We start from the raw sequence: 50775 nt of genomic DNA on the forward strand, positions 1-50775 counted from the left end.
GGATGTCTCAGGTGTGGTCCATGGGGAGGAGATGGGCCGTGGCGAAACGGTGCATCAGGGTGCGCTGTTCCTCGTGTTCCTCTATCTGGCGGAGGGTGTGGATGACGGGGGCGGGGGCCTTGAATTCGAGGAGGGCCGTGTGGGTGCCGGAGTCGATGAGGAGGAGGGACTTCACCTCTCCCTGCGGGGTTGTTCGCAGGGCGAGGAGGTGGCGGGTGTGCGGGGCGGCGGCGCGGAGCTGGTCGGAGTCGCACCACTGGGAGAGCTTCGCCGCGTCGAACTCGTAGAGGGTGCCGGGGCGGGTGGGGGCGGGGGAGCGGGTGCCTTGCCATCTGGTGGCCAGCGCGGACGCCGTCGCCCTTATCCGGGCGTTGCATGCGAGGGCGAGCACGGCCGTGAGCGGGACGCCGACGAGCAGCGTCTTCGCGAGGCGTGACCGGGTGCTGTGGTGGGGCATCGTCTTCCCTGTGTGTGGTGCGGGCGGCACGGCGTCAGATCCACCCCTGCCGTTCCGCGATGAGGATCGCGTCGACCAGGCCGCGCGCGTTGAGTTTGCCGACCGCCGCGGAGAGCCGGTTGCGGATGGTGCCGACGCCGAGATAGAGGTCCCCCGCGATCTCCTGCGCGGTCGCTCCGCCCGCCGCGAGCCTGAGGGCCTCCGCCTCGCGCAGGGTCAGCGGCGTGCACTCCCAGGGGGTGTCGGCGAGCCGCCGTGGCTCGACCGCGCGCACCCCGGTCGCGACCTTGCGGACGGCGCGGGCGAGTTGCTGCCCCGACACGCTCTTCAGGACGTATCCGGAGGCCCCCGCGTCGAGGGCCTGCCGCAGCCGGCCGGGACGGTCCAGTGCCGTCAGCGCGATCGTCCGGCAGGCCGGCGCCCGTGACGCGAACTCCTTGGCCAGCGCGAGCCCGTCCAGTCCGGGGCCGTCGATGTCGAGCAGCGCGACGTCCGGTACGGCCGACTCGATGACGCCGAGCGCCTCGGCCTCGCCGCCCGCCTGGGCCATGACCTCGATGCCGAGTTCGCCGTCGAGGAGCGCGACCAGGCCGGCCCGTACCACCTCCATGTCCTCGACCACCAGGACACCGATCACGAACCCGGTCCCCCCACCGTTCCCCCGTCCGAACCCACCGAACGCACCTCCCTGCGACGCGCCCTGACCTGGGGCAACGCAGAAGCAGCGGGCCCCCGTTGCCCTACGGGGTCATCGTCCCCCGGGCCCCACGTGATCGCCTATGGGGTCCAACACCCATTCAGGCCATGGCGGGTTTCGGGTGGACGGGCGTGGACAGGCGAAGGGGTTGGGTGAGGGGAGACGGCGCGGCCGGGACAGGGGCGGGGGCGCGAGCCGGCGTCCACCACGGCAATCGCGTCCGCTGTGCCGACCACCTCCCCTACGCCGACTGCCCCCTACGCCATCTGCCGTCGCACCAGCTCGTGCAGCCGCCCCCCGACATCCGCCAGCAGCTCCGCCGGTGCCCCCTGCTGGGCGATCTTGCCGTTCTCCATGACCACGACCCGGTCCGCGTCCATGACGGTCGAGAGGCGGTGGGCGATGACGACGCGGGTCGCGTTGAGTTTGCGGGTGGACTCGATGACGATGCGCTGCGTCTCGTTGTCGAGGGCGCTGGTGGCCTCGTCGAAGAAGAGGATGCGGGGCCGGCGGATCAGGGCCTGGGCGATCATGAGGCGTTGACGCTGGCCCCCGGAGATCGCGCCGGCGCCGGAGACGATGGTGTGCAGCCCCATCGGCATCCGCTTGATGTCCTCCGCGAGCCCGGCGAGTTCGGCGGCGGCCATCGCCTCCTCCGGCGTGTAGGACTCGGTGCCGCAGATGACGTCGAGGAGGGACCCGTTGAACGGCTGGGCGTGCTGGAGGACCACCCCGCACTGCCGCCGGACGGCCGACTGGTCCAGCGCCGAGAGGTCCTGCCCGTCGTAGAGGACACTCCCCGACACGGGCCGGTCGAAGCCGATCAGCAGCCGCAGCAGAGTGGACTTCCCGCAGCCGCTCGGCCCCACGACCGCGACGAACTCACCGGGCCGCACCTCGAAGGACACGTCGTCGAGGACGAGCGGCCCGTCGTCGGCGTACCGGAACGACAGCCGGCGCGCCTCGATCGCCCCGCTGAGCGGACCGGGCCGCGTCGCCGCCCCCCGCACCTCGGGCGTCGCCTCCAGCACCGGCCGGATCTCCTCGAACAGCGGCAGCGCGGCCACCGCCGACACGAACGCCCCGGTCAGCGACGTCACCGAGGTCAGCAGCATCGTCACCGACGTGTTGAACGTGAGGAACGCGGACGCCGACATGGTGCCGCGCGCCGGACCGGCCAGCAGCATGAACATCAGCAGCGAGCACAGCGGCAGATACACCGAACTCAGCACGGCGTTGAGGTTCTTGATCCGCCCGAGCCGGTGCTGGAGCTCCCGGCTGCGCGCGAACTCGGACGCCCAGGCGGCGTACGCGTAGTTCTCGGCGGCGGCCACCCGCAGCTTCGGCAGCCCCCGCAGCGTCTGGAACGCCTGGTTGTTCAGCTTGTTGGAGAGGACGACGAGCCGCCGCTGCCACCGCACCTGCCACAGCCCGAGCCCGAGGAACACCGCGCCGATGACGACGAGCATCCCGATCGCGGCCATCGCCATCGGCACGCTGTACCAAAGGAGCAGCCCCAGGTTCATCGCGCCGACCGTCAGGGACTGCGCGACCGAGGGGCCGATGCCCGCCATCAGCCGCCGGATCGCGCTGATCCCCATCGCCGCGCTGGCCAGCTCACCGGTGGAGCGGGCCGCGAAGAACGTCGTCGGCAGCCGCAGCAGCCGGTCCCACACGGCGGGTTGGAGCGTCGACTCGATCCGCCCCTCCAGCCGCAGGATCGTCAGGTTCTGGAGCAGGATGAACGCGGCGGCGACGACACTGCTGAGCATGACCGCCAGACACACCTGAACGATCAGCCCCTCCTGTGCGCGCGGCACGAACTCCCCGAGCACCTTCCCGGTCGCGATCGGCACCAGCGCCCCGATCGCCACGGTCACCAGCCCGCTCAGCACCAGCGTCCCGAGGTCGCCCCGCGTGCCGCGCATGCTGAACCGCAGGAGACCGAGCGGGCCCATCGGCCGGTCCGGGAGCGGCCGGTAGAACATCACCGCGCGCGGCTCGAACTCGCTCGCGTTCGCCTTCTCGACCGGCGTCTCCCGCCCGGTCCCGGGATGGACGGCGACGTACCCGCCCCGCCGCCACAGCAGCGCGACCGGCGCCCCCGACAGGGCCCGGTGGCCGACGAGCGGGCCGACGTCGTCCCGCCACCAGCGCCCGTCGAGCCGTACGGCCCGCACCCGGACGCGGGAGGCGAGCGCGACCTGTTCGACCGGGTCGAGCCGGCCGCCCACGGCACCCATCCGGGCGGGCTCGGTCAGCGTGATCCCGGCGGCCTGGGCGACGAGCTTGCACGCGGCGAACGTGGCGTCCGCGTCGGCGGACGTAGTCCGGCGGGCCGAGGGTTTCCCGATGGCGGCCAGCAGGGTCCGGTCGGCCTGGACGCGGACCGCCTCACCGGCCTTGATCCCGGCGGCGGCCCGGGTCTCGTGGGTGCGTTCGAGCTGCTCGATCCAGCGGTCGAGGCTGGTGAGCAGGCGGTACTGCTGGTCGACCATGCTCTGCCAGACGGCCGGGTCCATCAGCAGGTCGGCGGCGGCCTCCTGGCCGTACAGGGCGCCGTACTGGATGGTGCCGGGCGGGACCCGCATCCAGAAGACGTCCTCGTCCAGGACCTCCGCCGCGCCCATGGGGGCCTGGAAGAGGATGGAGAGGCTGCGGCCGACGCCCAGGGAGAGGGCGTACTCCAAAGGACTCGTGGACAGGACAGGGTTGCCGTATTCGTCATATGACCACATCTCCGGCGGCGACTGAACCGGCTGGTACAGCTCCCGCAGCCCGATCCGGTGCACCACGCAGTCCCGCACCGGCCGCGCCACCAGCGTGTGCTGCGCCCCCGCCACCGGACCCAGCAGCAGCGATCCGGTCTCCAGACGGCCGAGGTGGTGCCAGTGGCCCTCCTGGCCGGCGTCCACCGCGAACAGGTCGAGCGCCCCCGACGCGACGAGCCACAGCACCTGCGGCCCCTCCAGGTCCAGCCGCGCCGACCCCGCGCAGTCCAGCCGGGTGCCCAGCTGCCCGAGCGCCCCCAGGACCAGATCGCCCTCCTCCACCGCCGTCACCGCTCCCTCACCAGCGCCGCGTACGCGCCACCGCGCGCCACCAGCTCCTCGTGCCGTCCGCGCTCCACGATCGTGCCGTGCTGGAGGACGACGATCTCGTCGCTGTCGCGGACCGTGCTGAGCCGGTGCGCGATCACCACACAGGCGCAGCCGCGCCGCCGCAGGTTGTCCATCACGGTCAGCTCGGTCTCCGCGTCGAGCGCGCTGGTCACCTCGTCGAGGATCAGGACGCTCGGCCGGCGCACCAACGCCCGCGCGATCTCCAGGCGTTGGCGCTGGCCGCCGGAGAAGTTCCGGCCGTCCTGCTCGACCTTGCTCTGGATGCCGCCCGGCCGCCGCATCACCACGTCGTACAGGGCCGCGTCCCGCAGCGCCTCCGTCACGGCGTCGTCCGTGATCGACGGGTCCCACAGCGCCACGTTGTCGCGGATCGACCCCTCGAAGAGGAACACCTCCTGGTCGACGAAGGACACCGACGCGGCGAGCGCGCCGCGCGGGATGTCGTCCAGGCGCTGTCCGTCGATGCGGATCACGCCCTCCCAGGGGGCGTAGAGGCCCGACAGGAGGCGGGAGACCGTGGACTTGCCGCTGCCGGAGCCGCCGACCAGGGCGACCTGCTGACCGGGGCCGACGGTGAGGTCGAAACCGGACAGCAGGGGTTTGTCGAGGGGGCTGTAGCCGAAGGTGATGTCCTGGAGCTCGACATGGCCGCGCAGCCGGCGGGTCGAGTCGGCGCCGCCGGGACGGTCGTACAGCGGGTCGGTGCGGAAGTTCTCCACGTCCTTCAGCCGGGCGACGTCGGCCGCGAAGTCCTGGATGCGGCCCGCGACGCCGTTCAGGCGGGTCAGCGGGGCCGTGAAGCGGGCGACCAGGGCCTGGAAGGCGACCAGCAGGCCCACCGAGATGTGTCCCTCGATCGCGCGCATGCCGCCGATCCACAGGATGAGCGCGCTGTTGAGGGTCGCGAGCGTCGGCGCGACCACGCCCAGCCAGGCGCTCGGCACCCCGAGCCGCTGCTGCTCCTCCAGCGTCGTCGCGTGCTGGCCGGCCCACTTGCGGAAGTAGCCGTCCTCACCGCCGGTCGCCTTCATCGTCTCGATCAACTGGAGCCCGGTGTATGCGGTGTTGGTCAACCGGGCGTTGTCCGCGCGGAGTTTGGCCGTCCGGGTCGCCCGCAGCCGGATCACGACCCGCATGGCGACGATGTTGAGGAGCGCCACGCCCACGCCCACGAAGGTGAGTTGGGGGTCGTACGTGTAGAGGAGGACGGCGTACAGGACGACGACCACCGCGTCCACGCCCGCCGAGGCCAGGTCGCGGGCCAGGGTCTCGGCGACCGCGTCGTTCGACTGGAGCCGCTGCACCAGGTCGGCGGGGCTGCGCTGGGAGAAGAACGTCACCGGCAGCCGCAGGAGGTGGCGCAGGAAGCGGGCGCTGGAGAGGGTCGAGGAGATGATCCTGCCGTGGTGGAGGTTGGCCTGCTGGAGCCAGGTCAGCGCGACCGTCAGCAGCACGCAGGCCGCCATCGACGTGAACAGGACGCCCAGCAGGGAGGTCTGGCCGCCGATGAGGAACATGTCGATGTACTGGCGGCTCAGCGCCGGGACCGCCGCGCCGACCAGGACCAGGAGGAGGCTCGCGAGGACGGCCGCCGGGAGCGTCCCCGCCGTACCGCGCAGCCGGGCCGGCATCGCGCCGAGCACGCCCGCCCTGCGCCCGCCCTTCGCGAAGTCCTCGCCCGGCTCCAGGACCAGGACGACACCGGTGAAGCTGCCGTCGAAGTCCTCCATCGGCACGAACCGCCGCCCCTTGGCGGGGTCGTTGACGAAGACGCCGCGTCGGCCGAAGCGCCGGCCCATGCCGTCGTAGACGACGTAGTGGTTGAACTCCCAGAACAGGATCGCCGGGGTCTGCACCCCTTCGAGGGCCGCCAGGTCCATCTGCATGCCCTTGGCGGTGAACCCGTAACTGCGGGCCGCCTTCAGGAGGTTGCTCGCCCGTGAGCCGTCCCGCGAGACACCGCACGCGATGCGCAGCTCCTCCAGCGGGACGTGCCGGCCGTGGTGCGCGAGGACCATCGACAAGGAGGCGGCTCCGCACTCGACGGCCTCCATCTGGAGCACGGTCGGCGTACGGACCGTCTTCACGGCGCTCACGGCAGCAGCCAGTCGACGGGCCGCTGATCGGCCAGCTTGATCGAACCACTGGCCAGCGTCATCGAGTCGAGCCCGTACGGCGGCCCCTCGGCGGACGACCAGCGGTAACCGCTCTTCGTCGTCGACGACGTGTCGAGCCGCACCAGCACCGCCACCGGCCGCCCCTCGCTCGTGAACTGCTCGCCGAGCTGCGTGTCGCCGAGGAACGCGGCGATCTGCTGCGCCGACTGGGCCGCGCGGTCCACGGACTTCACATGGCCGCGCAGCACGCCGTACCGCTGGGTGGGGACCGTCTGGACGGTGAGGTCGACGGCGGCGTTCGCGGGGATCGTGGCCGCGTTCTCGGCGGGGACGTAGACGGTCGCGTAGAGCGGTTCGTCCGCGTCGGTGACCTTCTCGACGGCCGCGACGTTCGCGCCGGTCGCGATGATCTGGCCGATCGTCGCGGCGAGCGCGGTGACCCGGCCGGCGGCGACCGTACGGACCACGGCCTCGCCCTGGGCGGTGCGCACCTTCAGCAACGGGGCGTCCGCGGGGAGCCGTTGACCCTCCCGCGCGAGGACGGCGGTGACCTGTCCGGCCGCCGGGCTCTGGAGGATGTAGCTGCCCTCGCCGTGGGTGAGGACGGCCGGCGCGCTGACCGTGGAGGCGACGGAACCGGTGACCGCCCACACGGACCCGGCGGCGATCGCGACGACCGTCACCGCCAGCACCAGCCAGCCCTGCGGACGCGCGAAACGCACCGGAAGGTCGAGATCCTCCGGCGACTGGAGCTTGCTCAGGGCCTGCCTGCGGAACTGCATACGACCTTCAGTGGCTGTCGGAGGACGTGGCTGTCGGAGGACGGCGAAAAGCCCCGGAGCCGGGTCACGGCTCCGGAGCTCAGCTGCGCTGGGGCGACGATCAGAGACCGGCGACCAGGTTCGTGACCGGGGCCACGCTCAGACCGGTGACACCCTCGACCGTGCCGAGCGCGGTGTTGAGGACGCCGGAGACCGGGACGACGCCGTCGACCAGGTCGGTGACGGTGCCCAGGGCGTTGAGGGTCAGGCCGCCGGAGACGTTGTCGAGGTCGGCGTCGGAGATCTGGGCGGTCTGGATGGAGTCCATGGTGGAACTTCCCTTCCTGATGGAGGTGCTTGAGGGGGTGACCCCCGTGGGCCGGGGGAGCAGGTCCCCTCGGGGGGACGACTGGATCAAAGCAGTCCGGCACTCCGGCTTCCAATCAATCACCTGTCACCCGAGGGCAGTTGACGGCCGATGCGTGGGGAACCGTGCAGGGGCTTCCACAGCGCGCCGCCGAGTTCTTCACACGAAGCCACTTGATCGCTCGGATGAGCGAGGTGCGCTGTCGAGGCGAATCCGGCACTCCTCCGCCAAACGTTGCGGCGCCCTTGCCGAGTTGTGCAGGAGGCGCGACCGAGGTGACCCGGATGGGCAATCGATGTGCAGATTCCTGGGAGCGGGGATTCGGGCATCGATTGTCGACGGAAAGCCACCGGACGATCACTCACGGGTCGCGTGAACGGGATTCCCGCCAGGGTGGGCGATTTTGAGCCAACCGCCGTGCGTGGCGCGGACGTACAGGAGGGCGTCCTTCCTCTTCCGGTGGGCGAGTTGCCCGGACAGGTCCTGTCGGTTTCCGTGCCGGTCAGCGGCATATGGGGGGTTGGCCGATTACCCGCTGCTCCCCGGCCGCCCGTAAAGAAACCGGAAACAGGTTTGAACACCCCCTCGGGGACCCGCGTACTCATGGCCAACCAGGCGCCGCTGTACGGAGCTGCCGACGAGGCAGCACAGACCCCGTCCCCTCAGGAGGTCGAAGAACTTGAGTCACAAGCGAATCCCTAAGCGCAAGGCAGCGATAGCCGTGGGTGGTGTGGCCGCGCTCGGAGCGGCGGCGCTCCTGCTGCCCAACGCGAACGCTTCGCAGGACGGTGACACGAACGCCTCCTCCATCACCCCGAAGACGCTGAAGTCCTCCGGTGACGTCTCGGACCTCGCCGCTCAGCTGTCGAACCTGCTCGGCGACGCGTTCGCCGGCTCGTACTACGACTCCGACGCCCGCCAGCTGGTCGTCAACGTCGTGAACGTCTCCGGCGACAAGAACAACGTCGTCATCCAGGCGCAGAAGGCCGGCGCGAAGGTCCGCGAGGTCGCCAACAGCGCGGCCAAGCTGGAGTCCGCCGCGCAGACCCTCAAGGCGCAGGCCACCATCACCGGCACGTCGTGGGCCGTCGACCCCAGAACGAACAAGGTTCTCGTCACCGCCGACTCCACGGTCACCGGCGCCAAGTGGGACAAGCTCGAATCGACCGTGAACGCGCTCGGCTCGAACGTCGCGACCGTGAAGAAGTCGGCCGGCACCTTCAAGACCTTCCTCTCCGGCGGTGACGCCATCTTCGGTGGCGGCGCCCGCTGTTCGGCCGGCTTCAACGTCACCGCGAGCGACGGCTCGCCCGCCTTCCTCACGGCCGGGCACTGCGGTGTCGCCGAGGAGCAGTGGTCCGACTCCGCGAACGGCCAGCCGATCGCCACCGTCGACCAGGCCGTCTTCCCCGGCGCGGGCGACTTCGCGCTCGTCAAGTACGACGACGCCACCACGCAGGCGCCGAGCGACGTCAACATCGGCGGCGGCCAGAACGTCCAGATCCTCCAGGCCGCCGACGCGACCGTGGGCACCCAGGTGTTCCGGATGGGCTCGACGACCGGCCTCAACGACGGACAGGTCGTCGGCCTCGACGCCACCGTCAACTACCCCGAGGGCACCGTCACCGGCCTCATCCAGACCAGTGTCTGCGCCGAGCCCGGCGACAGCGGCGGCTCCCTCTTCACGCAGGACGGCAGCGCGATCGGCCTCACCTCCGGCGGCAGCGGCGACTGCACCGTCGGCGGCGAGACCTTCTTCCAGCCCGTGACGACCGCCCTCCAGGCGACCGGCGCCACCCTCGGCAACGGCCAGGCGGGCGCGGGCAACGGCGCGGGCCAGGGCGCGGGCAACGGCGCGGACGACCAGGCCGGGAACGGCGCCGGTCAGGAGGCCGGCAACGGCCAGGACGCGGGCAACGGTCAGGACGCGGGCAACGGCGTCGGTGACAACGGCGCCGCGGACAACCAGAACGGCGTGGGCGACCAGGCCGGCAACGGCAACGGCCAGGAAGCCGGGAACGGCGCCGCCGACAACAGCGGCCTCGAAGGCGGCGACGGCGTGAGCGACAACCAGAACAACAACCAGAACAACCAGAACCAGGGCAGCGGCCAGAAGCAGAACCAGAACAGCGGCCAGAACAACAACTGACCCACCGGCCGCTCCACCACCGCTCGACCGCATGACCCGAAGTCCGGCCCTCTCCCCCCTGGAGGGCCGGACTTCCCCCGTCCCCGCCCCCTCCCGTCCCCGCCCCTACACCTCGTCCACCCGCAGCAACAGCAACGCCACGTCGTCCAACCGGTCCTCCGCCGCCGCATACCTCCCCACCAGCGTGTCCGCCACCTCCTCCAGCCCCCGCCCGCCATGCTCCGCGAGCCGCCCCGCGACCGCCGCCACCCCCTCCTCGATGTCCACCCCGGGCGTCTCCACCAGCCCGTCCGTGTACAGCGCCAGCACCGAACCCGGCGCGAGCACCACCTCCGTCGTCGGATACGACGCCCCCGCGTCGATCCCCAGCAGCGGCCCCCCGGCGAGATCCAGCACCCGCACCCGCCCGTCCGGCCGGCGCAGCAACGGCGGCGGATGCCCCGCCCGCGCCATCACGGCCCGCCCCCGCGCCGGATCGAGCCGCAGATACAGACAGCTCGCGAACAGCTCCGACCCCAGCTCCAGCAGCAGCCGGTTCGTCCCCCGCATCACCTCGCCCGGTTCCTGCCCGACCGCCGTGTACGCCCGCACCGCCGTCCTGAGCTGCCCCATCAGCCCCGCCGCCGTCACGTTGTGCCCCTGCACATCGCCGATCACCGCCGCCGCGCGCGGCTTCGACGGCACCAGGTCGTAGAAGTCGCCGCCGATCTCCATGCCCCGCGTCGCCGGCAGATAGCGGGCGGTCGCCCGCAGACCGGGCAGCTCCGGCAGCGAGTGCGGCAGGAGGGCGGCCTGGAGGCCGTGCGCGAGCCGGTTCTTCGCGTCGTACAGCAGCGCCCGGTCCAGGGCCTGCGCGATCAGGCCCGCGAGGCTCGTGAGGACGGCGCGCTCGTGGGTGGAGAACTCGTGCGGCTCCGCGTACGCGAGGACACAGGCGCCGACCGGGCGGCCCGAGGCGATCAGCGGGAGATACGCCCAGGCCGCGAAGCCGTCCGGGGTGGAGTCGCGCTCCGGATAGAGGTGTTCGAGCCGGCGCCGGGAATCGAAGAACGCGGGCAGCCCGGTCGCCAGGGCGTGCGTGCCCGGCGTCCGGTCGGTCAGCGGGACGCCGTCCCAGCGGTCCACCGTCACCGGGTCCGGATACCCGTACTGCCCCAGCACGTGCAGCCGCCCCGCCTGCGACCCCAGCAGCGCCAGCGCCTGGCTCCCCACGGCCGGCGCGATCTCCCGCGCGACCAGCCGGACGACGTCCTCGACGCTCACCGTCTCGGTCAGCGCCCCCGACAGGCTCAGCGCCTGCGACAGCGTGACCAGCTGCGGCCGGTCCGAGGTGTCCCGGTCCGGCGGCGACTCGGCCACCGCCCGCGCCCGCCCGATCCGCACGCTCAGCCCGTCCGTCCCCGGGTACAGCCGGAACGACAGCCACTCCGAGGGCGGCTTGAGCGCCACGAACGACGTCGGGATCTGGCCGATCAGCGCGGCCCGGTACCGCTCCTCGTACCCGGGGTCGTCCAGCCACGGCACCGACGCCCACAGCCGGGTCCCCGTCAGCCGGGCCACCGGCACCCCGAGCAGCCGCGCGGCGGCGGTGTTCGCGAAGTCGACCCGGCCGTGCAGATCCAGCGAGCACAGCCCGTACGGCAGCCGCGCCACCAGCCGCGCCGCCTCCGGGGCGGTGCCCGTCCGCACCCCGAGGACGTCCCGCTCGGTGCCCGTCGCGTTCACCGTGTCCGCCCGCTCCAGCCGCGTCGCGAGCCGCCGGCAGCCCCCGGTGAGCTGCCGCCGCTCCTCCTCGGACAGCTCGGCGGGGTGCCCGCCCGGCCAGGTCACGAAGACCGCGCCGTACACCGTCGACGGCGTCGCGACCGGCAGCGCGGCCAGGGCGAACGGGTACGGCAGGACGACCGCGATCCGCGGGAAGCGGCGGGCCATCTCCTCCTCGCCCCCGACCCACACCAGCCGCCGGTCCCGCACCGCCTCCGCGACCGGCAGCGGCGCGCTCAGCCCGACCCGCTCCCAGGGCGCCGCGAAGGCGCGCGGCAGCCCGGCCATGACCGCCATCTCCAGGACGGGCTCCTCCTCCGAGAGCAGATACACGGCTCCCGAGTGGGCGCCCACGGCGTCCATCATCGAGGTCAGCCCCTGTGACAGCGGCGGCCCCGCGGCCGGCGTCCCGTACACCGCGACCACCTCCTCGCCCGGCCCTGCGGTCGGGAACAAATCTCCCCCGAACCGGCGCCGCGCGCACGGCGAGCGGACGCCCGTACCCGATCGAAGGGTTCATAGACGGCCGAATCGGAGCACGGCGCGGGGTCCGGGCGCCGCACGTGCGCCCCCGCGCATCGCCGTGGCCGGTTCTTCGCGTTCGGAAAACGACCACGGCGCCAAGAATGGGGCAGGCATCTCATAGGACGAGCCGACGGGCGGGCGAGCCGAAAGGACGTAAGTGATCCGGGTACTTCTGGTGCACGACGAGGGACTGGTGCGGACGGTGCTGGCGAGATGGCTCGCGCGGGAGAACGACCTGCGCGTCCACGACACGCCGTGGCACGGCGCGTACACGCGGATGCGGAGCGTACGGCCCGTCGTCTGCGTGGCGGATCTCGACTGCACGGACAGCTACGGCATCCCCCCGCTGGGCGAGCTGTGCGCCCCGGGCGGCGACCGGGCCGCCCCCCGCCTGCTGGTGCTGGCCCGCGCGAACCGGCCGGGCCTGCTGAAACGGGCCCTCGAAGCGGGGGCGATCGGCTACGTCGACAAGGCGGGACCGCCCGAGCAGTTACTCGACGGAATCCGGACCGTCGCCCAGGGGGAACGTTTCATCAACGACTCCCTCGGGTTCGGATTCCTCAAGGCCGCCCAGATGCCGCTGACCCGGCGCGAACTGAGCGTGCTCACGCTCGCGGCCGAGGGCGTCTCCATGGCGGAGATAGCGGGGCGACTGCACCTGTCCCATGGAACCGTCCGCAACTACATGGCGGCGATCACCCGCAAGACCGGGGCGCGCAACAGGATCGACGCGATACGGATATCGCAGGGGCAGGGGTGGCTGTAGACCCGGGAGCGGCGCCGAGGCCGGACTACGGCGCCGACCAGCGGCCCACCAGGTCCCGGTAGAGAGTCGAACTCTCCAGCAACTGCGCGTGCGTGCCGTACGAGGTGTGCGCGCCGTCCATGACCAGGACGCGGTCGGCGCGGCGGGCCGAGGCGATGCGGTGGGCGACGACGACCAGCGTGCCGCCCGGCCGCGCCGCGAACGCCCGCTCCGCCCGTTCCTCGGCCGCCGGGTCCAGATGCGAGGTCGCCTCGTCCAGGAGCGCCAGGGGGGCGGGGGAGAGGTAGGCGCGGGTGAGCGCGATCAGCTGGCGCTCACCCGCGGAGAGCTTCGCGGGCTCCACGCGCGCGTGCATGCCGCCCAGCCGCGCCACCAGCCCCGCCGCGCCGACCGCCTCGGCGCCGGCCCACAGCTCCGCCTCCGGCACGGGCTCCTCGCGCAGATGCCCGAGGTTCTCGGCGAGCGTCCCCGTGAACACGTACGCCTCCTGCGGGATCAGCACCCGCTCGCTCCGCGCCTCGGGCGCCGCCCGCCCCCCGATCCGCACCTCGCCCCCGACGGGCGTGAGCAGGTCCGCGACCAGGGCGGCGAGGGTCGACTTCCCGATGCCGCTGGGGCCTACGACGGTGAGGTGGGCGCCCGGGGGGAGGGTGAGGGTGAGGCGGTCGAGGACGGGGGTGGAGGCGGGGCCGTAGGCGAAGGTGAGGTCGGTGAGGGTGAGGGCGGGGCGGGCCGGGGCGGGTGCTTCGGGGGAGGGCGTGCGCGCTGCCTCGGCCTCCGGGTCCGTGCCCGTCATCAGGCGGCGCAGGACGACCGTCAGGCGGGAGCCGCTCGTGCCGAGGCCGTGGACGAGGGCGTTGAGGGCGGGGAGGAGGGACTGCGTGACGTAGGCGAAGGCGCCGACGAGGGCGCCGGGGGTGACGTCGTGGGCCAGGAGCCAGGGGGCGGTGGCCAGGAGGAGGACGACGGGGAGCTGGCCGCCGATCGCCAGGGCCAGGACCCGGGTGACGCTCCAGCGGGCCAGCGCGCGGGCCGCCCGGAACTCCGCGTCGATCAGCCGGCCGGTCTCCGCGCCGGTCTCCTCCTCCGCGCCGGCCGCCGTGACGTCCCGGAGGCCCGGACAGACGGTCCCGAGGTGGGCGGCGAGCGCCTCGTCCGCCGTGAGGTACGCCTCCTGACGGCGGGCCAGAGGGCGGAGGGTGAGGGCGAAGAGGGTGACGCCCGCCGCGAGGGGCGGTACGACGACGGCCAGGAGGACCGGGGCGAGCGAGAAGAGGCCGACGAGGGCGCCGGCCGAGGTGAACACGAAGGAGCGGGAGACGAGGACGAGGCCGGCGGACGTGTCCCTGGCGATCTCGACCTGCTGCGTCAGCCCGGACAGGGCGCCCTGCTCGGCGTCCCGCACCCCCCGCGTGACGACCCCCCTGACCAGCCGGTCCCGCAACGGCTCCACCAGATCGGCGACCCCGCCGTACACCCGCCCCGTCCCGAACGCCCCGACCACCACCCCGGCCCCGGCCAGCCCCAGCCACCCCATCCCCACCCCGACCCGCCCCGCGAGAAACCCCTCGTCCAACGCCCGCGCGAGCGCGTACCCCAGCAGAAAGGTCTGGCCCGCTTCGAGGAGGGACCAGAGGGTGAGTCGGAGGAGGACGGCTCGGTGGGAGAGGAGGTAACGGAGGCCGCGGGGGAGGAGGTTGGGGGTGGGCGGGGGAGAGGGGAGGGGGTGCCGGGGAGCGACGGGCGGGAGGCCGGGTTCCGCCGGTGGGTGGGCGGACCGCGAGACACCTGGGCCGTTGCTCGGGCCGGAGGGAGTGGGGGGCGGGGAGCAGGGTTCCGCCTGTGGGTGGGTGGCTGGGGGACCTTCGCCGGCGCTCGTGCCGGGCCCGTGTGCCGGGCGGCCGAGTGCGCCGCCCGTATCGACCTCACGCTCCGCGTCCGTCCCCTCGCCGCTCACCCGCGCCCCTTCCTGTCCCCGCCCGACTCGACGGATGCCGTCCGCTCCTGACCGCCCGCATCGCCGCGCCCCGGCCGGACCCCCTCGACCCCCGGCCCCCGGGCCACCGTTCCCGCCGGCCCGGCCCTGCCGTCCACCACACCCGGTCCGCCACGACCTCGCGCGTTCCTCCCGGTGCGTACCGCTTCGGCGCGGACCCCGTCGCCGGCCTCCGCATGCGTGCGCGCATCGCCCGAGAAGCCACCCCCCGCACCCGCCCCCCGGTCGCCCCGAGTTCTCGCATCGCCCCCCACCCCGTCGGCAGCCCCTCCGCCCGAACCGGCGTGCCTCCTCGCCCCCTCACCACTGGGCGCGCTCCCCTCGGCCACGCCACCCCAGCCCTCCGCACTCCCCCCGGCGGCCTTCGCCCCGCCCCCCGGCGCCCCCACCTCACTGCCCCTCCCTCCCGCGTTCCCATCGGCCTCGCCTTCTCCACCGCCCCCGCCCCCTTCGTCCCCCTCCCCGAACAACCCCCGATACCCCGCCCACCTCCACAGCTCCCCATGCGTCCCCACCGCCCGAATCCGTCCGTTCTCCACCCACGCCACGGCGTCCGCGCGGGCGGCGGTGGTGGTGCGGTGGGTGATGAGGAGGCGGGTGGTGGGGGTGGCCGGGGAGAGGAGGGAGTCGGTGATGTGGTGTTCCGTGACGGTGTCGAGGCTGGAGAGGGCGTCGTCGAGGACGAGGAGGCGGGCGGGGCGGGCGAACGCGCGGGCGAGGCCGAGGCGTTGGGCCTCGCCGCCGGAGTGGGGGGCGTCGGCGCAGCGGGTGTCGTAGCCCTGGGGGAGCCGGGTGACGAAGGGGTGGGCGTGGGCCTTGCGGGCGGCCTCCTCCGCCCGCCCCCGGGACCGGTGCGGGAGGCCCAGTGTGATCGTGTCCTGGATCGTCGCCCCGAGGACCGCGGGCCGGTCGAACGCGCAGGAGACCGCCGCCCGCAGCTCCGCGCGGGTCAACGCCCGCAGCGGGACGCCGTCCAGCAGGACCTCCCCCTCCGCCGGGTCCGTTAGGCGTGCCGCGAGGGCCGCGAGGAGCGACTTGCCCGAACCGCTCCCGCCGACGACCGCGAGGGTCGTCCCGCCCGGTACGACGAGGTCGACGCCGTCCAGGACGATCCGCCCGCCCCGCGCGGCCCGTACCCCGCGCAGTTCCAGCCGTCCGGGCCCGGCGGGCAGCTGGCGGGTGCCGTGCGCGGGGGCCTCCTCGACGTGGACCTCGGCCAGCCGGCGCGCGGCGGCACGGGCCCGCACGAGCCCCGCGAGCTGCCCGGTGAGCACCCCCACCCCGGTTGCGAGGACCGCGTACCGGGACGCGGCGAGGACGTCACCGGGCGACAGCCGCCGCTCCGCGAGCAGCAGCCCGGCGACCGCGACCACCCCGAGCTGGAGCAGCGGCGCGACGGCGACGGCCTGCGCGGCGGCCCGCCCCTGCACCCGCCACATCCGGCGCCCCGCCTCGGACAGTTCGGGCAGCGGACGCAGGACACGCGTCGCGTCGCGCTCCGCCGTCCCGGCCGCCCGGATCGTCCGGGCCCCGGCCACGGCCTCGGCGAGCGCGGCGGCGATCCGCCCCTGGACCTCCTGGTACCGCACGACACACGCCGAGGTGTCCCGCGCGAGCACCCGCAGCACCAGCGCGAGCACGGGCGCCCCGGCGAGGAACACGACCGCCAGCCACGGATCGAGCACCCCCAGCGCTACGATCCCCCCGACTGGCCCGGCACACGCCGCGACGAGCGCGGCCCGCGCCGACGGAGACGTCCCCGCCTGCGCCCCGCTCCCCACGATCCGCGCCACGAGATCCCCCGCCCCGAACGGCGCCCGGGGCCCGAGCGCGAGCACGTGCCGGACGACGCCCCGCCGCAGGAACGCGGCCGTACGCCCGTCCACGGTCCCCGTCAGGACGCTCGCGCACCCGTCCAGGACCACCGTCACGGCCGTCAGCGCGACACACCACCCCACCCACCGTCCCGCGGGCTCCCCGGTCAGCAGCAGATCCAGCGCCCGCCCCAGCAGGGCCGGCAGCGCGAGCCCGGCCCCGGTCGCGGCCACGCTCACCAGGGCCAGTGCCGTACACCGCCCCCCGCTGTGCCGCAGCGCCCCCCTCAGCAGTCCCCGCGTCCGCGCGGTGACCTCCTCGTCGGCTCCCCCTCCCATCCGGACCTCCTTCCCGTACCGCACGACCCTGGGGGCCGGTCCCGAACGGGAGCGGCCCCCAGGGCTTAGCGCTGGTGACGACTGAGCGGTGTCGTCTCCCTGATCAGAGACAGAGCAGGACGCTCGCGGCGCTGATGCAGGACAGGAGGCTGACGGTGCTCACGCCGCCGGTGTACTCCTCGGACTCCATCGTCTGCAGGTCGAGCAGGGCCATGGTGTGCTCCTTTCGGGTTGTTTCCCGTCGATTCCCGTGGGGACGGGGGTGGGTTCACGGCTCCGTCGGATGAGGAGTCGTGCTCTGGGGCCGCCGGGAGGGCGGCGGGAGGAACGGCAGGTGGGCGGCGTCCGGCTCGTCGGCGAGGGCCGAGGCGAGCGCCAGCAGACAGCCGGCCGTTCCGGTGGCGAGGTCCATGGACAGGCGCATCATCTGGTGGCCCGGGAAGGCGAGCCGGCCCCGGTAGGGCATGGCGAGCCAGTCGAGCGCGTCGATCTGCGCGGTGAGGTGGCGCCGGTGGACGCCCGGGGCCGTCGTGCGCGCCAGGTGGAGGATCATTCCGGCGCGGCCCTGGAGGAGTCCGGGCTGGGCGTAGAAGCGGCAGGTGGCGGCGGTGACGATGCCCGCGCGGGCCCGTTCGAACGCGTCGTCGGGGGTATGCCCGAGATAGTCGTCCAGGACGAGTCCGAGACCGGCGCTGCCGTCGCCGAGATAGGGCATCGTCCGCCAGCCCTCGTCGACTTCGAGCGCCCCGCCCTCGCGGATCACGCACCCGTCGAGGTCCCGGCGCAGCGCGGTCGCCGCTGCCTCCAGCAGGGTCTTGTCACCGGTGCGTTCGAACTGCCGCAGCAGGAAGAGGGCGGGTCCGGTCGCGCCCCGCATGAGTCCGGCGCGCGGCCGGGGCGTGTCGGGGCGCGGTTCGGCGAGCCTGCTGACGAGGAGGCCGGCGGCCTCGGCGGCGTGCGCGTGCAGCCTGGACTCGCCGGTCAGGTCGGCGAGTCCGCCGAGCGCGAGACCGAGGCCCGCGAGGCCGCCGTGCAGGTCGGAGGAGAGCTTCTGCCAGCGTTCGCGCAGGATGCCGTCGACCAGGTCGAGGGCGCGCTCGTGGTGTCCGAGGAGCGCGAGGACGTGGGCGACGCCCGCGAGTCCGTCGTACAGGCCGAGCGGGGTGCCCGGGGGCGGTGGGGCCGTGCGGTCCAGGAGCCAGCGCTCGCCCTCCTCGTAGCGGTCGGCGCCCGCGGCCCGCAGGGCGTACAGGACGCCCGCCGCGCCGTGCGCGAGACCGAGGCCGCCGCCCTCCGAGAACTGGGCGATGTCCCCCGGGAAGAGCCGCTCGGCGCGGTCCGGGGTGGCCGAGGCGAGGATGCCCTCGACCATGGAGTCCCGGCTGTGCGGCCAGTCCGCCGGCGCGGGCCGGGCGGTGTCCGCCGGTCCGCGGCGCGCGCCGGTCCCGTCCCCTGTCGGGGCCGGCGCGCCGTACGAGGGGTCGCGGGTGATCTCCGCGACCGCCTCGGCCAGGAACTCGCGCGGCACACCGGGGAACTGCTCCCCGATCACCTGGGCGAGATGCGCCGCCTTGCCCCGGTCGACCACGAACAGCGTCGTCACCGGCAGGAACAGGGCGAGCCGCAGACAGGCGAGGGCGTACAGGTCGACGTCGATCCCCCGGCGGTCCGGCGGCGCGAAGAACCCGGGGTGCGCGACGACCTGCCGGCCGCCCGCCGAGACCGGCGCCGCCGCCTCGAAGTCCAGCAGGCTCACCTTCTCGTCCGGCCCGACCATGATGTTGAAGACGTGCAGGTCGTTGAAGACGATGCCGCGCGCGTGGACCGCGGCCACCGCCGCCGCCACCTTGCCGTGGACGCGCACCGCCCACTCCGTGTACGCGGCGACCTCCCCGGGGTCCGGGTCGGGCACCAGCAGCGGATGCCGTTCCGCGAAGAACGAGTTGAGGGGGCGGCCCTCCAGGAAGTCGATGACGAGGAACCGGTGCCCGCCCAGCTCGAACCAGTCCCGCACCTCCGGTACGACCCCGGTCCCGGCGACCGCCTGGAGCGCCCGCATCTCCCGCTCCAGCCGGGCGACCGCGTCGGCCCCGTCGGCGGCGAGCCCGGCGTGCGGCCGGCCCTCCTTGAGGACGACCTTCTCCCCGGTCCGCGTGTCGACGCCCTGGTAGACCCCGCCGCCGTTGGAGAAGTGCAGCGCCTTCTCGATCCGGTACGGCAGTTCGCCGACCGTCGTCGTGTTGCGGGCCGCGAGGTGCGGCTCCAGGAACTTCGGCAGCGTCACCCACTCCGGGACCTGGAACGACGGCGCCCTGCGGTCCGGGACGAGCGTGCCGGAGCCGTCGGTCACCGCCGGGACGAGCGAGCCGCGCTCGTCGACCACGAACCGCCGGGCGAACGCGCCGTAGCGGACGTACAGCGGGCCGTCGTACCAGCGCAGGTCGGTCAGGACGTACGGGCCCTCCAGGCCCTCCAGGAGGGCGCCGAGCTCGCGCAGCACCTCGTGCAGCTGCTCCTCGTCCGCCGGGTAGACGGTGACGAACTTGCCGCTGCCGTCGCGGCCCGCGTACTTCGTGTTGCGCAGGTGCAGCAGGTGCGGGCCGGGCACGAACTTGAACGGGACGCGGCGCGGCACGCAGTAGTCCCAGACGATGCCGGCGATCCGCTCGGCGTTCTCGCGGGTCGCCGAGCAGTGGATCTTCCATCCCTGCTCCGGGCCCTCGGCGGGCTGCGGGGTCAGGGCCAGCCAGTCGCCGACGCGCGCCGACTCCCAGCCCGCCGGCACCGGCCTGCGCGCCGTCGCGTACCACCCCGCGGACTCGTCCCGGCCGGCGCCCAGCCGGTCCGGCGTCTCGTAGAAGTGCGCGTCGGCCAGCGCGTAGACCTCGTACCGGTTGTCCATGCGTCCCGTCCCCCTCCGGGCCCTTGGTGGGCCGGCAACGAGATTTCCAGGGCGCGGGGGGTCGCCGACAGTCACGGCTGTCATGAGATGGACATGCGGAACGCACGGGTAAAGACATGTTCGGGGGGTTTCGATCCGTCCCGTCCGCCGGAGTGCGCCCCTCCGAACGGAACGGCCCGCTCCGGCCCCTGGGGAAGCCGTCGAGGCCCCCGAAGCGGTCTCAGGGGCTGCGCGAAGGCGGCGTAAGCGCTGTAATACGGACGTGGTGACTGAGGGAGGTGCGCGGCAGGGAGGGCGGGCGCCGCGTGCCGAAGTGGCCCTCAAGACCGTCGGGGCGCAGCCGCACTCGCCCGAACGGGTGAGGCGGACGCTGGAGCAGGCGCTCGTCTTCGCGGGCGCCTCCTGCGCCGCCGGCTACGCGCCCGGCGCCGACGGCCTGCTCTGCCTCGTCGACTCCGCGGGCGTGCCCCGCACCCTCTTCGGACTGCGCGAGACCTACCCGCCCGACGGGAACTCCCCGGTCGCCGTCGCCGTCCGCACCGGGCGGCCCGTCCGGCTCGGCCCCGGCGAGCTGGCCGACTGCGCGGAGGCGCGCCGGATGGCCGCCGGGGAGGTCCACCTGACGGCCGTGCCGGCGGCCGGCGGCTGTCTCGTGGCCGTCGGGGAGCGCCCCTTCGACGCCGACGACCGTGCCTGCCTGGACCTCGTCGCCGAGGCCCTGACCTGGCCCGCCCCGCCCACCGCCCCGCCCGACGAGGTGGGCGGCGACGGGTTCGCGCTCGCCATGGACACCGGCCGCGTCGAGGTCGGGGACCGGCTCCTGGAGCTGTTCGGGCTGGCCCGGGACCGGTTCGACGGACGCGTCGAGACCCTGCTCGGGCTCGCGGTCCCGGAGGACCTGCCCGCGCTGATGTCGGCCGTCGAGGCCGACCACATGTCCCTGGGCGACCGCGAGCTGGAGTTCCGGGTGATCGGGCCCGGCGGCACCCCCCGCTGGCTGCGGCTGCGCGGTCGGCTCACGCACTCCGAGGCGGGACGCCCGGCGCGGCTCGTCGGGACGATCGCCGACGCCGCCGCCGTCCGGCCCGAGGTCACCGACGTGGCCCGCGTGCAGCGCCTCGCCGCCGCCCTGTCCACCGCCGGGACCGTCCGCGACGTCAGCCACGCCGTCGTCTCCGCGCTGCGCGGCCCGCTGCGCGCCGACCGGATCGCCCTCGCGGAGCTGGAGGGGGAGCGGCTCGTCGTCACCGTCCTCGACCCGCCCTACCCCGAGTCCTGGCCCGAGCTGTGGCGCCTGGAGTGGCGCGGGGAGTGGCCGGACGCGCCGATGCGGTCCCTGCCGACGCTGGCCGCCGTACTGCGCGAGGGCCGGGTACGGATCTGGACCGCCGGGACCGCCCTGGAACCGGCGCTCGGCGAGCTGGGGCCGGGCGGGCTCGCGGTGCTGCCGCTGGCCGCCGCCGGGCGCACGGTCGGCGCCTGCCTCGTCGGCTGGAACGCCCCGCACGAGTTCGGCCCCGACGAGCGGGCCCTGCTCACCGCGTCCGCCGGGCTCGCCGGACAGGCCCTCACCCGCGCCCACGCCTTCGACGCCGAGCACGAACTCGTCGGCATGCTCCAGCGCCAGCTCCTGCCCCGCAGCCTGCCCCGCCTGCCAGGAGGCGTCGCCGTCGCCCGGTACCTGCCCGCGACGGCCGGCCTGGAGGTCGGCGGCGACTGGTACGACGTGATCCCGCTGCCCGACCACCACGTCGCGCTCGTCATCGGGGACGTCCAGGGCCACAGCACCGCCGCCGCGACCCTCATGGGACAGATGCGCACGGCGCTGCGCGCCTACTCCACCGAGGGCCACCCGCCGGACGTCGTCGTCGCCCACGCCAACCGGCTCCTCCTCGAACTGGAGACGGACCTCTTCGTGACCTGCGTGTACGTCGACGTCGACATGGAGTCCGGGACGGCCTGGTGCGTCCGCGCGGGCCACCCGCCGCCGGCCCTGCGTCACCCGGACGGCTCCACCGAGGTCGTCGAGGACGACGGGGGGCCGCCGCTGGGGGTCCTCACGCAGGCCGAGTTCCCGATGACGGCGCTGCGGCTGCGGCCCGGCACGGTCGTCGTCCTCACCACGGACGGCCTCGTCGAGTCCGCGACCGTCTCCCTGGACGACGGGTTCGACCGCCTGTGCGCGGGGCTCGCCGACGCCGACGCCGCCCACCTCGACCTGGTCGCCGACACGCTCCTCGCGGACGCGCACCGGGGGGACGACATCGCGCTGCTCCTGCTGCGCTACGACGGCATGGCCGTCCAGCCGCTGCGCGAGGGCTGGACCGTGTGGCGCGTCCCGGAGGCGGCCCGCCATGCCCGCCGCTTCACCCGCCGCACGCTCAGGAGCTGGGGCATCGCCGACACGGCCATGGACGGTGCCCTCCTCGCCGTCTCCGAACTGGTCACCAACGCCCTGGTCCACACGGACGGGCAGGTCCGCCTCGACATGACCCTCCTGGGCCGCCGGCTGCGCCTCGGGGTCACCGACACGTCCCCTCGCTCCCCGGTGAAGCCGACGGGGCTCGGCTGGGAGGCGACCGGCGGGCGGGGGATTCTGCTGGTGGAGGCCATGTCGGAGACGTGGGGGACGGTGCCGGTGAGCGGGGGGAAGCAGGTGTGGTGCGAGATGCTGCTGGGGTGAGAGCCGCTGCTGGGGTGAGGGTTTTTCAGCGGGGCGCCCTCAGCCACTGGCTCAGGAGGGTGAACGCCTCGGGGTACTCCGCCTTCCACGTGTTGTAGTTGTGGCCGCCGCTGCTCAGGAGCTGGGTGCGGATCTCCACCGGGGTGCCGGAGGCCGCCGCGACGAACTGTTCGATGGAGGAGGCGGGGCTCAGCCGGTCCTGGCGGGAGGTCGCGAGGAAGAAGCTGACGCGGGCCTTGGTGCCCTTGACCATGTGGGTGGGGGCGTTGCGGCGGCGGACGGCCGGGTCGGTGAGGACGGACGTGTCGCCGGTCAGGGGGTCGGGGTCCAGGGCGGCGCCGGCGCCGAACACCTTGGGGAACTGGAGGGGGAGCTTCACCGCGCAGAAACCGCCGGTCGAGTAGCCGGCCACCCCCCAGGCGCTGGGCCCGGAGAGGGTGCGGAACTTGGAGCGGACCAGGTCGGGGACGTCGGCCGAGAGCCAGGTCGCGACCTTGTGGCCCGGGAGGTCGCTGCAATCGGTGTCGACGCTGCCCGGGTTGACGACCGGCATCACGAGGATGAACGGGTGGACGGCGCGCTGCGCGAGGAGGTCCGCGAAGTCCCCCGGCATCCCGCCGTGCTCCAGCCAGGACTGCGGGGACCCCGGCACGCCGTGCAGCAGCATCAGCACCGGGAACCGCTTCGTGCGGTACGCGGCCTCGTCGTACTGCGGCGGCGTCCACACCAGGACCTGCCCGGACAGCATCGACCGCCTGCCCCGGAAGTACGTGTCGAGCACCCCGTCCTGCGTGCCCTTGCTGAACTTGGCGCGGTCGACGGGCGGCCCCGGCATGGTCAGGGCCGTGGTGTTGTCGGTGCCCATCAGGTCGTCCCAGGAGGCGTACAGGCCGTAGCTGTTGTTGATCCAGACGGCCACCACGGAGATCGCGGTCAGCTGGCACACCCCGATCATGACCGCCTGCACGGCCCACCGGACCACCCGGGGACCCCGCACCCTCGCCCACAACGCGATGGTCACCACCACCGCCAGCGCGGTCGACGCCACGAGAACGACGAAGAACGCCGTGCCGGTCAGCGACATGACCACCTCCTGATCCTTACCGGACAACTTTGCCACTTCTGTACCAAAGAGACGGGTCGGCGGCCGTTCATGTTCGCCATGGGAGGGTCAAGGATCTTCACGATCCGGAGAAGACGATCAGGTGGGACGCAAGAGGTGAAACTTACTCAGGAGTCATAAGTATTGACGCTGTCCGGAAAACGCCCGACTGTAATGAACATGCCGAATATCCGGGCACGTCTGCTCGCTGTTCTGGTTGTCCTCTGCGGATTCCTGGCGACGCTGGTCTCACCTGCCGGCGCCGCCGCCTCTGTCCCCGACTCCCTGTCGTTCGACGGCACCGCCCTCACCGTCGCGAACGGCCGCTTCGTCGACGGCACCGGCCGCGAGGTCGTGCTGCGCGGCTACAACGTCTCCGGCGAGACCAAGCTCGCCGAGAACAAGGGCCTGCCCTTCGCCTCCGTCGCCGACGCCAAGAAGTCCGCCACCGCGCTGCGCGCCCTCGGCGGCGGCAACTCCGTCCGCTTCCTCCTCTCCTGGGCCTACGCCGAACCGGTCAAGGGCCAGACCGACGCCACGTACCTCGCCGCCGCCACCGCCCAGATGGCCGCCTTCCTGGACGCCGGCATCCGCGTCTACCCCGACTTCCACCAGGACCTCTACTCCCGCTACCTCTTCAACACCGGCAGCTGGTACACCGGCGACGGCGCCCCCAAGTGGGCCGTGGACCTGGGCGGTTACCCCCAGGAATCCTGCGGCATCTGCTTCATGTGGGGCCAGAACATCACCCAGAACAACGCCGTCAAGGCCGCCCAGTACGACTTCTGGCACAACAACTACGGCCTCCAGGACAGCTTCCTCGCGACCGCCCAGAAGGTCATGGCGTACGTGAAGCAGAACCTCACGACGGAGCAGTTCACCGGCGTCCTCGGCTTCGACCCCTACAACGAGCCCTACGCCGGCACCTACGACTCCGGCCAGAACAGCCGCAGTTGGGAGCAGAACCTGCTCTGGCCGTTCTACGTCAAGTTCCGCGCCCGCATGGACGCGGCCGGCTGGCAGGACAAGCCCGCCCTCGTCGAACCCAACCTCTTCTGGAACGGCAACGTCTCCAAGGAGGAGGGCGGCCTCCTCGACGCCGGCGCCATCGGCACCCGCTACGTCTTCAACACCCACTTCTACGACCAGAAGGCCATCTCCGGCATCCTGATGTGGGGCAACGCCTCCGACGGCCAGTACGTCACCGACTACGGCACGATCCGCGACCGCGCGACGGCCCTCGGCACCACCGCCGTCGTCAGCGAGTACGGCCACCCCCTGTCCGGCAGCGTCGCGGGCAAGGCGCCGACCGTCCTCAAGGCCATGTACCAGGCCATGGACTCCCGGGTGAAGGGCGCGGGCTGGTGGTCCACGCCCGCGGGTTCGGGCTCCGTCCTGTCCGGCCAGCAGTGGCAGTGGGACATCTACAACGGCCGCCACCGCGAGTACATGAACGCCAACCCCGACAAACTCCTCACCACCGGCGACGCCTGGAACGACGAGGACCTCTCCGCCGTACGCCTCGACGACTCCGGGGTGGCGGTGCTCCGGCAGGACGCCCGGCTGCTCGACCGGATCTACCCGAGCGCCACGTCCGGTACGACGCTCGCCTTCACCTACGAGGACCGCTCCCGGGACGGCTCGACCGTCCTGACCTGGAACCCGGTACCGAGCTCCCTGCCGAACGTGTCGGCGCTCGTCGGCTCGGGCCAGTACGGCGTGCAGGTGTGGCGCTCCAACGGGGGCTCCGCGCCCACCGAGCTGCATCTCCCGGCGTCCTTCCCGACGGCGACGACGACCGTCGTCTCCGACCTCGGGACGGTGTACGGGCCGCCCGCCTACAGCGCCTCCACGAAGATCGGGGCCGCCGTCGAGCCCGGCGGGACGGGCAGCCGCCGACTGCTGCTGAGCACCGCCGACTCGGGCACCCTGCACTACGCGCTGGTCACCAACGGGGCGACCTCACCGTCCGCCTCGGTGCTGGCGGCGGCGCGTACGGAGCTGGCCAACTGGGTCGCACAGAAGTTCAGTTGAGCAGAGAGCCGCGCCCTTCCCCGGACATGGGGAGGGGCGCGGCTTCACGCGGTCAGGACGGGCTCGTCCACGTGGTGGCGACGTGTCCGAGCCGGACGCGCTGCGGGTGGTCGCCGACCGGGACCGACGTCAGTTTCTGGCCGGTCGCGAAGTCGATCGCCGTGACCTGGTCGGCGCCGCTCTCCGAGACGATGCACGCCTTGCCGTCGCCGCTGACCGTCGCCCAGTAGGGCTTGGAGGCGGTGACCAGCGGGCCCTCCTGGAGGGTCGTGCGGTTCACGACGGTCGTGTAGTCGTCCATCGTGCCCGCGACGCACAGCTTGCTGCCGTCCGGGCTCATCGAGATGCCGTGGTGGCGGGAGTCGTTGACGAAGGTCGTGCGCTCGTCGCTGGTCGCCGGGTTCTTCGGGAGGGTCTTCGTCCGGGTGATGCGGTCGGTCGCGAGGTCGTACTCGAAGAAGCCGTTGAAGAACGACACCTGGAAGTACAGCTTCGACTCGTCCGGCGAGAACACCGCCGGGCGGACCGCGTCCGAGAAGTCGGTCAGGCCGATCGCGTCCAGCTTCGGGCGCATGTCGATGACCTTGACCTGCTGGTACGTGGTCGCGTCGACGACCGTGATGCGCCGGTCGCCCTTCGTCCAGTCCAGCCAGGGCGCGTCGAGGTCCGTGTTCACGTCCCCGATCGCCATGTTGTAGATGTACTTGCCGTCCTTGGTGAAGATGTTCTCGTGCGGCTTGTCGCCGGTCGTGAACTTCCCCAGCTGGCGGCCCGTGACGATGTCCAGGACGTGGACGGTGTTGGAGGTCGAGGCGGAGACCGCGACGCGCGTGCCGTCGGGGGAGACCGCCATGTGGTCCGAGCGGTAACCCGACACCGGGAAACGCCAGTTGATCGCCCCGGTGGCCAGGTCGATCGAGACGACGTCCGCGAAGCTCGGGCGGGAGACGACCACCGACGACCCGTCGGGCGTGGTGTACATGTCGTCCACGAACTGGTCGTGGCCCTCGCCGACGCCGTTGCGGATCGCGGTGAAGTAGATCCACTTGATGGGGTCGGCCTGGATCTCGGCCATCCGCTGGGCCTTGTCCGGGATGACGTCGATACGGCCGATCTTCGCGTAGTCGCCCGTCGACTTGATGACGTCGGCGGTCCCGTCCCAGTTGTTCCCGACGAACAGGACCTCGCGCAGGGCCGCCGCGTCCGGGGCGGCGTGCACGGAGGCGGCGGGGACGGCGAAGGTGAGGGTCAGGGCGGCGGCGAGTGTGCACAGGTGCCTGGATCTGACAGCAGGCATGGGGGGTGTTCCCTCCTTCGAGGGCGTTGACGTGGGTGAACACGGCTCCGCCAGGTCTGAAGACGTGCGGGTTCAGACCTGACTTACTGGAAAGTAAGGAGGGGGCGGGGTTCGCCACAAGACTGTGGACACGACAAAATTGGCCACAGGTACGGACGAGGAGGACCAGTGGCGGGCAGGCTCAAGGGGCCGACCGGCCGGTACGGCGGAAAGAGCGCGGAGGAACGGCAGGCGGAGCGGCGTCGGCGGTTCCTGGCCGCCGCGCTGGAGCTGTTCGGCGGGTCGCCCGGCTACCGGGGCACCACGGTCGCCGCGCTCAGCGAGGCCGCGGGCCTGTCCACCCGCCAGTTCTACGAGGAGTTCCGCACGCTGGAGGACGTCCTCGCCGCGCTCCACCTCCAGGTCAACGACTGGGCCGAGGAAGCGGTCCTGGACACGTTCGCCGCGGTCGACAGCCTGCCCCTCGTCGAGCGGGTCACCGCGATCTTCCGTGCGTACGCGCGCAATGTCACCGCCGATCCCCGGCGTATCCGCATCACCTTCGTCGAGATCGTGGGGGTCAGCCCTCGCCTTGAGTCCCAGCGGCTCGCACGGCGGGCCCGGTGGATCGACCTGATCGTCGCGGAGGCGACGGCCGCGGCGGCTCGGGGGGAGGCGGTCGACCGTGACTACCGGCTCGCGGCCACGGCGTTCATCGGGAGTGTGAACGGGCTGCTGCACGACTGGAGCGCGGGGTGGGTGGAGGCGGGGCTGGACGAGGTGGTGGACGAGCTGGTGAGGCAGTTGCTGGGGATTCTGCGGCCGGTGGGGGAGTGGGGGTAGTGGTTCGGGTGCGGCTCTTCAGTCGAGTCGGCCCACCGCATCTACCACCCTCGCCACTCCGTCCTCCTTCCGCACCTGTTCCCCCAACTCCCTTGCCCGCTCGGTGAATCCCGCTTCCCCGGTTGCCCGTCGCAGTGCTGTCGCCAGTCTCTCGGCCGTCAGCCTGCGCAGCGTGAGTGCCTCCGGGGCCACCCCGAGTGAGACCAGGCGGCTCGCCCAGAAACCCTCGTCGAACTGGATGGGGACCGGGACCGACGGGACTCCGGCGCGGATGCCGGCGGCTGTCGTGCCCGCTCCGCAGTGGTGGACGACCGCCGCCATGTTGGGGAACAGGAGGGAGTGCGGGACGTCGTCGATCGTCAGGATGTTCTCGTCGTCCGCCGAGAGGTCGGCCCAGCCGCGCTGGATGACGCCGCGCAGGCCCGCGAGGCGCAGGGCGCGGGCGATCTCGGCGCTCAGGCCCGCGGGGTCGGGGACGGTGGCGCTGCCGAGGCCGATGAAGACGGGAGGGGGACCGGCGTCGAGGAAGTCCTGGACGTGCGGAGGGAGCCGGGTGGCCGTGTCGTACGGCCACCAGTAGCCGGTGACGTCGAGGCCGGGGCGCCAGTCGGTGGGGCGGGGGACGACGTGGGGGCTGAAGCCGTGGAGCATGGGGCGGCGGGGGCGTCGTAGGCGGCGCGGGGGCCGGGGGACGCCCAGCTCGGCGCGGACCGCGGGGAGCGCGGGGGCGAAGACGTGGTCGACGGAGCGGTCGACGACGTGGCCGAGGAGGAGGTTGAGGTGGGGGCCGAGGGAGCCGGTGCCCAGCATGGGCGGGGCGAAGTGGCGGGTGGCGGTGATCGGCTGGAGGGGGAGATCCAGCGCGGGCAGGTCGAGCGCCTCGGCGACGACGTGGCCCAGCGGGGACAGCGACGCCGACAGCAGGAGGACGTCGCTCTCGCGGGCCGCCGCGACGACGTCGTACGCCATCTCGGCGACCAGGGAACGTGCCAGGCCCACCACGCGGGCGAGTTTGCCGAGGCCGCTGGTGCTGTGGTGCAGGGCCTTGCCGCGCGTGGACTCGAGCTCGGCGCGGGGGTCCACGGGGAGGGGGTGGAAGGCGACGCCGGAACCGGCGACGAGGGGCTCGAAACGGGCGTGGGTCACCAGGGTGACCTCGTGTCCGGCGCCCGCCAGGGCGTGCCCGACGCCGGTGAAGGGGGCCACGTCACCCCGGGAACCCGCTGTCATGATCGCGACTCGCACGACGGACAGTATGGCGGCGGGAACCCCGGCAGGGGGTGAACGACCCTTGGGAAACAGCCAGTTCACTCCTGTCGCAGGCGTTGACTTCGGCAGGTGCCGGTTCTAGTTTCGGCGCGCAGCATGTTCGGTTCTCCGATCTTCGTTCGAAATATCGGATGAGCCGCTGCGTCCCCCCGACCCTTACGGAGCCGCATGTACCCCCGTTTCCTGCGCCGGTGCAGAGCCACCGCCGTCCGCGCCGTGGCCCTCGCCGTGACCGCGTCGGCCGCCCTCGTGTTCGCCCAGCCGACCCCCGCCCAGGCCGCCACCTCGCGGCAGATCGCCGTACCGTCCGCGCCGATGGGCTGGGCCTCCTGGAACAGCTTCGCCGCGAAGATCGACTACAGCGTGATCAAGCAGCAGGTCGACGCGTTCGTGGCGTCCGGACTGCCGGCCGCCGGGTACGACCACGTCAACATCGACGAGGGCTGGTGGCAGGGCACGCGGGACGCGGCCGGGAACATCACCGTCGACGAGTCCGAGTGGCCCGGCGGGATGGCCGCGATCGCCGACTACATCCACGGCAAGGGCCTCAAGGCGGGCATCTACACCGACGCCGGGAAGGACGGCTGCGGCTACTACTACCCGACCGGCCGCCCCGCCGCCCCCGGCTCCGGCAGCGAGGGCCACTACGACCAGGACATGCTCCAGTTCTCCAAGTGGGGCTTCGACTTCGTCAAGGTCGACTGGTGCGGCGGCGACGCCGAGGGCCTCGACCCGGCGACGACGTACCAGTCCATCAGCGACGCGATCACCCGCGCGACGGCCGCCACCGGCCGCCCGATGACGCTGTCGCTGTGCAACTGGGGCCGCAAGAACCCCTGGAACTGGGCCCCGGGCCAGGGCGCGATGTGGCGCACCAACGACGACATCATCATCTACGGCAACAAGCCGTCCATGACGAACCTGCTGACCAACTTCGACCGGAACCTGCACCCCACCGCGCAGCACACCGGCTACTACAACGACGCGGACATGCTGATGGTCGGCATGGACGGCTTCACCGCCGCCCAGAACCGCACCCACATGAACCTGTGGGCGATCTCCGGAGCCCCCCTCCTGGCCGGCAACAACCTCTCCACGATGACGACGGAGACGGCGAACATCCTCAAGAACCCCGAGGTCGTCGCCGTCGACCAGGACCCGCGCGGCCTCCAGGGCGTCAAGGTCTCCGAGGACACGACCGGGCTCCAGGCGTACGGCAAGGTCCTCGCCGGCACCGGGAACCGCGCGGTCGTCCTCCTCAACCGCACCTCCGCCGCCGCGAACATCTCCGTCCGCTGGTCCGACCTCGGCCTCACCGACGCCTCCGCGACCGTCCGCGACCTGTGGACGCGCTCGAACATCGGCGGCTACACCGGGAGTTACACGGCGAGCGTCCCGGCGGGCGGCTCCGTCATGCTGACCGTCACCGGCGGCACCGAGGCCGCGTCGAGCACCTACACCGGCACGTCGTCCTTCTCCGGTGTCACCGCCGGCTCGGGCGGCGTGAAGGTCGTCGACGTCGCCTACACCAACAACACCTCCGCCGCCCGCACGGCCACCCTCGGCGTCAACGGCCAGCACACCACGGCCGTCTCCTTCCCGCCGACCGGCGCCTCCCAGGGCACGGTCAGCCTCCAGGTCTCCCTGGCCAAGGGCTCCGCCAACACGCTCACCTTCACCGGCGCCCCGACCCTCGCCGACATCACCGTCCGCCCGCTGCCCGGCACCAACGGCACCGAGGTGATCGGCACCCAGTCCGGCCGCTGTCTCGACATCGACGACAGCACGATCGGCAACGGCACCCAGGCCCAGCTCTGGGACTGCAACGCGGGCCAGAACCAGACCTGGACCTACACCTCCCGCAAGGAACTCGTCGTCTACGGCAACAAGTGCCTCGACGCCTACAACCAGGGCGCCACCAACGGCACCAAGGTCGTCATCTGGGACTGCAACGGCCAGAACAACCAGAAGTGGAACGTCAACTCGGACGGCACGATCACCAACGTGAACGCCGGGATCTGCCTCGACGCCTACAACGCGGCGACTGCCAACGGCGCGCAGCTGGTGCTGTGGGCCTGCAACGGGCAGAGCAACCAGAAGTGGACGCGCAACTGAACCACCCTGTCCCGCCGGTCAGTTCGACCGGCGGGACAACTGCTGTTCGGCCGCCGTGACCGTCTGCTCCAGCAGCACGGAGATCGTCATCGGGCCGACCCCGCCGGGCACCGGCGTGATCAGGGAGGCCCGCTCGACGGCCGACGCGAAGTCGACGTCACCGACGTTCCCCGGGTTGTAGCCCGCGTCGACCACCACCGCGCCCGGCTTGAGGTCCCGGCCCTGGACGAGCCGGGGCCGCCCGACCGCCGCCACCACGATGTCCGCCTCCCGGAGAACCCCGGGGAGATCACGCGTCCGCGAATGGCAGTACGTGACCGTCGCGTCCCGCGCCAGCAGCAGCATCCCGACAGGCTTGCCCAGAATGGCACTCCGGCCCACCACCACCGCCCGCTTCCCCGCCGGGTCCACCCCGTACTCGTCCAGCAGCCGCACGATCCCGCCCGGCGTGCACGACACGAACCCCGGCAGCCCGAAACTCATCGCCGCGAACGACGCGAAGGTGACCCCGTCGACATCCTTCTCCGGCGCGATCGCCTCGAACGCCGCGCGCTCGTCGATGTGTTCGCCCATCGGATGCTGGAGGAGGATGCCGTGCACACCGGGGTCCTCGGACAACTCGCTGATCTTCGCGACGAGTTCGGCGGTAGACGTCTCCGCCGGCAGCGCCACGTACCGCGACTCGATCCCCGCCGCCCGGCACCGGTTGCGCTTCATCCGCACGTACGTCACCGACGCCGGGTCCTCCCCGACCAGCACGGTCGCCAGGCAGGGCGCGGAAGGCAACTGTGCCGCACGCTTCGCCACATCCTCGACAATCCTCGCGGCGAGCGCCGTACCGTCCATCAACTGGGCCATCTGCCAAACTCCTTGAGCGATCGACTACACGGTCGTCGCCCAGGCGCGCGGCATCCCCATCCCGAGCCGCTCCCCGGTGGTACCCCACCTCAGCGCCAGTCACGGCTCGGGGCCAGGGTAAACCAGTTGGCGGGCGGGGGGTGGGGGGCGAGGATGCGGAGTGATGGATGTCTTCGTGTGCGAGGGGTGCGGGGCCGAGTTGACGGGGCCTGTGGAGGAGGGGGTGCTGCCGGTGCATGCGCGGCAGCGGGTGGGACACGACCTGCTCCCCGCGCTCATGGACCCCGGCACCTACGCCGTCGACCCCGAGCCGTTCGGGGCACCCTGGCGGCCGTGGGCCGAGCTGGGGCCCGAAGAGGCCGCGGAACGCGGGGTGTTCGCGCCGGTGCCCGCCCTCTCGGACGGACCCGTGGGGACGGTGGTCCTGGCGCCGGGGGACGTCCGGGGGACGGTGCTCATCCCCGACCGGTGCGACGGGTACTGCCTGGGCGTGGACGGGCGGGACGGGCCGAACCTGGCCTGCGAGACCTGCGGGCGGGCGGTGGCCACGCGGATCGACGACTGTGCGCTCTGGCAGGCCGTGCGGCTGGCACCGGGCGAGGTGCGGCGGGTGCCGGGTGCCGGGCGGGTGGAGGCGGGCTGGGACGCCCTCGCGGCGGAGTACGCGTGCGTGCCGCTGATCGAGCCCTCCCGGACCTGGAACGCGGGCGGGGACGTGTTCGACGAGTGGTGGAGTCCTCGGTGGGAGGCCGCGGTCGGGGCGGCGCTGGTCGATCTGCTGGTCGCGGCAGGGGGAGAGCGCGTCGGGTTTCCCGGGGGCGGGCTTCTTGCGGAGCTCTTCGGGTGGGCGCTCGGGCGGCTCCTTCCGGCCGGTCCGCCGACGCGCACCGTGGGACTCGCCGGGCCGGGGGTCGACTCCGGTGCCGACATCGTCGTCGTGCCCAGGCATCCGCGCACCGGAGAGGTGTGGAGGCCCAGGCGGGCGGCTGAGGTGGTGCCGCTCGACGCGCGGATGTGGCTGTACCCGGCGCTGGGGATCGTCGGGCGGGAGTCCCTGCCGGTTCCGGTGAGCGGCGGGATGCCGGAGGGCGTGCGGTGGGACCACCCGGTGTCGGAACGGCTCACCCACGCCTTCCGCCCTGATCGGGAGGTGTTCCTGCACCATCTCGCACGCCACCCCGCCGTCCGGGAACCTTGGCTGCGGGCGGTCTGCGACCGGGGGTTCTGAACGTCAGCCCTGCGGCTCCTCGTCCCACGCCTGGATCATCGTCTGCCGGACGATCTTCCCGTCCCGCAGTGAGACCGCGGACTCCGAGAGGACGCGGGTGCCGTCGGCGTAGCGGCAGGATTCGGTGTAGGCGAGTTCGTCGCCCTGGACGACGCAGTGCTCCAGTTTGTGGGTCATGTCGCGGCTGTAGACGTCGTCGAGCATGCGGGCGATCTCGTCGCGGCCGTGGAGGACGAGGGGGTGGCTGGGCTGGGTGTTGTGGTCGACGACACGGATCTCGGCGTCGTCGGCGTACAGGGACAGCAGGGTGGCGGAGCCGGTCGACTCCTCGATGCCTCTGCGGAGCGTCTCGGTGTCGAAGGTGGTCGCGGTGCCCATGGTGATGACCTCCTGGGAGGGCCGCGGGCCGAGACGGGGACGGGCCGTAGGGCCCCCACTTCTACGAGCCTCCTCCGCCTGGCCGCCCCCGGCAAGCGCTCAGCCTGTCGGGTGAGCGCCGCTCACCACCCGTTACCGGTCGGGTGCCCGGCGCGTTCCTGAGGGCATGATCTCCACTCGACGCATGCTTGCCGCCGCCGCTATCGCCGCCGGTGTCGCCGGCCTCGCCGCCCCGATGGCGAGCGCTGCGGACGCCGCCCCGGCCGACGGCAAGCTCAACCCGTTCGCCCTCCTCGACGACCTCGCGATGAGCGACATCCCCGCCGAGCACCAGGACCAGATGCCGCGCGTGTCCAGCCAGGTCAGCGAGGTGAAGAAGCTCGGCGGCATTCCGAACGAGCTCGGCCAGCTGCACCAGCTCACCGACCTCGCCGCCCCCGTCACGGGGCTGCTCCCGGCCATCGAGCGCTGAGCGGACCCGACCCCAGGGGCAAGGCCAGGGCCAGGGCACGAGGGCCGTCCGGAGAGACTTCCGGGCGGCCCTCCGCCGTGCCCGACGCCTGTACGAGGCCCGGCGCCCCGCCGCGCCGGACGCCTTCGCCGTGCTCAGCGCAGATACCGGAACCCCGGCCGCGGATGCATCAGGAACTCGTGGTGGGAGATGTTCCACGCGTACGCCCCGGCCATCGAGAACGCGACCCGGTCCCCGGCCCGCAGCCCGCCCGCCGGCACCCTCCGGGCCAGCAGATCCTTCGGCGTGCACAACTGACCGGCCAGCGTGACGAGTTCACCCTCCGCCGCCGCCCGGGGCCACGGATACGCCCACTCCTCGACCGGCAGTACCGAACACGGCTGATCGTGCCCCTTCGTCGCCGGGGTGCGCAGATGGTGCGTCCCGCCCCGGACGACCGCGAACTCCTCCCCGTGACTGCGCTTCACGTCCAGCACCTCCGTGACGTACCACCCGCAGTACGCGGTGAGCGCCCGCCCCGGCTCGATCCGCAGCGTCAACTCCGGGTGCGCGTCGGTGATCCGGGCCAGCCCCTCCCCGTACGCCCGCCAGTCGAACCGCCGCGAGGGATCGCCGTAGTCGACGGACATCCCGCCCCCCACGTTCACCTCGGCCACCGGCACCCCAAGCCCCGTGGCCCACCCGACCACGGCCCGCGCGACCGCGACCTGCGTTGGGGCCTCCAGCCCGCTGGCCAAGTGCGCGTGGACGCCGACGAGTTCGAGACTCCCGTACGCCCCCGAGGCGAGCCGCCGGGCGACGGACGCCGCCCGCTCCGGGTCCATCCCGAACGGCGTCGGCCGCCCGCCCATCGCGAGCTGACTGCCCGTCAACGCGCCGTCCGGCACGGCGAGGTTGACCCGGACCAGCACCGACACCCGCCGCCCGCCCGCGAGTTCGGCGAGCATCCGCAGCTCCCCCTCGCTCTCCACATGGAACCGCTCGACCCCGGCGTCCAGCGCCCCGGCCACCTCGTCCGGCGTCTTTCCCGGCCCCCCGAACGCCAGCGGCCGACCCGGCACCGCCCGCGCCACATGGGCGAGTTCACCCCCGGACGACACCTCGTACCCGTCGACGTACGGCCCCAGCGTCCCGAGGATCTCCGCGTCCGGATTCGCCTTGGCCGCGTAGTAGATCTCGACGGGCGACGGCAACGCGGCCCGGACGGCGGCGGCATGCTCCCGGAGCGCCGCCAAGTCGTACACGTACGAGGGGAGTTCGGCGGCGGGCAGGGTCAGTGCGTACGCGTGCACCCGGTTCACCGGACCACGCTCCCCGCGAGGAGCGACTCGGAGAGCAGCGCCTGCGCGAGCGGCGAGGCGAGGCGGACGTACCCCGCCTCCCGGTCCGCCTTGCGTTCCCACCGGGTCAGGAGGTTGGCCTTCGCGGGCAGCGGCACCCCGGCGAGGAGCGCGGCGAGCCTCGGCGGACAGCCGTCGCGGCGGGCGTACGTCTCGATCGTGGCCCGGACGCGTGCCCACAACTCCCCCTCCAGGGACGGGTGGAGATCCGCGAGGGCGGCGAGGAGTTCGGCGACGTGGTTGACGAACAGGCAGTACACGACCCGGTCCCAGCCGCGCAGCGCGTCGTACGTCATGGGCCCGGCGACGTCCGGCGGGAGAGCGGCGAGGGTGTCGGAGTGGTGCTCGGGGAGCAGCTTGGTGCCCTCCAGATCGCGGAAGAGGACCTGGGCGGGCATACCCGTGGCGTCGACGCAGACCAGGACGTTCTGGAGGTGCGGCTCCAGGACGAGCCCGTGGTCGAAGTAGGCGGCGAGGACCGGCGGGAGCAGCAGCTCCAGGTAGGCCGACCACCAGGCGAGTGCCGTCCCGGGAGTCCCGTCCGGCAGCAGCCGGGCGAGCTGGGCGCGGCCGGTCGGGAACTCGTCGGCGACGGCCGCAGCGAGGAGCGCGGTGGTCCCGGGGGCCAGCCGCCGGGGGAGCCCCTCGCGGACGATCACCCCGAACCCCTCCAGCAGATCCCGGTCGGGGGTGCCGTCGGGGCCGGGCAACGCGAGGGAACGGTAGGCGGGTTCACGCAGCACGGCGGCGCCGGGGAAGCGCCCGGCGAGGTCGGAGAGCGCGGGCTCCAGCAGCCGGGTCAGGGCCACGGCGCCGGTCAGCTCGTAACTGCTGTTCTTGCGCAGGCAGTTCGTGATCCGCACGTTCAGGCTGAACTTGAGGAACGTCTCCCCGTCGTACAGGGTCCGTACGGACGCCGTCGCCGCGAACTCCCGGCCCCCGGTCCCCAGATCCAGGACGTCGCCGCGCTCCGACGCGGCCAGCAGCAAAGGGTGTTCGCGCAGATGCTCGTACTGCCAGGGGTGCACCGGCAGCAGCCGGTACCCCTCGGGCACCTCCCGCAGCCCGTCCAGCGCGTCGGCCGCCCACGCCTCGGCGCTCTCCTGCGCGATCAGCGACGGCCGCACGGCGAGATACCGCAGCGGGAACACCGCCCCCGCCTCGGGTGCGAACGCGGCCCAGGCGCGGGGGTCCCCGGTACGCGCCTTGGGCGTGGGATGGAAGCGGTGCCCGAACAGCAGCGACTGCTCGGACGCCAGGTAGAGATCCTCTCCGGGCGCGTCGACTTCCTTGCGGGACAGGTCACTCAGCGCGGTCCCGATCGCCTCGTGGCTGGATGCGACCTGCGTGAGGAACTCCTCGTTGCGCACGCCGGTCCTGAGCGACAGTTCGTCCTGGGTGAGTTCGGCGAGCCGGCGCCAGCCGATCTCCGCCCAGCCGTCGGCCCGCCGTTCGGTGACGGGTCCGGTGAAGCGGTGCGCGCCGAGGAGGGAGGTCCGGCGCAGGGCGACCCGCAGGAGGGTGCCCCGGCGCGGCAGGCGCAGCAGCAGGTGTCCGTCGTCGACCACGCTCTGGTGCTCGGGCCCGGAGACCTCGCGCAGCAGACAGTTGAGGAGCGTGTGGGCCACCGCCTCGTCGGCGGTGGGCAGTTGGGTGACGGCGGAGGCTGTGAGGGAGTGCATCAACGGCTCCAGCGAGTACGTGGTGCGAGGAAGAGGGTCACGAGGGCGGTGACGGCGGCGGCTGCGCCGCCCGTCAGCACGGGGGCGGCGGGGCCGTACCGGGCGCTGCCCGCGGCGGCGGCGACACCGGCGGCGACCGCGCCGGCCTTGGAGAAGAACTCCAGTGACCCGAACATCCCGCCGGGCGCCCGGCCGCGCGCGCAGTCGGCGGCCAGGACGGAGAGACAGACGAGCCCCAGGGTCAGCCCGGCGCCCAGCACGAGCCGGGCGAGGATCAGCGAGGCCAGCGACCCCGCGACCCCGTGCCCGGCGAGCCCCAGCGCGATGAGGACGAACCCGAGGGCGAGCCCGGCCAGCGGCCGGTCCCGGAACACGGAGTGCACCGGCAACGCCGCCACCAGGTAGCAGAGATGAGGCAGCGCGAACAGCACCCCGGACAGCGCCGACGACGTGCCGGGCACCCGTTCGTCGACCAGGGAGATCAGATACGGGAAGGAGATGACGGTGGAGAACACGAACGCGCACTCCAGCGTGTACAGCGTCCGCAGGGACACGAGCGGTGTGTGCTCCACGCCCGACTCGGCCCGCTGGGCGGCGGGTTGGCCCCGCTCGGGTTCCGGGAGCAGCGCCAGCAGCACGGCCGCCGTCAGCGGCAGGACGGCGAGCAGTGCGTACTGCCGGTGCGGTGACAGCCAGCCCGACAGCGAACCGACCACGATCGGCGCCGCCACCAGCGCGGCCCGCGCACTGCCCTGCATCAGCGTGAGCGCCCGCGACAGCGCCGGGCCCTCAAGTGCCGCGCCGAGATAGCCGTTGGACGCGGCGAACGTCCCGCCCAGAATCCCCTGGAGCACCAGCGCCAGCGTGAACGTCAGCAGCGAGTCCGCCCACCCCGCGAGCAGGAACGACAGCGTCAGCCCCAACTGGGCCCGCAGCAGCAGCCGTTTGCGCCCGAACCGGTCGGCGAGCCGCCCCCACAGCGGGGCGCCCAGCGCGCCGAACACCGTCGGCACCACGTACAGCACCCCCGCCCACCGCGCCTGACGGTCCCCCAACTCCGGGAGGATCTCGGTGAGATACGGCGGCAGCCCGAGAGCCGCGAACGACGCGACGAAGTAGCATCCGGCCACCGCGTACACCTGGGGGCGCCCGAACCCGGCGCTCATGAGCCGCCCCGCAGCAGGTAGTTGGGCCCGTCGGTGTAGTGCTTGTTCACGTCGGCCGCCCCTGAGCGCTCCTTGGCCAGCAGCGTCCCCGCCGACACCATCGCCTTCACCGGCAGCCGGGGCGCTTCGAGCACCCGCCTGCGCAGCACGGCCCCCGCGTCTCCGCCCAGCCGCTCGACGGCCTCCGTGAGCCGGTCCCGGACCAGGTCCAGCAGAGCAGGGTCGTCGAGCCCGAACGCGTAGGCGGCGGCGCAGAGATGGAGCGTGATGGTCGTGAAGACGTCGGCCACCGGCCCGTCGTCGATGGTGAACGTCCTGGGGTCGTCGAAGGCCGGGGTGTGCCCGAGCCGCCCGGTGTTGACGCGTGGCCCGTCGTCGTCCTTGAACAGCAGCCTCATACGGCCACCGGGTTCGACGACGACCGAGACGTTCTGCTGATGCGACTCCAGGGCGATGCCGTACCCGAAGAGGGTGGTCTGCCAGTCGAGGAGGAGGGTGAACAGGGCGTCGAAGAAAGCGAGTCGATCGCCGCCGTAGTGCCGGTCCGCGAGCCGGTCGACGACCAGCCGGCCGCCCGGAGCCTCCGCCAGCAGCGCCGCGAGCGGCACGGCGGTCTCGCTCGGCAGGCGACGGCACAGCACCGCCAGCAACTCGTGCCCCGCGTGCGCGTACGTCGTCTCGTCGGCGTGCAGCACACGGTCCCGGAACCGGGGTTCCCGCTCCAGCACCCACTCCACGAGCCGCTGCCCGGCCACCCCGTCCACGAGCGTGCCCGGCTTGATCGAGCGCTTGTTGCGCAGGCCCAACGTCGAGGTGGCCAGGGGGAGTTTGAGATGCAGCGTGGGATCGGCGACGACGGCGACCGTACGCATGGAGAGGGTCGGGACGACCTCCAGGTACGGGACGTCCGAGAGGACCACGTCCAGCGCGGAGACGGCGTCGACCGTCAACGGATGCACGGGGAACGGCAGATGGGTCTCCGTCAGCTCGGGCAGCCCCAGCGCTTCGAGCGTCGGCCAGAGCGAGGGGAGTGTTCCGCTGAGCGTGACCGTCCCCCGGGGGACCGCGACCCACCTCAGCGTGAACCTGGGGTGGAACTCGGGTGCGTACAGGCGGAGTTGCCCGGCAGTCAGCCCGGCGCGTCCCCTCGCCGTCGGATACACCGGGTGGTCGAGGCGGGCGGCGAGGGTGTCGAGGGGGAGCGTGGGCCAGTCGGCCGGATCGGCGCCGTACCGTGCGGCGAGGGTGCCGAGCACCGCCTCCCGGGTCTCGTCGTGCAGCCGGACGGTCTGTGCCGTCTGCCGGTATTCCTCCGCGAACGCGTCGAACCCTGCCCGGTCCTGCGGGGCGGCGAGGTCGCGCAGGGCGGCGAGGACGGTGTCGTACGAGGTCAGTTCGGTGCCGTCGGTGCGGGTCAGCAGGGGGAGGCGGGCGGCGTGGTCGCCCTGGAAGCCGTCGGCGCGGACCGGCATCAGCAGGTCGCCCCGGGCGATCCACGGTCCGTCGGGGCGCTCCACCAGGGAGCCGAGGGACCGCAGCCCCACGACGTCCTCGCGCAGCAGCGCGCTCAGCACCCTGAGCAGCAACTCGGCGCTCACGGCTGGATCTCCCACCGCTGCCGGGCCAGGAACTCCGCCGACACCCGGTCCACGGTCGCCTGGTCGGTCCCCGTGGCGCGGAGAACCCCCAGGTAGTCACGGTTCGTCCGGTACAGCGGGTGCGTCGAGCCGGGCTGCCGCAGCGGGCGGTACGTCAGATGTACGCCGTCCACGTCGAGGTCGGCCGCCTCGGGCGCCGCGACGAGGGTGCCGGCGCGATCGGCGCACGGGTACTCGACCAGTGCGGCGCCGTCCCGCCGGGCTCCGAGGCCGGCCGGGAGCGCCGTACCGAGGTGGACCTGGAGGACGTGTTCGAACAGCGGGACGCCGAGGAGGCGGGCCAGCAGCAGATCGCACTGGTCGCCGATGGCCCGGTAGTTCACCTCGATGAGCCGCGCCCGCCCCTCGTGCACGACGAACTCGGTGTGGCAGATCCCGAACCCCACGCCCAGCGCGTCGAGTTGGGCGAGCACCTGCTTGAGCACCGGCTCGGGGTGCGCCGGTACGAACGTCATCCGCTCCTCGACGAACCCCGGCGGGTCCGACACCTCGGTGTGGAACCCGCCGAGGACATGCCGCACCCGCCCGTCCCCGAGCGTCTCCAGCGTGTACAGCTCGCCGGGGAGATACTCCTCGACGACCAGGACACTCCCCGGCCGCCGGACGAGGATCTCTTCCGAACGGGCCGCCAACTCTTCCGGGCCGTCGACCAGGACGACATCCTCACTGGCGACGCCTTCGCGCGGCTTCAGGACGCAGGGGTAGGGCGCGTCGAGGGCGACGGGCGCGCTGATCTCGGCGGACCAGACCCCGTCCCCGAGCCACCGCCGCATCTCCGCCTTGTCCTTGCAGCGGAGCGCGGCCCGCCAGTCCTTTCCGGGAAGCCCGAAATAGGAGGCGGCGAGGGCGGCCTGGACCTGGAGATGGTCGCTGTTGGTGAAGATTCCGTCCGGACGGTGATGACCGGATATCCGGGAAACGACGGCCCGGAAATCCCTTACGTCACACGCCAATACTTCTGTACCGGAGTACGAATTCGGTTGGTCGGTGAGTACGGTCACCTCGATCCCGAGCCGTTCGGCTGCGGGGAGAAAACCCTCGGTGACGGAATCGGTGGGGTTGAGAGCGAGCAGGTAGAGACGCATAGGTGGGGGGCTTCCGCTGTGAGTGGGGGGTGAGCGGTGTCGCGTGTCGCTACTGCGCGGCCGGCAGTGCGACACCCGTCGCCTTGGCCACGTCCTTCAGCATCTGCTCGGCGGCCTGCACCCCGATGCCGGACATCCACGTCTCGTCCGGGACGTTGAACACCTTGCCCGCCTTCACGGCCGGCAGGTCCTTCCACACCGGATTCGACGTGACCTGCTTCTCCTGGGTCTTGTCCGGGGTGTCGGCGGTCGTCACGAAGATGAGATCCGCGTCGGCCTGGTCGATCTGCTCGGGGCTGACGTCCTTCATCGTCACCGAGGGGTCGTTCGAGACCTGGGAAGACGGCCGGTCGAAACCGATGTCCTTCAGCACGACCCCGCTGTAGGAATTGGTCTGGTAGAGCCGCGTCGGCCCGGCGATGAACCGCACGACGGAGACGACGGGCATTTTTCCGCCGTCCTTCTTCTTGATCTCCGCGCCGAGAGCGGCGGCCTGCGTCTCGTACTTCTTCAGCGCCGCGCTCGCCTCGGACTCCCGCCCGAGGGCCTCCGCGTGCACGGCGAGGTTCTGCTTCCAGACGCCGCCGGTCGTCGCGGTGAACACGGTCGGCGCGATCGCGCTGAGCTTGTCGTAGATCTTCTCGTGCCGCACCTTCGACGACAGGATCAGATCGGGCTTGAGGGCGGCGATCTTCTCCAGGTTCGGTTCGAGGAGCGGGCCGACGTCCTGGGTGCCGCCCAGCTCGCCCTTGAGGTAGGTGGGGAAGCCGCCCTCGGTCTTGAAGTGCGGCGGGACGGCGCCGACGGGGTCGAGCCCGAGGAGCGTCACGTCGTCCAGCTCGCCGGTGTCGAGGACGACGACCCGCTTCGGCTTGGACGGGATCTTGACGTCGCCCATGGCCGTCTTGACGGTTCGGGGGAACCCGGCGGAGGCCGGAGCGTCGGACGCGGCCTTGGCCGAATCGTTTCCGCTGTCACTGCTGCCGCAGCCGGTCAGCACGACCGCGCCGAGGACGACGGCGACGGGAACGGCCTTGAGACGGCCGATTCCGGGCAGGGGGGAGCGCAAGGTGAACATGGGGGGTGGACTTTCTCTAGTGGGAATCAGTCACGCGAGGCGGCGGAGTGCCGTACCGCGCTGCTCTTCGGGACGACCAGCGGTGTGCCGGTCTCGGGGTCGGGGACGATGCGGCAGTCGACGTCGAACACGGACTTCACGAGCCGCGCGTCGAGCACCTCGGACGGCGGCCCGGCGGCGGCCAGCCGGCCGTCCTTGAGGACGACCATGTGGTCGGCGTAGCGGGCGGCCTGCCCGAGGTCGTGCAGGACCATGACGACGGTCCGGCCGGCCTCCGCGTGCAGCGCGGAGACCAGGTCGAGGACGTCGAGCTGATGGCGCAGGTCCAGGAAGGTCGTCGGCTCGTCCAGCAGGAGCAGCTCGGTGTCCTGGGCCAACGCGAGGGCGATCCAGGCGCGTTGGCGCTGGCCGCCGGAGAGCCGGTCGACGGGGTGGTCGCGCAGCGGCGTCGTGCCGGTGCGCTCCAGGGCGTCGTCCACGGCCTTCTGGTCGGCGGCCGACCACTGGCTCAGCAGCCGCTGGTGCGGGTATCGGCCGAGCCGGACGAGGGCCTCGACGGTGATCGACTCCGGGGTCACCGGCTGCTGCGGCAGCAGGCCGAGGCGCCGGGCCAGGGTCCGCGCGTCCATGCGGTGGATGTCGGCGCCGTCGAGCGTGACGGTCCCGGCGGCCGGTGCGAGGAGCCGGCTCAGCCCCCTCAACAGGGTCGATTTACCACAGGCGTTGGGGCCGACGATCGCCGTGACCGCGCCGCCGGGCAGGGTGAGGTCGAGGTTCTCGACGACGGTCCGGTCGCCGTAGCGCAGCCCGAGCCCCTGGGTGGTGAGCTGGTTGGTCATCAGGAGTTCCTCTTCACGTTCACGGGCGAGGACTGGCGGAGCATGAGCACCAGGAGCCAGGGCGCCCCCAGGGTCGCGGTGACCGCGCCGACGGGCAGCCCCTCGACCGGCAGGAGATGCTGGACGACCAGGTCGGAGGCGAGCAGCAGGACCGCCCCGGTGAGCGCGGCCAGCGCGAGCGTCACGGCCGTCGGCGGCCCGGTCAGGAACCGCACGATGTGCGGCACGGCGAGCGCGACGAACGTGACGGGCCCGGCGAGCGCGGCGGCCAGCGACGCCAGCACCACGGCCAGCAGCAGGAGTTGGAGCCGCGCCCGGGACGTGTTGAGCCCGAGGGCGCCCGCCGAGTCGTCCCCGAGGTCCAGGACCGCGAGCCGCCGGTTCATCACCAGCGCCACGGCCAGCGCGGCGGTCATGGCCGACGCCCCGCCCCACACCTCGGTCCAGGTCCGGCCGTACACCGACCCGGTCGTCCACTGGAGCGCCGACCCGGCCAGCTCCGCCGGGAAGCGGACGATCATCAGGTTGACGGCCGCCGCCAGCGCCGCCTGGACGGCGAGGCCGGTGAGGACCAGCCGGGTGACGGCGAGCCCGGAACCCCAGTTGAAGACGCCGAGCAGCAGCGCGGCGAGGAGGCCGCCGCCGAGCGCGCCGAGCGGGATGAGGGTCTGGGCGGCGCCGGTCGCGAGGAGGGACACCGCGCCGAGGGAGGCGCCGCCGGTGACGCCCATGACGTCGGGGGAGGCGAGCGGGTTGCGGAACAGGCGTTGCAGCACGCACCCGGCCGCGCCGAGCCCGGCGCCCGCGACGATCGCCGCGAACGTGCGGGGCGCCCGGAACTCCTGGACGACCAGGACGTCTCCGGAGTCCCCGAGCCCGACCAGTGCGCGCAGCGCCGTACCGGCGGGGATCGGCATCGTGCCGGTGGTCAGGGAGACGGTCAGCAGGACGAGGAGGGTGACGAGGCCGGTGCCCGCGAAGAGCAGGACGCGTCGGCGGTGGGCGCTCACCGGGCCACCTTCCGCGCGAGGAGGGCCAGCAGCGGGGCGCCCAGGAAGGCGGTGACGATGCCGACTTCGAGCTCCGAGGGCCGGATCACGAGCCGGCCCAGCACGTCGGCGGAGAGCAGCAGGACCGGGCCCGCGAGGAGACAGCCGGGTACCAGGAGCCGGTGGTCGCCGCCGAGGAGGGGGCGGACGAGGTGCGGCGCGGCCAGCCCGATGAACGCGACCGGGCCCGCGACGGCGACCGAGGAACCCGCCAGCAGGACGACCGCGATCCCGCCCGCGAGCCGCACCCTGCCGACCGGGACCCCGAGCGCCGCCGCCGAATCGTCGCCCAGCGCAAGGGTGTTGAGAGCGGGGGAGACCGCCAGCGCGAGGACCAGACCGAGGAGCAGCATCGGCAGGACCTGCCACAGCGCGGACAGCGGACGCTCCGCGAGCGATCCGGCGAGCCAGAACCGGGCCTCGTCCAGGGTGCGCTGGTCGAGCAGCATCACGGCCGACGTCCAGGACAGCAGCACGAGTTGGAGGACGGTACCGCCGAGGGCCAGGCGTACGGGGTCGATGTCCCCGGAGCGGCGGGCCAGCGCCTGGGCGAACAGGGCGGCGGCAGCGGCGCCGGCGAAGGCGAACCAGACGTACTGGAGGGGGCTGTCGAGGCCGAGGGCGTAGATCGCGACGACGACCGCGAAGCCCGCGCCCGCGTTGATGCCGAGGGTGGTGGGGGAGGCGAGGGGGTTGCGGGTGACGCCCTGGGCGACGGCCCCGGCGACGCCGAGCGCGGCGCCCACGAAGAGGCCGATCACCGTACGGGGCAGGCGCAGCCCGGTCACGACGAGCGCGTCACGGCCGTGCGCGTCGCCGAACAGGGCGCCGGTCACGGTCGACAGGGGGATCGAGCGGGCGCCGAGCGCGAGGCTCAGCGCCGCGCACAGCGCCAACGCGCCGATGCCGAGGGCGAAGAGGGAGACGTGCCGGAGGGCACGGGAGGGCACACCTGTGGGGGGTGCGCCCTGACGGGTCGCAGTCACGAGGGGTGAGCTTAGGTTAGGCTTGGTTTACTTTTCAACCGCCTGTGGGGCCGCTGTGCTCGCTCTTGCGATCTTCACACCTCACGTAGCGGTTGGGAACACCCTTGTGCCGGACACTCTTTCCCCGTGGAGCCCCCCATGCCCGTCACCGACGTCCTGCGCAGGCTCACCGGCCTGTGCGACGTCCTCGACGTCCACGTCACCGACGACGAACCGGCCGGCGTCGACCTCCTCACCGACCCCGGCGCCTTCGTCGACGCCGAGGCCGCCCGCATCGAGACCCGCTACGGCGTCCGCGTCCCCCGCCACGTCGCCGCCTCCCGCGCCCTCCACGACTACGCCTGGTCCGCCGCCCTGCTGATGAGCGGCCCCTGGTTCCTCGAACGCCGCGTCCCCCTCGTCCGCCCCCAGGACCTCCGCGCCGACCTCGCCACCGCCTCCTACCAGGTACGCCCGGCCGGCGACGCGGGCGACGACCTCCTCGGCGCCCTCACCGCCCACCTGGAACCGGTCCTCGCCGCGTTCGCCCCCCTCACCCGGCGCGGCTCACGCGCGCTGTGGGGGATGGCCGGCGACGACCTGGTCTCCGGACTCTGGTACCTCGGCCGGGTGCTGGACCGCGAGGACGACGGCATCCGCGCCGCGAGCGAACTCCTCCCCGGCCCCGTCGGACGCTTCCCGGCGGGCGCCGCCTTCCGCAACCTCACCGCCCCGGACGGCAGTTGCCACCCGACCCGCACCCGCGCCGGATGCTGCATGTTCTACGCGATCCGCCCGACCGAGGCATGCGGGACGTGCCCACGCACCCCGGACGCCGAACGCCTGCGCAGGATCGGCTAGTTCACCGATTGCGGCGGTGAATCCGCCGCCGACAGGAACTGCGTCGCCGCCAGCTCCGCGTACAGCGGGTCCGCGCCCACGAGTTCACGGTGCGTGCCCACCGCGCGGACCCGCCCCGCGTCCATGACGACGATCCGGTCCGCCGTCGTCACCGTCGACAGCCGGTGCGCGACGACGAGCACGGTCGTCGAACGGGCCACATCGGCGACGGTGTCCCGCAGCGCCGCCTCGTTCACCGCGTCCAGCTGGGACGTCGCCTCGTCCAGCATCAGCAGCCGGGGCCGCCGCAGCAACGCCCGTGCGATCGCCACCCGTTGACGCTCGCCGCCGGACAGCTTCGTCCCCCGATGGCCGACCAGCGTCTCCAGACCCTGGGGGAGCCGCCCGACCAGCCCGTCCAGCCGGGTCGTCTTCAGCACCCGCCGTACGGAGTCGTCGTCCGCGTCCGGGTTGCCGAGCAGGAGGTTGTCCAGCAGGGAGCCCGACAACACCGGCGCGTCCTGCTCCACGTACCCGATGGCCGACCGGAGTTCGGACAGGTCCCAGTCCGCGAGCGGGCGGCCGTCCAGGGTGACCACGCCGTCCTCGGGGTCGTAGAACCGCTCGATCAGCGAGAACACCGTCGTCTTCCCCGCGCCCGACGGGCCGACGAACGCCGTCATCCCGCGCGGCGGCACGGCGAACGTCACGCCGTGGTGGACGAACGGCAGGTCGTCGGCGTACCGGAAGCGGACGTCCGCGAAGGCGACCGAGGCCGGCCGCGCGTCGGACGCGGGCAGCGGGGCCGGACGGGACACCGGCTCGGCGGGCAGCGCCAGGGCCTCCTGGATACGGGTCAGGGCCGCCGAACCCGTCTGGTACTGGGCGACCGCGCCCACCAACTGCTGGATGGGCGACATCAGATAGAACACGTACAGCAGGAACGCCACCAGCGTCCCGATCCCGATCGCCCCCGTCGCCACCCGCGCCCCGCCCACCGCGAGGACCGTGATGAACGCGACCTGGATCGCGAGCCCCGCCGTGTTCCCGGCCGCCGCCGACCACATCGCGGCCCGCACGCTCTGCCGCCACGACTCCTCCGCCGCCGCGTGCAGCGCCCTCTCCTCACGGTGCTCCGCCCCCGACGCCTTCACCGTCCGCAGCGCCCCCAGCACCCGCTCCAGCGAGGCCCCCATCACCCCGACCGCGTCCTGCGCCCTGCGGCTGGCCCGGTTGATGCGCGGCACGATCAGCCCGATCACCAGCGCCGTGCACACCACCACCCCCAGCGTCACCGCCAGGAGCACCGGGTCCACGAACCCCATCATCACGACCGTCGCCACCAGCGTGAGCCCGCCCGTCCCGAGCCCCACCAGCGAGTCCGTCGTCACCTCCCGCAGCAGCGTCGTGTCCGACGTGATCCGCGCCATCAGATCACCCGGCTCGGTCCGGTCCACCGCCGTGATCCGCAGCCGCAGCAGGTACGACGACAACGCCTTGCGCGCCCCGAGCACCACCGACTCGGCGGTCCGCCGCAGCACGTACGAACCCAGCCCGCCCAGCACGGCGTTGAGCACCACCAGCGCCGTCATCAGAGCCAACGCGCCGCCGATCGGCCGGTCGTGGGACAGGTCGGCTATCAACTCCCGCGCCACGAGCGGCAGAAGCAGCCCCGCCGCCCCCGTCAGCAGCGAGAGCACGGCCCCGGCGAACAAGGTCCGGCGATGCGGCCGGACGTACCCGAGAAGAAGCCGCCAGGGCGGGGTGGTCTGCTGCACGTCGCTCCTCGGTTCACGGGACACCCACCCAGGCTACGGTGGCGCGATGTCGTGCCGGGGGTGATCACGGGCGCGTAGGGTCGGGGGTGGGACGGAGTCGCCGAAGAAAGGGCAGCCCCATGGCACAGGAAGTGCGCGGAGTGATCGCGCCGGGCAAGGACGAGCCGGTACGGGTCGAGACGATCGTCATCCCCGATCCGGGGCCCGGGGAGGCCGTCGTCCAGATCCAGGCGTGCGGGGTCTGCCACACCGACCTGCACTACAAGCAGGGCGGGATCAACGACGAGTTCCCGTTCCTCCTCGGGCACGAGGCGGCGGGGATCGTGGAGTCGGTCGGGGAGGGCGTGACCGATGTCGCTCCCGGTGACTTCGTGATCCTCAACTGGCGTGCGGTGTGCGGGAACTGCCGGGCCTGTCTGCGCGGGCGGCAGTGGTACTGCTTCAACACCCACAACGCCAAGCAGAAGATGACCCTCGCCTCGACGGGCCAGGAGCTGTCGCCGGCGCTGGGGATCGGCGCGTTCGCGGAGAAGACCCTCGTCGCCGCCGGCCAGTGCACGAAGGTCGACCCGTCGGTGTCCCCGGCCGTCGCCGGGCTGCTGGGCTGCGGCGTGATGGCCGGGATCGGCGCCGCGATCAACACCGGGAACGTGGGCCGTGGTGACACGGTCGCCGTGATCGGCTGCGGCGGTGTCGGTGACGCGGCCATCGCGGGGGCGAGCCTCGCCGGCGCCGCGAAGGTCATCGCCGTCGACATCGACGAACGCAAGCTCGCCACGGCCCGGAAACTCGGCGCCACCCACACCGTCAACTCGAAGGAGACGGACGCCGTCGAGGCGATCCAGGAACTGACGGGCGGGTTCGGGGCGGACGTCGTGATCGAGGCGGTGGGGCGGCCGGAGACGTACAAGCAGGCGTTCTACGCAAGGGACTTGGCGGGGACGGTCGTCCTCGTCGGTGTCCCGACACCGGAGATGAAGCTCGAACTCCCGCTGCTGGACGTCTTCGGGCGAGGCGGTTCGCTGAAGTCGTCGTGGTACGGGGACTGCCTGCCCTCGCGGGACTTCCCGATGCTCATCGACCTCCACCTCCAAGGGCGCCTGCCGCTCGACGCGTTCGTCACCGAGACCATCCAACTCGACCAGGTTGAGCAGGCGTTCGAGCGCATGCACCACGGCGACGTCCTGCGCTCGGTCGTGGTCCTCTGATGGCCGCGCGCATCGAACGCCTCGTCACGTCCGGGCAGTTCAGCCTCGACGGGGGCACCTGGGACGTCGACAACAACGTCTGGATCGTGGGCGACGACCATGAGGTGATCGTCATCGACGCCGCGCACGACGCCCGGGCGATCGCGGACGCGGTCGGGGACCGTCGGTTGACGGCGATCGTCTGCACCCACGCCCACAACGACCACGTCAACGCGGCCCCCGCCCTCGCCGAACTGACCGGCGCCCGGATCTGGCTGCACCCGGACGACCTTCCCCTGTGGAAGCTCGCCCACCCCGACCGCGACCCCGACGAGCACCTCGCCGACGGCCAGGTCATCGAGGCCGCCGGAGCCGACCTGCGGGTCATCCACACCCCGGGACACGCCCCGGGCGCGGTCTGCCTGTACGACCCCGCGCTGGGCGCCGTCTTCACGGGCGACACCCTCTTCGCGGGCGGACCCGGCGCCACCGGGCGGTCGTACAGCCACTTCCCCACCATCATCGACTCGATCCGCGACCGGCTCCTGGCGCTGCCCGCCGAGACGCGGGTGCTGACCGGACACGGCGACGAGACGACGATCGGGGCCGAGGTGCCGCACCTGGAGGAGTGGATCGCCCGAGGTCACTGACCTTCCCGGCTGACCTTCCCGGCGGAAACTCCGGACGCGCCGTAAAAGGCGACAGAAGGTGTCCGGTTTCTCGGGAACCCTCGTCCACATGAGAGAGAACGAGAAGCCGGGCCCCCTTCTGCACGGCAAGGTCGCCCTGGTCGCCGGCGCCACCCGAGGCGCCGGCCGGGGGATCGCCGTAGAGCTGGGCGCCGCCGGAGCCACCGTCTACGTCACCGGCCGCAGTACCCGCGGCCGGCGCTCCGAGTACGACCGCCCCGAGACCATCGAGGACACCGCCGACCTCGTCACCGAGGCGGGCGGCCGGGGGATCGCCGTCCCCACCGACCATCTGGTCCCGGCGCAGGTGGAGGCGCTCGTCGAGCGGATCGACGCCGAACAGGGCCGCCTGGACGTCCTGGTGAACGACATCTGGGGCGCCGAGAACCTCGTCGAGTGGGACACCCCGATGTGGGAGCACGACCTCGACAAGGGGCTGCGTGTCCTGCGACTCGCCGTCGACACCCACGCGATCACCAGCCGCCACGCCCTGCCGCTCCTGCTGCGCCGCCCCGGCGGCCTGGTCGTCGAGATGACCGACGGCACGGCCGACTACAACCGCGACAACTACCGCGTGAACTACTACTACGACCTCGCCAAAACGGCCGTCCTGCGCATGGGATTCGCCCTCGGCCACGAACTCGCCCCGCGCGGCGCGACCGCCCTCGTCCTCACCCCGGGCTGGATGCGCTCCGAGATCATGCTGGAGCACTACGGCGTCCGCGAGGACAACTGGCGCGACGCCCTGGAGAAGGTCCCGCACTTCGCGATCTCCGAGACGACCCGCTACGTCGGCCGCGCGGTCGCCGCCCTGGCCGCCGACCCCGACGTCTCCCGGTTCAACGGCCACTCGCTGTCCAGCGGGGGACTGGCCCAGGAGTACGGCTTCACCGATCTCGACGGGAGCCGCCCCGACGCCTGGCGCTACCTGGTGGAAGTCCAGGACGCGGGGAAACCGGCGGATGTGTCCGGGTATCGGTGATGCCGTAGCCGACTGAGGGAAAGTTCACCTGATACCTCCGAGGATGCCCCGGCCTTCAGGCCGGGGAGGAATCGGACCCCTGCGGAGCGGGGCGAGGAAGGAACGATCGCCGTCAGGGCGATTGGTCGTTGCCATCCACTGTGGCGTGAGCGGCCTCAAGTATGTGGACGATCTCCGAGTTGAGGGACCGGTGCTCGCGCTGAGCGTGGTCGCGGAGCCAGTCACGGAGTTCTTCGGGGAGGCGGAGCGTGATCCGTACTTCGTTGTCCATGGTGCTATTAAGGAGGCATGGCGACACCATTGAAAGTCGACAGTACCGGGCGCGCCCGGTACACCTACCGGCTCCGAGTGTCGTCGGCCGCGCTCGCCGGACTCGATGCCGAGTGGGCGCGCTGCCGGTGGA

Annotated in this window: 37 protein-coding genes, 2 pseudogenes and 1 riboswitch; of the genes and pseudogenes, 12 read left to right on the forward strand and 27 right to left on the reverse strand. The window is 72.6% G+C overall.

Going from position 1 to position 50775, the window contains the following annotated elements; translation table 11 throughout:
* Positions 1–7 precede the first annotated feature (7 nt).
* The 6 genes from ABZX85_RS22625 to ABZX85_RS22650 all read right to left on the reverse strand — a co-directional run bounded on the left by ABZX85_RS22625 (position 8) and on the right by ABZX85_RS22650 (position 7482).
* The gene (locus ABZX85_RS22625; RefSeq protein WP_355871350.1) at positions 8–457 is read right to left on the reverse strand and encodes a hypothetical protein; all 450 of its coding nucleotides are present in this window, start codon (positions 455–457) and stop codon (positions 8–10) included.
* 34 nt (positions 458–491) lie between these two features.
* Positions 492–1094: a response regulator transcription factor gene (locus ABZX85_RS22630; RefSeq protein WP_355871353.1), complete on the reverse strand. Its 603-nt coding sequence runs from the start codon at positions 1092–1094 to the stop codon at positions 492–494.
* A 317-nt stretch (positions 1095–1411) separates the two neighbouring features.
* Entirely contained in the window at positions 1412–4216 is a 2805-nt protein-coding gene (locus tag ABZX85_RS22635) for an NHLP bacteriocin export ABC transporter permease/ATPase subunit (protein ID WP_355871355.1), read from the reverse strand.
* Positions 4213–6363, reverse strand: a complete 2151-nt coding sequence (locus tag ABZX85_RS22640) for an NHLP family bacteriocin export ABC transporter peptidase/permease/ATPase subunit (protein WP_355871459.1) — start codon at positions 6361–6363, stop codon at positions 4213–4215. Before ABZX85_RS22640 ends, ABZX85_RS22635 begins: the two co-directional genes overlap by 4 nt.
* A gap of 5 nt (positions 6364–6368) precedes the next feature.
* Entirely contained in the window at positions 6369–7175 is an 807-nt protein-coding gene (locus ABZX85_RS22645) for an HlyD family efflux transporter periplasmic adaptor subunit (protein WP_355871357.1), read from the reverse strand.
* A 100-nt stretch (positions 7176–7275) separates the two neighbouring features.
* Positions 7276–7482: a type A2 lantipeptide gene (locus ABZX85_RS22650; protein ID WP_355871359.1), complete on the reverse strand. Its 207-nt coding sequence runs from the start codon at positions 7480–7482 to the stop codon at positions 7276–7278.
* A 718-nt stretch (positions 7483–8200) separates the two neighbouring features.
* On the opposite strand from ABZX85_RS22650, the gene ABZX85_RS22655 reads away from it, so the two are divergent.
* Positions 8201–9670 carry a S1 family peptidase gene (locus ABZX85_RS22655; RefSeq protein WP_355871362.1) on the forward strand — a complete coding sequence of 490 codons (1470 nt, stop codon included), beginning with the start codon at positions 8201–8203 and terminating at the stop codon, positions 9668–9670.
* A gap of 105 nt (positions 9671–9775) precedes the next feature.
* Here the strand turns inward: ABZX85_RS22655 and ABZX85_RS22660 are convergent, their stop codons facing one another.
* Entirely contained in the window at positions 9776–11860 is a 2085-nt protein-coding gene (locus ABZX85_RS22660) for a SpoIIE family protein phosphatase (protein WP_355871461.1), read from the reverse strand.
* A gap of 256 nt (positions 11861–12116) precedes the next feature.
* Between ABZX85_RS22660 and ABZX85_RS22665 the strand changes: the two genes are divergently transcribed.
* The gene (locus ABZX85_RS22665) at positions 12117–12725 is read left to right on the forward strand and encodes a response regulator transcription factor (protein WP_355871364.1); all 609 of its coding nucleotides are present in this window, start codon (positions 12117–12119) and stop codon (positions 12723–12725) included.
* Here the strand turns inward: ABZX85_RS22665 and ABZX85_RS22670 are convergent.
* From ABZX85_RS22670 to lanKC, 4 genes and pseudogenes are all read right to left on the reverse strand, one after another.
* A pseudogene (locus tag ABZX85_RS22670) lies at positions 12609–14328 on the reverse strand (ABC transporter ATP-binding protein); the annotation flags it as partial. The gene ABZX85_RS22665 and the pseudogene ABZX85_RS22670 overlap by 117 nt on opposite strands.
* Positions 14329–15170: 842 nt before the next feature.
* Positions 15171–16874, reverse strand: a pseudogene (locus tag ABZX85_RS22675) (ABC transporter ATP-binding protein); the annotation flags it as partial.
* Between the two features lie 103 nt (positions 16875–16977).
* Complete coding sequence (locus tag ABZX85_RS22680) at positions 16978–17088, reverse strand: SapB/AmfS family lanthipeptide (RefSeq protein ID WP_355871366.1); 111 nt, start codon at positions 17086–17088, stop codon at positions 16978–16980.
* 54 nt (positions 17089–17142) lie between these two features.
* On the reverse strand, positions 17143–19776 hold the full coding sequence (lanKC, locus tag ABZX85_RS22685; RefSeq protein ID WP_355871369.1) for a class III lanthionine synthetase LanKC: 2634 nt from the start codon (positions 19774–19776) through the stop codon (positions 17143–17145).
* A gap of 262 nt (positions 19777–20038) precedes the next feature.
* Here lanKC and ABZX85_RS22690 point away from each other — a divergent pair, with 262 nt between their 5' ends.
* Complete coding sequence (locus ABZX85_RS22690; RefSeq protein WP_355871371.1) at positions 20039–22459, forward strand: SpoIIE family protein phosphatase; 2421 nt, start codon at positions 20039–20041, stop codon at positions 22457–22459.
* Between the two features lie 25 nt (positions 22460–22484).
* Here ABZX85_RS22690 and ABZX85_RS22695 read toward each other — a convergent pair whose 3' ends face one another.
* Positions 22485–23543: an alpha/beta hydrolase-fold protein gene (locus tag ABZX85_RS22695; protein WP_355871374.1), complete on the reverse strand. Its 1059-nt coding sequence runs from the start codon at positions 23541–23543 to the stop codon at positions 22485–22487.
* A 192-nt stretch (positions 23544–23735) separates the two neighbouring features.
* Between ABZX85_RS22695 and ABZX85_RS22700 the strand changes: the two genes are divergently transcribed.
* Positions 23736–25595, forward strand: coding sequence for an endoglycosylceramidase (locus tag ABZX85_RS22700; protein ID WP_355871377.1), 1860 nt, complete (start codon positions 23736–23738; stop codon positions 25593–25595).
* Between the two features lie 52 nt (positions 25596–25647).
* On the opposite strand, the gene ABZX85_RS22705 is transcribed toward ABZX85_RS22700, so the two are convergent.
* Positions 25648–26892 carry a YncE family protein gene (locus tag ABZX85_RS22705; RefSeq protein WP_355871380.1) on the reverse strand — a complete coding sequence of 415 codons (1245 nt, stop codon included), beginning with the start codon at positions 26890–26892 and terminating at the stop codon, positions 25648–25650.
* Positions 26893–27060: 168 nt separating this feature from the next.
* Here ABZX85_RS22705 and ABZX85_RS22710 point away from each other — a divergent pair, with 168 nt between their 5' ends.
* Positions 27061–27714 (forward strand): TetR/AcrR family transcriptional regulator, encoded by a 654-nt coding sequence (locus ABZX85_RS22710; RefSeq protein WP_355871383.1) that lies wholly within the window; start codon positions 27061–27063, stop codon positions 27712–27714.
* Positions 27715–27732: 18 nt separating this feature from the next.
* Here ABZX85_RS22710 and ABZX85_RS22715 read toward each other — a convergent pair whose 3' ends face one another.
* On the reverse strand, positions 27733–28944 hold the full coding sequence (locus tag ABZX85_RS22715) for a glycosyltransferase (RefSeq protein ID WP_355871463.1): 1212 nt from the start codon (positions 28942–28944) through the stop codon (positions 27733–27735).
* A gap of 207 nt (positions 28945–29151) precedes the next feature.
* Between ABZX85_RS22715 and ABZX85_RS22720 the strand changes: the two genes are divergently transcribed.
* Complete coding sequence (locus ABZX85_RS22720; protein WP_355871386.1) at positions 29152–31098, forward strand: ricin-type beta-trefoil lectin domain protein; 1947 nt, start codon at positions 29152–29154, stop codon at positions 31096–31098.
* Positions 31099–31116: 18 nt separating this feature from the next.
* On the opposite strand, the gene ABZX85_RS22725 is transcribed toward ABZX85_RS22720, so the two are convergent.
* The gene (locus ABZX85_RS22725; RefSeq protein ID WP_355871389.1) at positions 31117–31956 is read right to left on the reverse strand and encodes a bifunctional 5,10-methylenetetrahydrofolate dehydrogenase/5,10-methenyltetrahydrofolate cyclohydrolase; all 840 of its coding nucleotides are present in this window, start codon (positions 31954–31956) and stop codon (positions 31117–31119) included.
* A 30-nt stretch (positions 31957–31986) separates the two neighbouring features.
* A riboswitch (ZMP/ZTP riboswitch) is annotated at positions 31987–32069 on the reverse strand.
* A 50-nt stretch (positions 32070–32119) separates the two neighbouring features.
* Here ABZX85_RS22725 and ABZX85_RS22730 point away from each other — a divergent pair.
* Complete coding sequence (locus ABZX85_RS22730) at positions 32120–33184, forward strand: hypothetical protein (RefSeq protein WP_355871392.1); 1065 nt, start codon at positions 32120–32122, stop codon at positions 33182–33184.
* Between the two features lie 3 nt (positions 33185–33187).
* Here the strand turns inward: ABZX85_RS22730 and ABZX85_RS22735 are convergent, their stop codons facing one another.
* A complete protein-coding gene (locus ABZX85_RS22735; protein WP_355871395.1) occupies positions 33188–33562 on the reverse strand; it encodes a nuclear transport factor 2 family protein in 375 nt (124 codons plus the stop codon).
* Between the two features lie 166 nt (positions 33563–33728).
* On the opposite strand from ABZX85_RS22735, the gene ABZX85_RS22740 reads away from it, so the two are divergent.
* Complete coding sequence (locus tag ABZX85_RS22740; RefSeq protein ID WP_355871396.1) at positions 33729–34034, forward strand: hypothetical protein; 306 nt, start codon at positions 33729–33731, stop codon at positions 34032–34034.
* Positions 34035–34168: 134 nt separating this feature from the next.
* Here ABZX85_RS22740 and ABZX85_RS22745 read toward each other — a convergent pair whose 3' ends face one another.
* From ABZX85_RS22745 to ABZX85_RS22785, 9 genes are read right to left on the reverse strand one after another with little or no spacing between them, the layout of a single operon-like run.
* Entirely contained in the window at positions 34169–35326 is a 1158-nt protein-coding gene (locus ABZX85_RS22745) for a type III PLP-dependent enzyme (protein WP_355871465.1), read from the reverse strand.
* A 5-nt stretch (positions 35327–35331) separates the two neighbouring features.
* On the reverse strand, positions 35332–37056 hold the full coding sequence (locus tag ABZX85_RS22750) for an IucA/IucC family protein (RefSeq protein ID WP_355871398.1): 1725 nt from the start codon (positions 37054–37056) through the stop codon (positions 35332–35334).
* Entirely contained in the window at positions 37056–38222 is a 1167-nt protein-coding gene (locus ABZX85_RS22755) for an MFS transporter (protein ID WP_355871401.1), read from the reverse strand. Before ABZX85_RS22755 ends, ABZX85_RS22750 begins: the two co-directional genes overlap by 1 nt.
* Positions 38219–39820, reverse strand: a complete 1602-nt coding sequence (locus tag ABZX85_RS22760; RefSeq protein ID WP_355871403.1) for an IucA/IucC family protein — start codon at positions 39818–39820, stop codon at positions 38219–38221. The genes ABZX85_RS22755 and ABZX85_RS22760 overlap by 4 nt, the downstream gene beginning before the upstream one ends.
* Positions 39817–40965 (reverse strand): ATP-grasp domain-containing protein, encoded by a 1149-nt coding sequence (locus ABZX85_RS22765; protein WP_355871405.1) that lies wholly within the window; start codon positions 40963–40965, stop codon positions 39817–39819. The genes ABZX85_RS22760 and ABZX85_RS22765 overlap by 4 nt, the downstream gene beginning before the upstream one ends.
* 49 nt (positions 40966–41014) lie before the next feature.
* Positions 41015–42043: an iron-siderophore ABC transporter substrate-binding protein gene (locus ABZX85_RS22770; RefSeq protein WP_355871407.1), complete on the reverse strand. Its 1029-nt coding sequence runs from the start codon at positions 42041–42043 to the stop codon at positions 41015–41017.
* A 26-nt stretch (positions 42044–42069) separates the two neighbouring features.
* Positions 42070–42882, reverse strand: coding sequence for an ABC transporter ATP-binding protein (locus ABZX85_RS22775; protein ID WP_355871409.1), 813 nt, complete (start codon positions 42880–42882; stop codon positions 42070–42072).
* Positions 42882–43892, reverse strand: a complete 1011-nt coding sequence (locus ABZX85_RS22780) for an iron ABC transporter permease (RefSeq protein WP_355871411.1) — start codon at positions 43890–43892, stop codon at positions 42882–42884. The genes ABZX85_RS22775 and ABZX85_RS22780 overlap by 1 nt, the downstream gene beginning before the upstream one ends.
* Positions 43889–44881 carry an iron ABC transporter permease gene (locus tag ABZX85_RS22785; RefSeq protein WP_355871468.1) on the reverse strand — a complete coding sequence of 331 codons (993 nt, stop codon included), beginning with the start codon at positions 44879–44881 and terminating at the stop codon, positions 43889–43891. Before ABZX85_RS22785 ends, ABZX85_RS22780 begins: the two co-directional genes overlap by 4 nt.
* A gap of 174 nt (positions 44882–45055) precedes the next feature.
* On the opposite strand from ABZX85_RS22785, the gene ABZX85_RS22790 reads away from it, so the two are divergent.
* Positions 45056–45757, forward strand: a complete 702-nt coding sequence (locus ABZX85_RS22790) for a (2Fe-2S)-binding protein (RefSeq protein ID WP_355871413.1) — start codon at positions 45056–45058, stop codon at positions 45755–45757.
* Here ABZX85_RS22790 and ABZX85_RS22795 read toward each other — a convergent pair.
* A complete protein-coding gene (locus ABZX85_RS22795) occupies positions 45754–47514 on the reverse strand; it encodes an ABC transporter ATP-binding protein (protein ID WP_355871416.1) in 1761 nt (586 codons plus the stop codon). The genes ABZX85_RS22790 and ABZX85_RS22795 overlap by 4 nt on opposite strands.
* 119 nt (positions 47515–47633) lie before the next feature.
* Between ABZX85_RS22795 and ABZX85_RS22800 the strand changes: the two genes are divergently transcribed.
* The 3 genes from ABZX85_RS22800 to ABZX85_RS22810 all read left to right on the forward strand — a co-directional run bounded on the left by ABZX85_RS22800 (position 47634) and on the right by ABZX85_RS22810 (position 50372).
* A complete protein-coding gene (locus tag ABZX85_RS22800) occupies positions 47634–48722 on the forward strand; it encodes an S-(hydroxymethyl)mycothiol dehydrogenase (protein ID WP_355871418.1) in 1089 nt (362 codons plus the stop codon).
* Positions 48722–49351 carry an MBL fold metallo-hydrolase gene (locus tag ABZX85_RS22805; RefSeq protein WP_355871421.1) on the forward strand — a complete coding sequence of 210 codons (630 nt, stop codon included), beginning with the start codon at positions 48722–48724 and terminating at the stop codon, positions 49349–49351. The genes ABZX85_RS22800 and ABZX85_RS22805 overlap by 1 nt, the downstream gene beginning before the upstream one ends.
* Before the next feature lie 88 nt (positions 49352–49439).
* Entirely contained in the window at positions 49440–50372 is a 933-nt protein-coding gene (locus ABZX85_RS22810; protein WP_355871423.1) for an SDR family oxidoreductase, read from the forward strand.
* A gap of 112 nt (positions 50373–50484) precedes the next feature.
* On the opposite strand, the gene ABZX85_RS22815 is transcribed toward ABZX85_RS22810, so the two are convergent.
* The gene (locus tag ABZX85_RS22815; RefSeq protein ID WP_355871426.1) at positions 50485–50643 is read right to left on the reverse strand and encodes an Arc family DNA-binding protein; all 159 of its coding nucleotides are present in this window, start codon (positions 50641–50643) and stop codon (positions 50485–50487) included.
* Between the last annotated feature and the right edge of the window lie 132 nt (positions 50644–50775).

It is taken from the genome of Streptomyces sp. NPDC004539, assembly GCF_040610055.1.
Taxonomy (GTDB): domain Bacteria; phylum Actinomycetota; class Actinomycetes; order Streptomycetales; family Streptomycetaceae; genus Streptomyces.

Excerpts from the sequence above, each read along its gene's own strand:
- ABZX85_RS22625 (WP_355871350.1), bottom strand. The coding sequence starts at position 457 with ATGCCCCACCACAGCACCCGGTCACGCCTCGCGAAGACGCTGCTCGTC.
- ABZX85_RS22645 (WP_355871357.1), bottom strand. The coding sequence starts at position 7,175 with ATGCAGTTCCGCAGGCAGGCCCTGAGCAAGCTCCAGTCGCCGGAGGAT.
- ABZX85_RS22650 (WP_355871359.1), bottom strand. The coding sequence starts at position 7,482 with ATGGACTCCATCCAGACCGCCCAGATCTCCGACGCCGACCTCGACAAC.
- ABZX85_RS22680 (WP_355871366.1), bottom strand. The coding sequence starts at position 17,088 with ATGGCCCTGCTCGACCTGCAGACGATGGAGTCCGAGGAGTACACCGGC.
- lanKC (WP_355871369.1), bottom strand. The coding sequence starts at position 19,776 with ATGGACAACCGGTACGAGGTCTACGCGCTGGCCGACGCGCACTTCTAC.
- ABZX85_RS22695 (WP_355871374.1), bottom strand. The coding sequence starts at position 23,543 with ATGTCGCTGACCGGCACGGCGTTCTTCGTCGTTCTCGTGGCGTCGACC.
- ABZX85_RS22700 (WP_355871377.1), top strand. The coding sequence starts at position 23,736 with ATGAACATGCCGAATATCCGGGCACGTCTGCTCGCTGTTCTGGTTGTC.
- ABZX85_RS22705 (WP_355871380.1), bottom strand. The coding sequence starts at position 26,892 with ATGCCTGCTGTCAGATCCAGGCACCTGTGCACACTCGCCGCCGCCCTG.
- ABZX85_RS22715 (WP_355871463.1), bottom strand. The coding sequence starts at position 28,944 with ATGACAGCGGGTTCCCGGGGTGACGTGGCCCCCTTCACCGGCGTCGGG.
- ABZX85_RS22720 (WP_355871386.1), top strand. The coding sequence starts at position 29,152 with ATGTACCCCCGTTTCCTGCGCCGGTGCAGAGCCACCGCCGTCCGCGCC.
- ABZX85_RS22725 (WP_355871389.1), bottom strand. The coding sequence starts at position 31,956 with ATGGCCCAGTTGATGGACGGTACGGCGCTCGCCGCGAGGATTGTCGAG.
- ABZX85_RS22730 (WP_355871392.1), top strand. The coding sequence starts at position 32,120 with ATGGATGTCTTCGTGTGCGAGGGGTGCGGGGCCGAGTTGACGGGGCCT.
- ABZX85_RS22735 (WP_355871395.1), bottom strand. The coding sequence starts at position 33,562 with ATGGGCACCGCGACCACCTTCGACACCGAGACGCTCCGCAGAGGCATC.
- ABZX85_RS22740 (WP_355871396.1), top strand. The coding sequence starts at position 33,729 with ATGATCTCCACTCGACGCATGCTTGCCGCCGCCGCTATCGCCGCCGGT.
- ABZX85_RS22750 (WP_355871398.1), bottom strand. The coding sequence starts at position 37,056 with ATGCACTCCCTCACAGCCTCCGCCGTCACCCAACTGCCCACCGCCGAC.
- ABZX85_RS22755 (WP_355871401.1), bottom strand. The coding sequence starts at position 38,222 with ATGAGCGCCGGGTTCGGGCGCCCCCAGGTGTACGCGGTGGCCGGATGC.
- ABZX85_RS22765 (WP_355871405.1), bottom strand. The coding sequence starts at position 40,965 with ATGCGTCTCTACCTGCTCGCTCTCAACCCCACCGATTCCGTCACCGAG.
- ABZX85_RS22770 (WP_355871407.1), bottom strand. The coding sequence starts at position 42,043 with ATGTTCACCTTGCGCTCCCCCCTGCCCGGAATCGGCCGTCTCAAGGCC.
- ABZX85_RS22775 (WP_355871409.1), bottom strand. The coding sequence starts at position 42,882 with ATGACCAACCAGCTCACCACCCAGGGGCTCGGGCTGCGCTACGGCGAC.
- ABZX85_RS22790 (WP_355871413.1), top strand. The coding sequence starts at position 45,056 with ATGCCCGTCACCGACGTCCTGCGCAGGCTCACCGGCCTGTGCGACGTC.
- ABZX85_RS22800 (WP_355871418.1), top strand. The coding sequence starts at position 47,634 with ATGGCACAGGAAGTGCGCGGAGTGATCGCGCCGGGCAAGGACGAGCCG.
- ABZX85_RS22805 (WP_355871421.1), top strand. The coding sequence starts at position 48,722 with ATGGCCGCGCGCATCGAACGCCTCGTCACGTCCGGGCAGTTCAGCCTC.
- ABZX85_RS22810 (WP_355871423.1), top strand. The coding sequence starts at position 49,440 with ATGAGAGAGAACGAGAAGCCGGGCCCCCTTCTGCACGGCAAGGTCGCC.
- ABZX85_RS22815 (WP_355871426.1), bottom strand. The coding sequence starts at position 50,643 with ATGGACAACGAAGTACGGATCACGCTCCGCCTCCCCGAAGAACTCCGT.